Raw genomic sequence first — 57,671 nt, 5'->3', positions numbered from 1 at the left:
ACGCCACCACTGAGCACGTTCCATCCAGCTGATCGAACACCTCTCTGGCCGCGCCCATCGCGTTCAGAGCCGCCGGAAAACCGGCGTAAAACGCGAGCTGAATGATCGCTTCCGCGATCTCGGCCCGGCTGATAAGGGAGCATCGCGGCCCATGCAAGGATCGAACTACCGGATTCGCACGGCAGCGTTTTCATCTCTTCGATCGAGATTTTGAGATTCGAGATTAGACCGGATTCATCGCAACCATGCCATTCGTACTCGCCGAAACCCACGCGCGCCGCACCGGACAGTTTCTCCGTCATGCACACGAGCCAGTCGCAACGAAATGTAGTCTCGCTGCTTGGCGGCTTTCCGATGCAAAATGTATAAACGTTCTCGTAGCGTTGCGCGAATTGACTTACCAACGCGTTGGATATCCCAGTAAGCCCTTTCACCGTAGTCGGAAATGATATCTCTGCCGTTCTGACATCCATCACGAGTTCGGCGTCGGCAGCGAATGCATGAGACATCAGATGCGGACGGTTCCCATCTTTAGCAAAAATGTAAGTCTCGATCGATTGGCGTAGCAGCGTCATTTCGCGTTTCCTGAAGCTAACGTTAATGTCGCGACGAGTCTACGCGATGCCTTCGCGCGGCGTTGTGATAACCCTCGTCTCAGACCGAAGTCTGACGGTTTCGCCGTTGGCGTACCTAAACGTCCGAATCTTGACGGCTCCCCAATTAGAACCCAATCCGCAAGGGCCCGGATTATGGACTGGAATGACGGCGCGACATAAAAAACTCAGCCGGGCCGTTTGACGTGCGCGAGACTCGCCGCGGCGCTTGCACGCCGCTTCTGTGCTTGCTCGAGCAGACACTGCAGCGTCACGGCAAATATCACCACCGCGATCCCGATGATGGTAGCCCCGAGCCATAGCTTTCGCCCGTTCGGGGCATCCATCGTCAGTCTGTCCCGCTGAATCGTAGAGCTACGGTTACGCATAGGTCACGAGCAACACGGCAGCAGCCATCATGACCACCGAAATCACCATGATCGCGTTATGAGCTGCGCGTGAGAACTTATAAATAGAATCCATGGCAATTACCTGTAATTTTGTCGATTAAATTCTATGTTCAATCCGGTCGAATAGTTTCAACAATCGCAAAGCGAGTATGAATAGTTGTAAAGCGGCCCGTGCTGTAAACGGAAATGCCACCTCTTGAGCCAGCGTTCGTGTTATTTTCTGGATCTGCTTAACGGAGAGCAACGCCAGTGTCCGGATAGCATCGATTGTTCGAAATCCTCCTGGCCTCAATCAATTGACCTTGTGCTTACACAAAAAGGAACGGGCCCTGAGGCCCGTAAAAGCGGGTAGACACCAGGCTGAAGCGCCGTTTCTTGACTCAGCACTCGCCTTTCTTCGCGTGTCCGGGGGGGCAGTGGTAGTGATCCTCGTGGCGCCGGTTATGGTCTTCTCACTCGGCGTTCCCAGTACCGATGACCGTCGTAATACCGATCGCCATGCCAGCCGGCTATAACCGGTGCCGGGGCGACGACGACGGCAGCGTCATGATGGCCCCGTTCCCAATTCTGCCGTTCCCAGTAGCGATGGCCGTCCCAGTACCGATCACCGTGCCACCCCTGTTGAACAATCACGGGAGCGCCGACTACCGGCGCAGGCGTGCCGATATTGACGTCCAGATTGACCGCGTGAGCTGCTCCGGCGATGCCAATTCCAAGGCTCGCGATCAACAACGACATGGAGGGATATTTGATATTCATACTCCGATCCACAATTAGATGGCACCAGGCTTGTCGCCGCAGTGGCTATGCGCGGCAAATGATTCGCTGGTCCGCTTTGAACGGGTAATCTTGCGTTGTCGTTGACTGAATGGCCTGAGGCAGTGCGTTATTTGACAATAGTTAGCGTTACGTAGGGCGTCAGCGGGTAGCCATTACTGAGAGCCAGTTCGCGTCACTGAAGCTGATCCATCAGCGACAGTCGCAACGTACTCGCTGAGTGCCTCGATCATGAACTTCCGTCCACTCCAGGGTCCCCTCACGCATAAAAATAGGCATTCTGTTAATCGCCGGCGTTGGAGAACGTTAGTGATTGTCATATATACCGTGTGGCGACCATCTAGCGCTTAATATGGCGACGACGGTATTTGCTCGGAATTGCGGCCGTCGGATTGTCTTTGTTTTGGCCTCTTGAGCCCGCGCGATATTCGCGCGGGTATTTTTTTGCCTGAATAAAAATCAACGATTAATGCTTGACTCGTGGCGTTTCCTGGATTACTCACTTCTCTGCAAGCCAATCCCAGCCGATGTGCAACGGGCCACGGGCGCAGGTCAATGAGCAGCAATTGGTGCCACCTGTTCGAGGTGGTGGAGCGCGATCGACTCGTTACCGTCGCGAATCGCCAGTTCGGCCGCGGCATTCAGGATACGAGACACCTCGCCGGTGAGCCCATCGCTGGCGGCCAGCACGTACTGTACGATATCCCGTTGCGCGAGATCAGAGGGGCGACGTAACGGCAAGATGCTAGCAAACGCGGACAGAAGTCGGCGAAACGTCTCACTTTCACGCCAGCGAGGCATCTCGAACGGGGTAAATCGGCTAACCATTTGCGTATCGCTTTGAAGGGCGATCACCGCGTCATCTGTGCCAACCAGGACAATGCTGGCGCGAAGATCGTTGGCGAGGAATTTCAGTAAGTTCAGGGCAGCACGCTGTTCGCGGTAGGTGTCAGCGAGGAGATGATGCACCGCGTCGACAATCAGCATGCGTGGGGCCGTGCGTCGCATCGGCTTTGTCAAGTCTCTCCGGGGTGCGTCGCGTAGGCAGAAGAGGCTCAATGGGACACTCTGAAAACCGCAGGCTGATGGCGTACCCGTCGTCATCGTAGGGCTCAGGCGTGCACACGCAGGATACGACTCGCGGCGCTTTGACTTGCACTCTGCTAAGTGCCGTTGAAAAAGGCGCGGGAACGCCAATCCTTGATGCGCCGATAGCCGCCGCATTCCCGGCAGTTCCGACGAAGCTTATCGTAGGCATTGATCTGATCTTGCGCCACAAGCTGTTGCAACGCCTCCAGGAGTTGACGGCCCTCAGTGAGGGACAACCCAAAGTCGGCAGGTGTAGCGCCATTCACGGGGCGGTTAAAGGAGCAGATGGAGGCCGGCTCGTCCGTTCCCTGCCGCTGCACAAATATCTTCCATCGCAGTTCCATGGCGGTCTCCCCAGTAGGTCAACTGTTGCAATTTATCCGACGAGCCTCCCCCAGATTTTGTCCACTCCCGGAATTAACGAACCTCAACACCCGGTGTTTGCGTGGCGCAAGCAATATCAGGAAGGCAGTCTGACAGTGGTGAAAGCAGGCGAATGCGTTGTGCCAGCATCTGAGCTGGTCGCCGCTGGTGACCGGTTGATGAGGGCCGCGGAAGGCGATGGTCTGGCGCAGGCGAGAAGGGATGCCAGGATGCTGATCGATAGCTAACACGAGCTGTAACAGTCAATTGTTGTGAACGTGGTGGAAGAGCCGTTTGCGCTCGCCTAGAGTTAAGGTTTCACTTTCACGTCCTTCAGGGCTGTGGGCGGCCGGTCAGCGGAGCAGGTCCGCGCCTAGCAGCCGGCGCGCTGCGATCATCATGAAGCCTTCCAGACATTGGTTCCTCGTTACGGCGTTGTGCGGCTTCGCCGCCGCACAGCCCGTGCTGGCCGCAGGCGATACATCGCCTCCTGGCCCAGTCGGTTCTGCATCGTCCACGCTATCGCCGCAATGCGACTCCGTCAGTTTCGCGACCGGCACGCGTCAGAACCGCGCCGCATGCCGGCGAATTTTCGCGCGACAGATACGTCCGACCGTGCAGACCTCTCCGCAAACGGCAGCGGACTTCGGCTCATAACGCTCGGCTCGAGCCATCGAAGTCTCAGAACATCCGAACGAACCCGGAAATCCCGAGCAGGGCGGACGCCCGCTGCGACGGCTCGAAGTTACGCCTCGCTCGCCTCGACCGTCCGCGACGCCAAGCTGCTTTGCCTGACTACCAGCTGAAACCCGACGTCGACCACCTGGGGCTCCAACGCGCGGTCCGGGTTCGCGGCAGCATCCGCGTCGCCCTGCGTTTCAAGCCGCCGCAACAACTCCTGCGCGATCCGCAAACCGATCGTCGCCGCGTGCGGCTGGATCGTCGTCAGCGGCGGCACGCAGACCTCGCTGAACGGCAGGTCGCCGAAGCCGGTCACTGCCAGTTGGTCCGGGACGCCGATGCCGCGCCGCTGCGCCTCGAACAGCACGCCCAGCGCCATCACATCGTTCGAGCAGGCAATCGCCTGCAAGCCGGGCATCGCTTCGAGCGCGGCGCCGAGCACGTCGCTGCCGCTGGTCGGCGACGCACTGCTGGGCACCTCGATCACGAACACGTCGACGCCTTTCTTCGCGAGCCAGTCGCGCAGACCGTCGCAACGTTGCCGCGCGCGCAAGTCGCTCGTCATCCGCGCGCCGGCGAACGCGATCCGCCGCGCGCCCAGTTCATACAAATGCTCGGCCAGCGCCTCGCCGACCGCGCGATGCGAAAAACCCACCTGCAAATCGAACGGTTCGCCGCCGAGCTCCCACATCTCGGCGACCGGCGCGCGCGCCTGGCGCAGCAGCATGCGGGTCGCGTCGTCGTGGCGGCAGCCGGTCACAACCAGCGCGGTCGGCGACCACGACAGGAAGGTGCGCACGAGGCTGGTTTCGCGTTCGGCGTCGTAATCGCTCGCGCCGAGCAGCAATTGATAGCCGTGGCGGTCGAATTCCTTCTGCATCGCCGCGACGGTCGCCGAAAAGAACGCGTTGCTCAGCGACGGCACGACCACACCGATCGCACGGGTGCGCGCCGCGGCGAGGCTGCCGGCGAGCAGGTTCGGCACGTAGCCGAGCACTTCGATGGCCTGTTTGATGCGCGGCGCGATGCGCGGCGATACGGCGTCCGGGTTGCGCAGGAACAACGAAACGGAGCTGGCGGACACGCGCGCGCGGGCGGCGACGTCGCCCATCGTTACGCGGTTGGTGCCGCGGCGGATGCGGGTGGGAGCTTTGCTGGTCTGGGACATTCGGCCACATTTCGAAAGAGCCGCCAGTGCCGCGCGGCGCGATTTGTCATTCTAAACCTGCAGCGCAACGAATGATCCGATCGGGGATGACCCTGGTGGTCCTGTCCGCAATCGTAGCGCTATTATTTCGCAGCGCTGCGATTTTTGCCAGAAGACAAAAAATCGCAGCAAGCGCCGCCGTTTTCTCGCCTCTTCGCGAGACCTTTTCGCCCCGCCCGATCCGATCATGACCGCTGAATCCCAGTCCACCGAGTTTCACTGCGTGCTGGACGCCCGCGCCCAACTGGGCGAGTGCCCGCGCTGGGATGAGCGCGAGCGCGTGCTGTACTGGGTCGACATTCTCGAACCGGCGCTGCATCGTTTCGATCCGGCGAGCGGCGCGACGACCAAATTCGCATTGCCCGAACATATCGGCTGTTTTTCGCTGCGCGAGGGGGAGGGCGGCGGTTTCATCGCCGGTCTGCGCTCGGGCGTCTGGACGCTGGACAGCGAAGCCCGGCCGTTGCAGATGCTCGCGGCTAACCCCGAAAACTCGCAAACGAGCCGCTTCAACGACGGCCGTTGCGACGCGGCCGGCCGCTTCTTCGCGGGCACGATCGACGAACCGAGAGCGGGCGGCCACGCGCATCTGTACCGCCTGAACACGGACGTCGCCACAAAAGCGACCGCCACGCTCACCCCCCTGAGCGCCGGCCTGATGACCTCGAACGGCCTCGCCTTCAGCCCCGACGGCCGCTGGCTCTACCACTCGGACACCCCGCGTTTCACCGTCTACCGCTCGGCCTACGACGCCGCGACCGGCGCGTGCGGCGAGCGCGAGACCTGGATCACCGTCGAGTCGACGCCGCAGGATCGCGGCCGTCCGGACGGCGCGGCGGTCGACGTCGAAGGCTATTACTGGAGCGCGTTCTACGAAGGCGGCCGGGTGGTGCGCTTCACGCCGGACGGCGCGATCGACGCGGTCTACCCGCTGCCGGTCACCTGTCCGACGATGTGCGCGTTCGGCGGCTCCGACCTGCGCACGCTGTATGTCACGAGCGCCCGCGCGGGCCGACCCGCCGACGAGCTCGCGCGCGAGCCGCTGGCCGGTGGTCTCTTTACGCTGCGAACCGCGGTACCGGGCCTTGTCGAACCGCGCTGGCGCGGCTGATCGATCGGATTCCATTGAAGTTCACCGAAGTTTTTCGCAGCATGCAGTCGAAATTTTTTGCCTGAAAATCGTAGCGCTGCGAAAATGATGCCCGGCTGCGACCGTGCCGACCGGACAGCGCCTGCCTTAACCTCAGAACAGCATCGAGGAGACGATCATTTTTACGATACTGAGTTTTGCCTTCTTCACCGCGCTGGTCGGCTTTGTGTCCTATCTGTTCACGCGCCGCGCGAAAGACGTCGGCGCGCGCGGCTACTTCATGGCGAGCGGCGGCCTGACCGGCTGGTTCATCGCCGGCTCGATGATGCTGACCAATCTGTCGGTCGAGCAGATGGTCGGCCTGAACGGTGACGCATACGCGCACAACCTGTCGGCGATGGCGTGGGAGTGCACGGCCGCGGTCGCGACCGTCGCGCTCGCGATGTTCTTCCTGCCGCGCTATCTGCGCGGCGGCTTCTCGACGCTGCCGCAATTTCTCGAAGAGCGTTTCGACGCGACCACGCGGCGCGTGGTGAGCGCGTTCTTCGTGATCGGCTACATGCTGGTCGTCAATCCGTCGGGTCTGTATCTCGGCGCGATCACGTTTAACCAGGTGTTCGGCGTGCAGGTGCTGCTCGGCACCTCGTATCCGGCGACGATCACGCTGCTGGTGTGGTTCTCGGGCGCGATCGGCGCGGCCTACGCCGTGTTCGGCGGGCTGCGCGCGGTCGCGGTGTCGGACACGATCAACGGCGTCGGTCTGCTGATCGCCGGTCTGATGGTGCCGGTGCTCGGCTTCTATGCGCTCGGTCACGGCGACTTCTTCAGCGGCTTTCATCTGGTAGCGACCCAGGCGCCGGAGAAACTGTCGGCGATTGGCGGTCCGAAGGATTCGGTGCCGTTCGGCACGCTGTTTACCGGGATGATCTTCGCGAACCTGTTCTACTGGTGTACCAACCAGGCGATCGTGCAGCGCACGTTCGCGGCGAAGAACCTCGCCGAAGGCCAGAAGGGCGTGCTGCTGTCGGGCCTGCTGAAGCTGCTGGTGCCGATCCTGATGATGCTGCCCGGCGTGATCGCGTTTCATCTGTACAAGAGCAATCCGCTCGCGCGGCCTGACCTCGCGTATCCGCAACTGGTCGCCGATCTGCTGCCGTGGTGGGCGAAGGGCTTCTTCGTCGCGGTGCTGTTCGGCACGGTGATGAGCCACTTCAACGCGGTGATCAACAGTACCGCGACGCTGGTCGCATTCGACTTCTACAAGGTGTGGAAACCGCAGGCCTCCGACGAAAAGCTGATTCGCGTCGGCAAGAGCGCGAGCGTTGCGATCGCGGTGGTGTCGCTGCTGATCGCGCCGCTCCTGATGTACGCGCCGGACGGCATCTACACGGTGATGCGCCGCTTCACCGGCTTCTTCAATATTCCGATCATCGCCGTGGTGCTGGTGGGCTTCTTCAACAGCAAGATCAGCGCGCTGCCGGCCAAGGTCGTGCTGCTGCTGCATGTGATCGCCTACACGTTGCTGATCTTCGTGTTCAAGGTCGACAAGGTGTACGGGATCAACTTCATTCACGTCATGGGGATCCTGTTCGTCTGCGAAGTCGCGTTGATGCTGATGCTCGGCCTGCGCTATCCGCGCGCAGTCCCGTATAAGCCGCAGTTCCGCCAGCACGGCGACCTGACGCCGTGGCGCTTCGCCAGCACGATGAGCGTGCTGCTGATCGCGATGCTGGTGAGCCTGTATCTGACGTTCTCGCCGCTCGGCGTCGCCCGCCACGGCGGCGTGACCACCGAGTACATCGTATCGATGGCGATCACCTGGTGCGTCGCCGCGCTGCTGATCGCGCTGTTTCGCCGCCGCGCGGCGACGATTGCGCAACGCGGTGTCGAATGGCACGCAAGCCCGTCGGAACAGCGGCGCTGATTAATCTGGAAGACGAAGCAAGGACGAATGTGATGGATTGGCAGATAGAGTCGAGCGGTCAGGCAAACGCCAGCGTGGTGCTGCGGATCGCGAATCGCACGCTGTTCGAGCACACGCCGCAGGCGCCGGCGGTGTTCGTCGGGCACGGCACGCCGACGGTCGAGATGTATCGCGGCAACTTCGACATCAGCGATTACGTCGACGAACGCGTCGCACTGCACGACGCGCGTCTGACGCACGAAGCCGACGGCAGCGTGCGGATCGAACTGGCCCGTCAAGCGGGCGCGCCGGCCGAGCTGACCATCGTCGCGCGCCGCAGTGCGAACGGCGCGACGCTGGAGCTTTCCGGCGACGCGTCGCTTAATCGCGTGTGGTGGCGTGTGCCCGCTGAAGCTGAAGAACATGTGTGGGGTTGCGGCGAGCAGATGTCGTATTTCGATCTGCGCGGCCGGCACTTTCCGCTGTGGACCTCGGAGCCGGGCGTCGGTCGCGACAAGAGCACGCATCTGACGTGGCAGGCCGACGTGACCGCGAAAGCGGGCGGCGACTACTACCACACGAACTATCCGCAGCCGACCTTCGTGTCGTCGCGCAAGTATTGTCTGCATGCCGAAACAACCGCGTACGCGGATTTCGATTTCCGTCACGACGATTGGCACGAGCTGCAATTCTGGGCGGTGCCCGCGCGGCTCGAATTTATCGTCGCCGACGATTTCGTCTCGCTGGTCGAGCGCGTTTCGCTGCGCTTCGGCCGTCAGCCGGCGCTGCCGGACTGGGCATTGGACGGCGCGATCCTCGGCCTGAAAAACGGCCGCGAGCACGCGCAGCAGATTTTCGAAGCGAGCCGCGCGGCCGGCGTCGCCGTTAGCGGTTTGTGGTGCGAGGACTGGGCCGGCATCCGCCAGACCTCGTTCGGCAAGCGGCTGTTCTGGAACTGGCGCTGGAACGACGAGCGCTATCCGGATCACCAGGCATGGGTCGCGCAACTGAAACAGGACGGCGTGCGTTTTCTCGGCTACGTGAACCCGTATCTGTGCAACGACGGTTCGCTGTACGAAGAAGCGCGCGCGGCCGGCTATCTGGCAACCGCCGTCGACGGCGGCGACTACCTGGTCGACTTCGGCGAATTCGATTGCGGCGTGGTCGACTTCACGAACCCGGCGGCAGCGCGCTGGTTCGAACAGCGCGTGATTCGCGGCGAGATGCTCGAACGCGGGATCGACGGCTGGATGGCGGACTTCGGCGAATATCTGCCAACCGATCTGGCGCTCGCCAACGGCGTCGACGCGATGCTGATGCACAACGCGTGGCCGACGCTGTGGGCCGAAGTCAACGCGCGCGCGATCGCTCGCGCCGGCCGCACAGGCGACGCGCTGTTCTTCATGCGCGCGGGCTACACCGGCGTGCAGGCGCATTGCCCGCTGTTGTGGGCAGGCGACCAGTCGGTCGACTTCACTCGTCACGACGGCTTGCAGACGGTGATCTGCGGCGCGCTGTCGTCGGGCTTGCTCGGCAATGCGTATCACCACAGCGACATCGGCGGCTATACGAGCCTGTTCGGCAACGTGCGCACGCCCGAGCTGTTCCAGCGCTGGGCCGAAATGGCCGCATTCACGCCGGTGATGCGCACGCACGAAGGCAATCGTCCGGCCGAGAACTTCCAGTTCTGGCAGGACGCCGGCGTGCTCGCGCACTTCGCGCGGATGACCCGTCTGTTCGTCGCGTTGAAGCCGTACGTGCAGGGTCTCGTCGATGAAGCGGCGGCGCGCGGTCTGCCGTTGCAGCGGCCGCTGTTCCTGCACTACGAGCACGACGCCGCGACCTACGCGATTCAGGACCAATACCTGTACGGCCGCGATCTGCTGGTCGCACCGGTGCATGCGGCGGACACGAGCGAATGGAGCGCGTATCTGCCGGCCGGCGATCAATGGACGCATCTGTGGAGGGGCGTCGACTACGACGGCGGTCAGCGCGTGACGGTTGCCGCGCCGCTCGGCGAGCCGCCGGTGTTCGTGCGCCGCGGCGCCGCGCGGGCCGCGCAATGGCTCGCGCTCGCGAAGGATCTGTGATGAGCGGTGCAGCGTTGTTCCATCACCTGACGTTCGCGCTATGCGTCGCGCTCGCGACGTTCACGCAGAGCCTGACCGGCTTCGCGTTCGGCCTCGTGCTGCTCGGTCTAGTCGCGGTGTTTCATCTGGCGCCGCTGCCGGTCGCCGCGAACGTCGTCACGGTGATGGTGCTCGCGAACGCCGCGCTGCTGGTGCGGCGGATGCCGCCGTTGCCGCGCAAGATGATCGCGCCGACCTTCGGCAGCAGCCTCGTCGGCGTCGCGCTCGGCGCGTTCCTGCTCGCCTGGCTGTCCGATAACGCGATCGGCGTGCTGCGCTTCGTGCTCGGCATCGCGATTCTCGCGTGCAGCGTGCTGCTGGTCGTGCAGACCAAACCGCGCGCGCAGATGTCCGGCGCGGGCTCGTTCACGTTTTATGGCGTGCTGTCCGGCGTGATGGGCGGCGTGTTCGCGAGCGCCGGGCCGCCGATGGTGTTCCACCTGTATCGCCAGCCGCTCGACCGGCTGGTCGTGCGCGACACGCTAGTGCTGATCTTCGCGGTCAACGCGGTGCTGCGTCTGTTCATCGTGCTGCAGCAGGGCCGCTTCGGCGCCGACTCGCTCGCGCTGAGTCTGGAGGCGCTGCCGGTCGTGCTGATCGTCACGTGGCTCGCGCGCCGTTATCCGCCGGGCTGGTCGCCGGCCGCGGTGCGCCGTGTCGTGTTCGTGCTGCTGGCCTGCGCGGGAGCGAGCCTCGTCGGTCCCGCGGTGACTTCGACGCTCGCCGCGCAGCATGCGCAGTCCCAACCCTCTTCCTAAGCCTTCGGCTCTCACTATCGTGCAAGACAAGCTCAAGCTCAAACTCAAACAACTCGCCGATCTGCGCAGCCAGCGCTGGCTCGCGCCCGACGACATGCGCTCGTTCGCGCATCGTCAGCGTCTGCAGCAGATGGGTTTGCGCCGCGAAGAATTCATGTCGCGCCCGGTGATCGCGATCATCAATACGTGGAGCGATCTGTCGCCGTGTCACGCGCATCTGCGCGAGCGCGCGGAGGCGGTCAAGCGCGGCATTCTGCAGGCGGGCGGGATGCCGTTCGAACTGCCGGCGATGTCGCTCGGCGAGGTGATGGTCAAGCCGACCACGATGATCTACCGCAACCTGCTCGCGATCGAAACCGAGGAGCTGCTGCGCTCGCTGCCGATCGACGGCGCGGTGCTGATGGGCGGTTGCGACAAGACCACGCCGGGTCTGTTGATGGGTGCGTTGTCGGCGGACCTGCCGTGCATTTTCGTGCCGGCCGGGCCGATGCTGAGCGACCGCCATCGCGGCCAGGGGGTCGGCGCGGGCACCCATACGAAGAAGTTCTGGGACGAATACGTAGCCGGCAATATCGAGCAGACCGAATGGATTTCGCTCGAAGCGCGGATGACGCGCGCGCCAGGCACCTGCAACACGATGGGCACCGCCAGCACGATGACTTCGATCGTCGAGGCGATGGGCTTCACGCTGCCCGGCGCGACCAGCATTCCGGCGATGGATTCCGCGCATCCGCGGATGTGTTCGGCGAGCGGCGAGCGCATCGTCGGGATGGTGTGGGAAGACCTGAAGCCGAGCCGCTTCTTCAATCGCGCGGCGGTCGAGAACGGCATCGTCGCGTATATGGCGCTCGGCGGTTCGACCAATGCGGCGATTCACACGATCGCGATCGCGGGCCGCGGCAACGTGCCGTTGACGCTCGATGAAATCGCGCGCGTCGGTGCGGATATTCCAGTGCTGGCCGACATCTTCCCGTCGGGCGCGCGACTGATGGAAGACTTCTATTACGCGGGCGGCTTGCCGGCGCTGCTGTCCGGTCTCAAGTCGCGTCTGACGCTCGACTGTCTGAGCGTCAACGGCAAGACGTTGGGCGAGAACCTCGCTGCGTTCGAGGCCGGCATGCGTCCGCAAGGCGAAGACGCGATCCGTGCGCTCGATAACCCGGTTACCGAAGGCGCGGCGCTCGCGGTGCTGCGCGGCAACCTCGCGCCGTCGGGCGCGGTGATCAAGCCGAGCGCGGCGAGCCCGCACCTGCTCAAGCATCGCGGCCGCGCGCTGGTATTCGATTCGGTAGCCGAAATGAATGCGCGGATTCACGCGCCGGATCTCGACGTCGATGCCGACACCGTGCTGGTGCTGCGCGGCGGCGGCCCGATCGGCGCGCCGGGGATGCCCGAATGGGGCAATCTGCCGATCCCGAAGAAGCTGCTCGCGGCCGGCGTGCGCGACATGCTGCGTATCTCCGATGCGCGGATGAGCGGCACCCACTACGGCACCTGCGTGCTGCACGTCGCGCCCGAGGCGGCGGCGGGCGGCCCGCTCGCGCTGATCCGCACCGGCGACATCATCGAACTCGACGTCGCGGCGGGGCGTATCGACGTGCTGCTGTCCGACGAAGAACTCGCGAACCGGCGCGAAAGCTGGCAGGCGCCGCCGAAGCCACGGCAACGCGGCTATATCCGTCTCTATGTCGATCACGTGACCCAGGCTGACCAGGGCTGCGATTTCGATTTCCTCGCCGGCTTCGAAGAACCGGTCGAACCGCCGATTTTCTGATTCTTCAGCTTCACAGGATACGTGATGACTCAACGCTACAGACAGGACCCCACCCGCAACGCGTTCCGCGATGCGCTGAAAGCGCCGGCCGGCACCAGCACGATGCGCGCGAAACCGCTCGGCACGTGGCTGATGGCGGGCTCGCCGGCGAGCGCCGAGGCGCTCGGCCATGCCGGTTTCGACTGGCTGCTGATCGATATGGAACACGTGCCGCTCGAATTCACCGACGTGCTGCACCTGTTGCTGGCAGTCGATTGCGGCGGCGCGGCGCCGATCGTGCGGCTCGCGAAGACCGATGCGACGCTCGCGAAGCGCGCGCTCGACATGGGCGCGCCGACGCTGATGTTCCCGTTCGTGCAGAGCGTCGAAGAGGCGCGCGCGGCTGTCGCGTGCACGAAGTTTCCGCCGCTCGGCACGCGCGGTTTCGCGGCGATGCATCGCGCGAGCCGTTACGGCACGTGGAGCGAATTCGGCCGTCGCGCGAACGAGGCGACTGCCTGCATCCTGCAACTGGAAACCCCGGAAGCAATCGAGCAACTGGAAGCGATCGCCGCGGTGCCGGGCGTCGATGCGCTGTTCGTCGGTCCCGGCGATCTGTCGGCGGCGATGGGCAAGATCGGCAATCTCGCCGACCCGGAAGTGCGCGCGGCGCTCGCCGATTGCACGCGCCGCGCGAACGCGGTGGGCATTCCGATCGGGATCGTCGGGCCGACGCCGGCGATGGTGCGCGAGTTCGTAGAGATGGGCTACGACTTCGTCGCGATCGCATCGGACATGGGGATGATGATGCGCCAGGCCAATGCGTTCATCGCCGAGCTGACCGACACGCAGGTGGCCGCAAATGCAAGCGGGCCGTACTGAGATGAGCGCTGTTTCTCCGTTGCTCGAACTGACCAGCGATGCGTGGCGCGTGCGCCTCGCGCCGTCGCTCGGTGGCTCGATTATCGATGCGCAATGGCGCGGTCACGACGTGCTGCGCCCGACCACCGACGAGCATCTCGCGGCGGCGCTGGTGCGCAAGAGTGCATGCTATCCGCTGGTGCCGTTTTCGAATCGCGTCGGCTACGGGCGCTTCGAGTTCGATGGGCATGCGTATACGCTGCAACCGAATTTCCCGAATGAGCCGCATTCGATTCAAGGCGTCGGCTTTCAGCGCGAATGGGCAGTGGAGTCGCACAACGACGCCACGCTCGATCTGCGTCTGAACCATACGCCCGACTCTTCCTGGCCGTTCACGTTTGAAGCTCGGCAGCGCTTTGGCATCGAAGGCGACACGCTGACGTTGACGCTGAGCATCACGAATCTCGACACGCGCCGCGCGCCCGCCGGCCTCGGCTGGCATACGTTCTTCCCGCTGCATACCGAACTCGGCGACACGCGTCTGGCGACGCAATGGGAATCGATGCTGGTTAGCGGTCCAGATCAATTGCCGCGCGAGCGCGTCGTGCCTCCCACGCTGCAAACGCTCGACGCCACCGTGATCGACAACTGCTTCACGGGCTGGAGCCGCACGGCTTCGATTCACGCGCCGCATCACCGCATCGATATCGCCGCGAGCGACGCACTGCGCTGCGCGGTGCTGTTCCGCCCGGAAGGCCAACCGTTCTATGCGTTCGAGCCGGTTAGCCATCCGAACAATGCGCTGAACGGCATCGAGCCGGCGATGCACGTGCTCGAACCGGGCGCGACGCTCGCCGCGCATGCGCTTCACGCTGTCGCCGCCCACCACCGAATCTGCAAGGACACAGTCATGACATCACGGCCAATTTATCCGGGCCTCGCGGGCCAGGTCGCGTTCATTTCCGGGGGCGCGTCGGGGATCGGCGAAGCGCTGGTCGAAGCATTCTGGGAGCAGGGCGCGCAAGTCGCGTTCTGCGATATCGACAACGCGGCGGGGAACGCCCTGTGCGAGCGTCTCGGCGCAACCGATAACGGCGACGGCGTGAAGCGCCTGAAGCCGTGGTTCGCGGTCTGCGACGTACGCGACATCGACGCGTATCGCGTCGTGCTCGACGACGCCGCGCGCACGCTCGGCCCGATCCGCACGCTAGTGAACAACGCGGGCCGCGACACCCGTCATGCGCTGAGCGATCTGACGGTCGACATGTGGCACGACATGCTCGCGGTGAATCTCACCCACCACGTATTCGCAACCCAGCGCGTGGCTCCCGCGATGCAGGCGGCCGGCGGCGGCGCGATCGTCAATCTCGGCTCGATTTCGTGGCTGCGCGGACGGCCAAATCTGATCGGCTACACCGCATCGAAGGCGGCGATTTCGGGCATCACCCGCACGCTCGCGCGCGAACTCGGCGAACAGAACATCCGCGTGAACGCGGTGCTGCCCGGCGCGGTCGTCACCGAACGGCAAAGCGCGCTGTGGCGCGATGCGAGCGCCGACCAGCAGTTCATCGACCTGCAATGCCTGAAGCTGCGCGTCGAGCCGAAGCATATCGCCGACTCGGTGCTGTTCCTCGCGAGCCCGCAGGCCGCGACGATCACCGGCCAGAACCTCGTCGTCGATGCGGGGCTCGCGCAGGTGTCGGTGGTGGGATGAAAAAGATCGATTGAAGTGGAGCGATCGAACTTCGGTTGAAGTTCGATCGAAGTTTGTTGGTGTGATTAAAAACAGAAAATGCACAGGTTTGGAGACGCTTTGATGGCAGCCGATAAAAATATTTCGCACTACTGCGGTATGAAAACCCGCAACTCGCAACCCGATAACAACGGTACGCGCAGCGACAAGCGCCGTTCGCTCGGCCACGGCCTCAAGCTGTGCGCTCTCGCCGCCGCATGCGCCGGTGTCGTGCCGGCCGCGCACGCGCAAACGAGCGTCACGTTGTACGGGATCGTCGACTCGGCGATCCAGTACGGCAAGTTCAACAGCACGGTGTCGCCGACCGCGATGGCCGCGAGCGGCAATTTGCAGGCGTCGCGTTTCGGCTTCCGGGGCAGTGAAGACCTCGGCGGCGGTTACCACGCGAATTTCCAGCTCGAAACCGGCTTTAACACCTACACCGGCGTGGGCGGCGGCGCGACGATGTTCAACCGGGGCGCGGTGGTCGGCCTGTCGAGCGACCGCTACGGCAGCATCGACGCCGGCAATCTGTATCTGCCGATTTACTGGGTCTATCTCGGCTCGGACGTCGGCACTTATGGCCTGTCGAATCCGGCCGCGATCATGTCGCTGCAACACACGACGACGCTCGGCAAATCCGGCACTGGCGGCTTCTATTCGAACTCGGTGCGCTATCGCACGCCGAATACGCTCGGCGGCGTGTCGGCGGAAATCGGATATTCGTTCGGCGCGCAGAACGCGAGCGGGCAGACCGCCGACGGCCGCAACCTCGGCGCGAACGTGCAGTACGCGAAGAACGGTCTGACGCTCGGCTATGGCGTCAATCGTTACCAGTACTACCAGAACCTCACCACGCTGTCGGCGTCGTCGCAACTCACGCAGATCGTCGCCGCGACCTATCAGATCGGCAACAACGTGATCGGCGCGAACTATCTGTATTCGAAGCGCACCGACGCCACCGCATGGTTCGCGTCGTCGTTCATGCTCAACGCGCGGATTCCGGCCGGCCCCGGCGACATGGAACTGGGCGTCGCGCGCCGCATCGAGAACGCGGACGCGCGCGCGATGGCCTACAACGTCGGCTACGTGTACTTCCTGTCGCGGCGCACCCAGCTGTATGGCTACGCGGCGCGGATTACCAACAACAGCCACTCGACCCAGGGCTTCGCGCTGCTGAACTCGACCTACGCGGCGGTCACGCCGGGCTTCAATCCGTGGGTTGTCACCGCTGGTTTGCGCACCTCGTTCTAAGCTTCAGCACACGACATGGCCCGCAACGGACCGCGACGGCCGGTCGGGCGCGGTTCACCTGCCATTGACGTTCCCGAAAGGATCTGTCGCAATAAGCCGAACTGCTATGCTCACGGGCGCTGAATGCGTGGCGTGATCGATGAACCAGCTGCTGAGTCCAGCGGTAGCAAAAGCGCTCAGACGGTTGCATTATCCGCTGAGCCTGCGTCATCTCGGGCAGATGAGGGCCGAGCGCGGGTTTGCGGTCGATCACTCGACGGTTCATCGTTGCGCGCTCAAACTCTTGCCGGTCCTGGAGAAGGCGTTTCGACGGTGCAAACGGGCGGTCGGCAAGAGCTGGAGGGTGGACGAGACCTACATTCGAATCCGGCGTGAGTGGCGGTATCTTAACCGGGCCGTCGACAAGTCAGGCAACACCGTTGATTTTCTGCTGCGAGCCCGACGGGATAAGGCTGCGGCCCGGGCCTATTTCGAAAGGCAATCGATCAGAATGGCGAGCCAGAGACCGTGACCATCGATAAGAGCGGATCGAATCTGGCTGCCTTGCAAGCGATCAACGCCAAGCGGGAAACTCCAATCAAGGTCCGCCAGAAGGCGTATCTGAACAACATTGTCGAACAGGATCCCAAGGCCTCGAGCGTCGAACGCGCCCAATGATGGGTTTTCAGGATTTTTCGTTGCGCACGCATCATTCTGCGCGGAATTGAGACCATGCATATGATTCGCGATGGTCAGATGAACGACGGCCGTAAGGCGCTCTCTCCCGCCCAGCAATTCTATTCTCTCTGTGCATAAGCAATCCTCTGTATTTCAGCGCTCTCGCCGGCCACCTTCCGTATTGCGACAGAACCCGCTGAGGCGTAGTACCGAAACCTCATTCGCAAAACGTCGGTTCGCTCAACGGGCGTTCCATTGCGGTGAGGCAAGCGTAGGTACCTAGAATGACAACGATACTACGTTGGTCGCGACGCGATTTGTAGCCGGGGATCGGTGGGCCGAAGCTTCTGAAGCGCGCGCTTGACGACGGGGACGGGGATCAGGTCCGAACGGTGGGTGCGACCGATCCAATACCCGGACCGGCGCGACGCGACGATGACGAATAACGCACTGGTGCAGCGTTATTCGCGTGAATTCACTTCTGCTGCAGGTGCGCACACATCCTGCGCCGCCTCAACCACAGTGGCGGCGCCAGTGCGCGTTCGCTTCGTCACCCCGCGCGCCAGCGCCCGCCCCTGACGCCGAAGCACGCAGCGCTTCAGATAAAGGAGCACCGCGCTGACCAAGCCATACATCATTGTCACGATGAACGCGGCTTGCAACAATGATTGCGGCGCATAGCTCGACACGTCCTGCGAGCGATGCAGCAGCTCGTCGTATGGAATCACGTAGCCAAGCGAGGTGTCCTGCACGATCGCCAGCACCGAACTGATCAGCGCCGGCAGCATGCTACGCAGCGCCTGCGGCAGCACCACAAGCAGCATCGCCTGCGACGGCCGCATGCCAAGCGCGAGCGCCGCCTCTCGTTGGCCGCGCGGCAGCGATAGAATGCCTGCGCGCACCACCTCGGCCGTCAGCGCCGAGTGATGCAGGGCCATCGCGAACACAAGAAAGCCGAGCGCGGGCCAATCAAGACGGAGTGCCGGCAGCTCGATCACCATGAAGAGAATCAGCAGCAGCAGCGGAATCGCACGAAAGAACTCGATGTACGCACCGGCGAGACGGCTGACCCACGGCCGCATCGACAATCGCCACAACGCGAGCGGCAGCGCTAGCACGAACGCGGCGAGCGCCGAGCACGCTGCGGCCATGATCGTCGACACAAGGCCGTCGAGCAGGAACCTGACCGTGCCCCAGTGCAGAAAAATCGCCCATTTGTCGGCGTCGAACTGTCCGCTCGATTGCAGACGCATCCCAATTCCGAGCAGCAACGCACACACAGCGAGCGCGCTAACGACCGAAAACACGCATTGCCGTTTGCGTCCGAGCGGTCCCGCCGGTTCATAAAGAGTAGGCGGGCGGTTCATCGCGCCACCGCCAATTTCTGTTCGAGCCGCCGCATCGCCAGCCCGAGCGGGATAGTCAGTGCCATATAGGCAACCATCGCTGCCGCGAAGGTCGGCACCGCCTGCGCCGTTTCGAAGTTGATCCGCTGCGCCGTGTAGGTGATGTCGAAAACGCCGATTGCCGCCGCGATCGACGACGCCTTGATCTGGTTGACGAACAGGTTGCCAAGCGGCGGAATCACGGTGCGCATTGCCTGCGGGATCACCACGTTCGAGAGTACCTGGTCAAACCGCATGCCGATGCTGCGCGCGGCCTCGATTTGCCCGGCCGGCACCGCATTGACCCCCGCTCTAAGCACCTCGGCGACCCACGCGGCGGTGTAAAAGCCCAGTACCAGCACCGACGACGCACTCAGCGAATACATCAAGCCCAGCTTCGGCAGGCCGAACACGAACAGCAGCAACAGCGCAAGCAGCGGCGTCATCCGCATGATTTCAACGTAGGTTGCGGCGAACCAACGCAGCGGTGCAAGGGGGCTCACGGCCACTACGCTGAGCGCGACGCCCAGTGCAAAAGCCATCGCGAACGACAGCGCGGTCAGCTCGATGGTGACGCCCATCGCCTGGACGAAGCGCCACGCGAACGGCAGCAGGGGATGCAGGAAGTCCATGAATATGACAGTTCGGTCGGCGACCGGTCAGGGTTGGATCGTCGGTACCTGAGGCTTGCCGAGCGTGCCTTCGAGGTTCTTCGCATACAGCTTGTTCCACGTGCCGTCCTTGATCGACTGTTCGAGCTGTGCGTCGATCCATTCACGAAACACCGTGTCGTCCTTCGCAACGCCCATCCCGTACGGCTCCTGCGTGAACGGCTTGCCGACGATGCGGAATTTGTTGGGCTGACGCAGCGACTCGCCGGCAAGCGTCGCGCCGTCGTCGACATATGCATCGAAACGGCCATCGGCCACCCCTTCGACGCACGCGGCGGTGTCGTTGAACGTGACGAATTTTGCCTGCGGCGCAAGCTTCTTCACATTGTCTTCGACGGTTGTGCCGTTCAGCACGCAGGCGGTTTTGCCGTTCAGGTCGGTCACGCCCTGGATCGAAGTATTCGCGCGCCTGGTCAAAATGTCCTGACCCGCGATGTAATACGGGCCCGCGAAGCCGATTACTTTCTTGCGCGCGTCGTTGATCGTCAGCGTGGCGACCACCACATCGACGCGCCCGTTCTGCACGAACGGCAAGCGGTTCTCCGTGGTCGTCTTCACCCATTCGACGTTGTCCTCGGAGCCTGTCAGCTTCTTCGCGAGCATGCGCGCGAGGTCCCCTTCGAAGCCTTCCGTCTGGCCGGTCATAGGATTGCGCACCGAGAACATCAGCGTATTGAGCGAGGTGCCCACCACGAGTTTGCCCTTCTTCTGGATCTTCGCCATCGTGGAGTCGGGCGGAAAGCTCTCGGCGCGAGCGGGCGCGCTTGCCGCGAACAGCGCGGCGGCGACGCACGAAGCCAGCACCGCAATGGATTGCATACGCATGGTGGTATCTCCTCTGTTATTCGTGGCGGCGTGGCGCCGCCGGGTCGATCGATTAATTCAAAAAAATCAGTGCTCCAGGATTCCGGAGAGAAAATCTCGCGCACGCTCGGAGCGCGGCGCGCTGAAGAAAGCTTCGGGCTCCGCAATTTCGACGATGCGGCCCGCGTCCATGAACAAGATCCGGTCCGCTGCCTGGCGTGCGAATCCCATTTCGTGGGTGACGACGACCATAGTCATGCCGCTTTGCGCGAGCTCGAGCATCACAGCGAGCACTTCGCTCACCATCTCGGGGTCGAGCGCGGACGTGGGTTCGTCGAACAGCATCACCTTCGGCTGCATCGCGAGCGCACGGGCGAGCGCGACGCGCTGTTGCTGACCGCCCGACAGCTCGGCCGGCACCGCATCGGCCTTGTGCGCGAGACCGACGCGCGCGAGCAGGCGCCGCGCGAGGCTTTCCGCTTCGTCGCGCGGCTGGCGTAACACCTTGCGCGGCCCCATCGCGACATTTTGCAGCACCGTCCGATGCGAGAACAGATTGAATGACTGGAACACCATACCGATCTGCGCGCGCATTGCGGCGAGCGCGCGACCTTCTTCAGGCAGGCGAACACCCGCAAGCAGAATTTCGCCCGAATCGATCGTTTCCAGCCGGTTGATGCAGCGGCACAGTGTCGATTTGCCGGAACCGGACGGACCGATCACGACGACTACTTCGCCGGGCGCAACGTCGAGATCGACGTCGAACAGCACCTGCTGCGCGCCGAATGATTTGTTCACGCCGCGCACCGAGACGAGGGCTTCAGGGTCCGCGAGGCTCGCGCTGTCGTTCATGCCCATCGCTTTACGCCCATGTGAGTTGTACGGTCGCCTTCAGTTGCCCGACTGCGGTGCCGCGCACGTTGCGCAGGACTGGGTCGGCCCATTTCGCGAGCGGTGTGCCCTCGGTTTCGAGCGGCAGGCCGAGCTGCCGCAGCACGGCGATCGTCGTTGCGTAGACCGCGGTGAAATCGCCGTCCGCCATTTTCACCGCGATACCGATGCCGTGACTGCGGACGCCGACCGTGTGCACGCCGTCGGCGCCGACCTTCGCGACCCAGTCGCCTTTCGACGCCTGCGCGAGCGCGAAGTCGCACCGGCCGGTGCCCGACACCATTTGCGGATGCGCGGCCATCGCCGAGAAAATGCGCATGAGCGCTGCGTCGCTCGACGCGCCCGCACCGGATGCGCCCGCGGCGAGCTTGCCCCACATCATCGCGAGGCGAGACAGCGGCATGCCGATGTTCGGCGCACTGCAACCGTCGACGCCGAACCATAGGTCGGACGGCGGCAGTTCGGCAAGCCGCGCGGTTTCGCGGGCGATTTCCTGCTGCAGCTCGTGATCGCGCTCCAGATAGGTCGCGTGTGCATAGCCGTGCATGCAACAGTAGGCGAGAAAGCCCGCGTGCTTGCCCGAGCAGTTGTGGTGGCGCTGGTCGAACACGCTGCCGCGTGGCGGCAGATCGTCCTCGCCATAGTGGTCGGGCATCTGCGTGCCGCAGCGCAGATCCGCCTCGACCCGGCCGATCTTCGTGAGCATCGCAGTCACCGTGTCGACGTGAACGTCCTCGCCGCCGTGACTTGCACAACACAGCGCAAGTTCCTTGTCGGTAAAGCCGAAATGGTCGGGGCCGCCATCGCGCACGAACGGCAGCGCCTGAAAGGGTTTCAACGTCGAGCGCGAGAACACCCACGCGTGCGGGTCGCCCGCATGAGCGAGCAGCGCGCCCGCAGCGTCGACCACCGCCACTGAGCCCCAGTGAACCCGCTCGACATGAGTGTTGCGGGTCGCGACGACGAGCGGAACGTGTGAAGGAAGAGTCATCGATTCAGGATGGGTGAGAGAAGACAGGGCGAGTTTAATCATTGCAAAAAAAGGCATTTAGACGTAATTTCGAAAATGGTTTTGCACTGGACGCAACGCACCATGCTTACGAAAAACACCAACGAAGCCGGTCTTGACCATCTGAGCGCGATGCGCGCGCTGCTCAGAATCGTCGAACTGGGCAGCTTTTCTGCCGCCGCCCGCGAACTGAAGGTCGCCACTTCGACGATCGCGCGCAAGATCACCGCGCTCGAATCGATGCTCGGCGTGCCGCTCCTGCATCGCTCGACGCACCATGTCGCGCTCACCGAGGCGGGCAGCCTGTATCACTCGCGTGCGGTTTCGATGATTGCGGACCTCGACGACACGCTGCGTGTGGTCGCCGAACTTGACGCCGCGCCGAGCGGGCCACTCAAGCTGACGGCACCGGTGGCATTCGGGCGACGCTATCTCGCGCCGCTAGTCGCGCCGTTCCTCGAACTGTACCCAGCCGTGCAACTGGACCTGCGCCTCACGGACAACCACAACGACATGGTGATGGGCGGCTTCGATCTGGACATCCACGAGGGCGAGAACTATCTGGATAACCTGATCGTGCAGCCGCTGTCGCGCAATGACAGCATTCTGTGTGCGTCGCCCGCCTACCTCGCGCGACGCGGTCGGCCGCGCACACCGGCCGACCTTGCGCAGCACAACTGCCTGCGCTATTTGCATCCGGAGGGCGATCCGCGCTGGCACCTGAGAAAGGGAGACGACGCAACCTCGATCTTGCCGTCGGGGAATCTGCAATCCGATCACTCCGAGTTGCTGCTCGAAGCGACCCGCGCAGGGCTCGGCATTGCCGAATTTGAAATCTGGCTGATTCGAGACCTGCTCATAAGCGGCGAGCTCGAAGTCATGTTGCCCGACTACCGGCTCGACAACGCACTGACCGGCCGGCAGATCTACATGGCGTATCTGCCGAACCGACGTTTTTCCACGAAGGTGCGGGTATTGCGCGAGTTCATGGCCGAGCGTTTGAGGGGCATCGGCGAGTTGCCGGATCGGAGCCTCGTGCTGGCTCTGCAGACGCGCGTATGACCGTTCGGTGCGCCGGAGTCATCTTGAAGCTCACGCTGGACGGGCTCCCGACGGGGATGAACAGGCACACGGGCATCGGCGACAGGATGCGGCCGACCATTGGCCTGCCCGAATACAGGCTTCAACGTGGCGTCGCTGGCCATGTCCGGCGGAGCGACTCGAGACGCCCCCGGTGACGCGGTCGCTGCCTTGCAGATGCACGCCGCGGGCGCTCAGGTTTTGGCACGGCTGAAAAACCGCAACTGAAACCACGGAAAATCGCGGGATGAGGATACTGTTTGCGCTGATCCTGCCCGCCTCTTCGTTCGGAGCGCAAGCACAAAACCCGGCCGACACGCGTAATGGGCTAACAATCAAGCACCACGGAAAATAGGGGTAGGGGAGGTGCGATACGACGTGTTGAGTGGGGGGGGCCGACTAAAACCGCAACTGAAACCGTGGAGACGCTCAAGGGGAAGGTCAATGAAGCGATGTCTCGCGGAGCCGTGCCGGCTGGCGGAATCAGCGTGGTGCTTCGGCTTGCGCCCGGTTTTTTCGAGAAGATGCACACGAGGCTTTTCAGGCAGTAGCGTGTCCAGACTGAAAGTGTCCATCGGTTGACGCGGTAGGACCGCTCGATCGCGTAGAGTAAGGGCGGTTGCTCATCCTCATCACAAGCGTGGAGAGCGGTGCTGTGAAGCCGCCCCTGGGGCAAAATAAGGGAAGCGAACCGCGGTGAGGAGTGAACGGTGCGCACCGCGATAGAGCGTCAGCGCTCGCTCAAGGCCGATCCTTGGCCGGGTTACTGGCGCACGCGACTGGCACCACTGCGGCGTGCGATCGACGTCGATTCGCTAGCGGCGATTCCCTCACGCGGGCGCAGCTCGTGAGGTCTGTCCGCAAGCGTTGCGCGCGATCGAGAACTCCGCGGATCCGCAGGCGATCCATTTAAAGATGCTTGAGGAGGTGCTACGGCGCTCGGCCGATCTCGACAACGTGCATTTTCATACCAACTACAACGGCTTTCCGTATGCGCGGAGTCTGCGCTGCGCCTATGCGACTACATTGATTGACGCTTGGATATTCCCGGCCTCGACACGCTGTTGATGGTCAGAGCGAGGCTGCATTCGTCATATAGCATAACGCAATTGATCGAGCAAAGCCTGAACCGGATGGCGGGGCTGTTTCGCGGACAGGCGTTTCACCTGCGAGCGGCACGAGTAACCGGTCGCCAGCGCTTCACCGCCGTGCTCCACCGGCGGGTCGATATGCTCGGCCGACGATTGCGCATAAATCACCTGTGACGTCCCCGCATTGCGCGCTTGGTGCCCATAGGTGCCGGACATCCCGCAGCAGCCGGTGTCCTCGATCACGAGACTCAAGCCGCACCGCGCGAACACCTGTACCCACTGTTTGCCGCTGTCGGGCGCGTTAGTCCTCTCGGTACAGTGCGGCAGCACTCTAAGACGTTCGACGAACTATCAGTGCTTCCTTCAGGCAGAACCTTCAGCAACCACTCCTGCGGCAACGACACTTGTGGCACGTCCGCTAACCCCCGTACCGTCCGGTACTCCTGACGGTACGTGAGTGTGATTGCCGGGTGGAGGCCGACGAGCGGAACGCCGGACTGGCCCAATTCAATTAGTTGTGTGGCATTGCGAACGGCGACCTTCGCGAACGCGTCGAGAAAGCCCTGCACTTGCAGCGGTTTGCCGTTCGGCAAGAGCGGCGCCAACCAGACCTGACAACCCAGCCGCGCGGCCAGTTCGATCAGGGTGGTCAACTGCTCGGTATCGAAATAGCGCGTGAAGGTATCCTGAACGATCACGACACTGCACTCGCGCTTCTGCTGCGTGAGAGCCGCCAACGACCGTGGGTCCGCTGGCCGCACCTGCCACTGGCGTAGCACGGCGGCGAGATCGTAACGGCTCAGCAGAGGACTATCGACCACCCCGACCCGCTGCTCCAGCATCGTGCGCATCCAGGCCGCGCATCAGAGCGTTATACACGCCCGGAGGTCGCGCCATCCACGGCATCGTGAATTCGAGCGAGCCGATCAGGTAGTCGCGCAACGGTCGCAGGTAGCGACGGTGATACAACTGCAGAAAGCGCGAGCGGAAGTCGGGCACATTGACCTTGACCGGGCATTGCCCCGCGCACGACTTGCACGCGAGACAACCGGCCATTGCGTCGTAGACCTCGTGCGAGAAGTCGGCTACACCGTCGCGCGCCGCGCGGCTATTGCCCCAACGTTCGGCGAGACCGCTCCAAAACGGCTGCCGCGTGCGCCCGAGCGCGACCACATCGACGCCCGCCTGCCCCTGCAGACGCAACCATTCGCGCATCAGCGACGCGCGCGCTTTCGGCGACTGCACACGCTCGCGTGTCGCCTTCCACGACGGACACATCGCATCGTCGGGATCAAAGTTGTAGCACGCGCCATTGCCATTGCAATGCATCGCGGTGCCGAAGCTCTGCCACACCCGTTCGTCGATTTGCCGGTCGTGTTCGCCACGGGTCGGCACTTCGTCGATCTTCAGCAGCCGCAGCGGGCTATCCGCGGGCGTCGCGATCTTGCCCGGATTGAACTGGTTGTACGGATCGAACACCGCCTTCAATTGCTGCAGCTAAGCATAGAGCTCGCCGAAAAAAGCGGGCGCGTATTCGGAGCGCACGCCCTTGCCGTGCTTGCCCCACAACAGGCCGCCATGACGCTGCGTCAGTTCGGCGACCGCGTCGGAAATCGGCCGCACCAGCGCGGCTTGCCGCAGATCTTTCATATCCAGCGCCGGACGCACATGCAGCACGCCCGCATCGACATGGCCGAACATCCCATATTGCAGGCCATGCCCATCGAGCAACGCGCGAAACTCCTCGATATAAGCCGCGAGATTCTCCGGTGGCACCGCCGTGTCTTCGACAAACGGCTGTGGACGGGCCTCGCCTTGTACGTTTCCCAGCAAGCCCACCGCGCGCTTGCGCATCGCGTAGACCTGCTTGACCGCGTACTCGCCGATAGCCAACGTGTGACCGAGGCGCGCGACGCTGCGGGCGCTCGCCAGATCAGCGCCGCTCGGGCCGATATTAACGTTCGCAATCCCGCAGTCACTTCCCGAAGCCGAGCACATGGTAAGCCGGGCTGGCCCACAGCACTAAAACTTCCGGGGTTTTCTGCGTTTGTAGCAATGCCAGACGTTCTTCAGAAATGTCTCATGTTTGCTGCGGTCGCGATTGCGCTGATTGCAAACGGCTATCTTCTGACGCGATTGCCTTCCCGCGCGCAAATCCCTGCAGTTCGGATCGAATTGTTTGCGTTGCTCATAGTATTTCTGTCCCGATTTGATCTTAGTCTGGATTTTATTCACAGAAAAGTCGGCTACCTGATTATCCAGGGTGCCACGACGACACTCCTGATTTCCGCCATCTCAGTTTCGATTGCGTTCGTGCTTGCATTGATTGGTGCACTCGCGAAACTCTCCTCGAGCGGCATCGCGATCGGGATTGCCACCTTCTATACCTCACTGTTTCGAGGCCTGCCGCTGCTGATGCAGATTTTCATTCTGTATTTGGGGCTTCCTCAGCTCGGCTTCGTTGTCGATCCGATTCCCGCGGGCGTGACCGCTCTGTCGCTCTGCTACGGTGCGTATATGACCGAGATCTTCCGGGCCGGCATTCAGAGCATCCCGCTTGGCCAATGGAATGCAGCCCGCGCACTCGGCCTGACTCCCTATCAAATGATGCGCCTGGTTATCCTGCCGCAGGCGTTGCGCGTCATCATTCCCCCGACGGGCAACCAGTTCATCGCGATGCTCAAGGACAGTGCATTGGTCTCGGTAGTCGGTGTTTGGGAACTGACCTATGTCGCCACGACGGCGGGTCAGAAGGAATTCCGGCGCATGGAGATGCTGATCAGCGCGTCTGCAATTTACTGGGTGATGTCGCTGGTGCTGGAGGTCATCCAGGCCCGCATCGAAAGGACGTTCCGCAACGCGGCGCGCTAGCGCGCGCTTCTGTCGAGACCTCAAACGGAAACGAAAATGATCGACATTACGAACGTATCGAAGGCATATGGCCACTTCCAGGTGCTAGACAACTGCAGGGCGAAGGTAAACAGGGGCGAAGTGGTCGTGGTATGCGGACCGTCTGGCTCGGGAAAGTCAACGCTCATCAAGACTGTGAACGGGCTTGAGCCGTTTCAGGGAGGCAGGATTGTCGTCAACGGCCAGTCGGTCGGCGACAGGAAGACGGACTTGTCGAAGCTGAGGTCGAAGGTCGGAATGGTATTCCAGCACTTCGAGCTGTTTCCCCACCTGACCATCACCGAGAACATTACGCTTGCGGAGATCAAGGTGCTCGGCCGTTCGAAAGACGAGGCAACGGCAAAGGGGCTGAAACTGCTGGATCGGGTCGGTCTGCGAGCGCACGCTGAAAAATACCCGGCCCAGTTATCGGGCGGCCAGCAGCAGCGCGTTGCTATCGCGCGCGCTATCCATGGATCCCGTGGCCATGCTGTTTGACGAACCGACTTCGGCACTCGATCCTGAGATGATCAACGAAGTGCTCGACGTGATGATCGAGCTCGCGCATGAGGGCATGACCATGATGTGCGTGACGCACGAAATGGTTTTTGCGAAAAAGGTTGCGCACCGGGTCATCTTCATGGACAAGGGAGCGATCGTCGAGGACGACAAGGATGCGTTCTTCGACAATCCGCGGTCAGAGCGAGCGCGGGACTTTCTGCAGAATATTCTTCACTGACTTGTATGGTTCGCACGCTTCGTTTCAATCGGATGAAGCGATGGACCGCGAGATTGCGACTCGATGATGGGGGGACATAATGTGTCACGGCGGCTCACACAACTAATTCTGGTGCTACTTTTCCATAATTTTGGTTACTAGCCGCGGACTGCTCATCGCGTGCGTATTTGATGGGCACTCCGCCGGACCCGCTTTCCAGGTTCGCGTGCGGTATCGTTTTCCGGTTGCCTGGCCGTCCCGCCTCCACAATTTCCGGGGCGGTTCACTAGGTTGGCGCGCTTTCTTTCCTGCGGGAAACGGGGCGTGCTCGGTGCCGATCGAACAGAGCGCGTGCGGCAGGCGCGACTAAGTTGGCAGCCCGCCATACTGAGGCGTTTTGCGCAACCGGTCAGCGCAATACTGATGCAAGATTTGCGTGAGTGCGGCGCGGTAGTTGAGCTGCCGATGCCGGTGGAAGAGCGCAATCAATCTGCTAGTGGGGACAAGGTTTATCTTGGGCTCCAACTCGGTGGCCAACTGGCTAGACAATGCACACAGTCGGGCGCGCTCGAACCAGTCGCAGTCGCCGACGTTAGCACGGAGCCAGATCCGCGCACTGTCAATGAGGTGGGCACTGCTCAGCCATTCCCCTCTGTAGCGTCGGGAGACGAGTTGCGATACCAGCAGGTAGCAGAGCAACTCGGCGCGGGCATCGTCGTCAAGGATACAGGGCAGATACATCAGGGGTACACTCTCCGGGCTGAAGTGAGCAGCTCGCTGGGCAAAGCATCAATCATCGCGTCGTCCAGCGCATACCATCGCATGGAACGCGGCATTGACCGCCTGTTGCTCAGCGGTCCACCACGAACCAGGCGAGACGGCTGACGGCAAGCCAAGACGGTAAACGTTCGCATGCTTGAGGCGGTCTATCCTCACAACGTGAACAACGCCTTGCCTGGTCATTTGCAACAGAACGGCACGCATCAACATCGGCTCACACCCGGCCAGCTTCCTGATTTCGGCTGCATAGCGCTCCATCCCATCCGACATGATGTCGCGAATTCGCTCGCACAGATTTTCAGTAACCTTCATTTCTGCCTTTTAGTCATAGGTCTTCTTTCGGGCCTTCTGGCTCGTGGCGCTGGACAGCCCGGCCACCACTCCCGTTTGCGCGGGCTGCTCATAAAAAAGCGCGCCGACCCGGGGCAGTCAGCGCGCAAGAAGCCATTCGAGGTTGCTGGGCGAGGGCCGCGCAGTACGCTATATGCTAATTGGATTGCGATGAGGTAATCGTTAACTGTTGTCAGATGGCGATTCGCCCTTAATTAAGGGATTTCCCGCATTTTTGCTCAAAACTCGGCAGAGCATCGGCGCACCAACGGCAAACTACCGGATTTCCGGTAGCTTGATTGGAAAGGGGTGAGCGAAATGCTCCCTCCTTTATTTGGCGCGCGGCCGGCAACTGCGGGGAACTGACACGAACTCTCGGTGCGGATTTCGGTGATGGTGGTCAGCGTTTCGGCGAACGTGATCAGTCTGGAAGGTGGTGTTGCGCGGTCAATGGATTATAGCGAAGGTGATCACCATCAGGATGTGGAGGACTGCTTGGCGTTGGTCTTTCGCATTGATTCGCCCTCCAACGGCAGCTTGTGGGCGTGATGAACGAGCCGGTCGAGGATCGCGTCGGCGAGCGTCAGGTCCTGCAGCCACGCATGCCAGTGTTCGAGCGGCAACTGGCTGGTAACGATGGTGGATCGCGTGCCGACGCGATCGTCGAGCACTTCTACCAGGTCATTTCGGGCACTCTGATCGAGGTCCTGCAGGCCCCAGTCGTCGAGCCGCAGGACGTCCATTTTGGCGAGTTGTGCGAGGCGCCGCGCGAAGCTGCCGTCGCCGTGGATGATCTTCAATTCCTCGAACAGCCGGGAACGCGGACGTACATCACAGAGAAGTCCTGTCGGCAGGCTTGCTGCCCGAACGCACATGCGATCCACGTTTTCCCAGCGCCGGTCGGCCCCGTCAGGATGAGGTTTTGTGCATTGCGGATCCAGTCGCAAACGGCGAGTGCGGCAACGACGCTTTTGTCGATACCGCGGCTCTGCCGGTATCCGATGTCCTCAATGCAGGCCTGAGGATTCTTGAGTTTCGCGGACTTCATCAGCCGCTCGAGCCGCCGGGTATCACGCCAGGCGACTTCGCGATCGACGACCATGCCGAAGCGCTCTTCGAACGACAGGCTGGCGCTGGAGGCGAGCGCCGCCTGTTCCTCAAACGCGCGAGCCATGCCGTCGAGCTTGAGCGCCTTGAGCTGAGAGAGAGTTTGCTGCATCAACATCGCGACCTCCTTGGGTCAGTGGTAAGGGTCGGGCCCGCGCACGTTCTCGTGGTCGGGCGAATGCCATTCGGCGAGAGGAATCGGGAACATCGGCTGTCGATCCAGGTCGGATTCGAGGATCGACAGGACGGAGCGGCGGGTCGGTGAGCCGATCACGAGCACCCGCTGGCAGGCGGCTTCCAGCCGTTCCTTGCCATACTTGCGCGAGAGCGACAGCAGTCCGAGGCACGCGCGATATCCCGTCTCGGGGTGCGGCCGGTTGGTAAGCAGGTGTTTGACGATCGCTTCGGCACCGGGATCGGCGGAGGCGCCCCAGTTCAGCAATCTCCTAGGCGTCCATTCCATGTGGGCGCGGTGCGCCGCCGGCATGTGCTCGGGCAACGTCGTATGCTTGTTCCGAAGTCGGCTGCGGGCGTGGGCGGCAACACGCTTGCCGCGGTGCAGGATCTCGACACCGTGGCGTGGGACGCGTGCGTAGACCTCCTGACGTACGAGGCTGTGCGGGACGCTGTAATAGTGGTGATCGACTCGACGTGGTAGTCGATGTGGACGCGGCACTTCACGAAGGTCGCGATCTCGTAGCGGCGTGCCGGCAGCGGCATAGCGCCGGCCGGTCGAGCCGCTCGAACCATGCGCGGCGGTTGCCGTCGAGCTTTTTGAACGGACGCCGGTTCAGGTCGGCCAGGCTGTAGAAGCGGTGGTTGTGCAGCCGTGCGAGGATCCAGCGCTCGACGATCTGCACGCCGACCTCGACCTTTGCTTTGTCCTGCGGCTTGCGCGGCCGCGCCGGGAACATGGCGGTCGCGTAGTGGTTCACGAAGTCCTGCGTCGTGTTGCCCAGCACCGGTTCGTACCGGTCGGCCTTGGCGATCAATGCCTTGGGGTTGTCGGGTACCAGCAGTTCGGGAACGCCGCCGTAGAATTCCAGCGCGTCGATCAGGCTGCCGATCCAATCGGGCATGGCCTCGGAACGTGTCGCACACGCGAACGTATAGTTGGACGCACCGGGACGGCCACGAGCACGTGGGCCTTGAACGCGACGCCGCCGTCGCGGCCAAGAATCGGCACGTTTTGCCCGGCGAAGTCGGCGAACAGCTTTTCGCCGGCGCAGTGTTGCTGGCGGATCGAGCGCTTCAGTGCCGCAGCCCAGTCCTTGTATCGCTGGCAGAACTGCGTATAGCGGTAAGTGCGTTGGCCGGGGTGGGCCTCGACGTACTCCTCCCAAAGCAGTTGAAGTGTCACGCCCTTGCGGCGCAGGTCGCGGTGCATTGCCGCGTAATCCGGTTCGATCCGCCGGGTCGGGGCCGCTGTTTCCTCCGGCAGGTCTAGCCTAATCTCGAGCTCGTCGTCGGCCAGCGGTTCAACAGCAGCCCAGTCAAGCCCCGCCGCAGTAGCGCGGGCTGCGTACGCCGAGATGGCGCCGACGCTGATGCCGAACGCCCGGCTGATCTGGCGGTGCGACAGGCCGCACGCCCGCTTCAGCCGCAATACTTCTTTCCAGGCCACGCTGCGGCCTTGCTTGCTGGAGGCGCCAGCGACGGTGATCAGGGGTAATGACGCAAAAGGGGACACGAGGCTTTTCTCCAATACAGGCACGCCAGGCGCGCGCCGAGGTGTGCAGTTTGGACAAAAACCGCTATAGAGTGAAATCGTCAATCTACTGCTCTACTATCCAGCTCACGGATACCAGACGTATAGACCTGAACCTGTTGGTCACCCTCGAAGCCCTGCTCGCCGAGCAGAACGTGACGCGCGCTGCCCGCCGCCTGCACCTGAGTCAGCCAGCCGTGAGCGCGCAGCTCGTGCGCCTGCGCGACCTGTTTGGTGACCCGTTGCTAATTTCGGCGCAACGCGGCATGACTCCCACGGCGAAGGCCGACGAACTTCTGGCGCCTTTGCGAAATGCGCTGGATCAATTGCGCGCCACGGTGAGCCAGCATGGCCATTTCGATCCCGCGCGGGCCAAGCTGACTATAGCCATCGCCTGCACCGACTACCTACAGGCCGCGCTCGTGCAGCCGCTAGTACTGCAGCTGCGCCAGCAGGCGCCCGGCGTGCGGATAGCGTTGCGTATCTTGGACATGTCGCAACTGGTGGCGCAAATGGCTCATGGCGAGGTCGACCTCGCGTTAATGACGCCCGGTGACGCCCCGACCGGCCTGCGCAGCTGCCACCTGTTCGACGAGCGCTACGTGTTGATAGGTCGCCGCGGCCATCCCAAGCTGCGCCGCAAGCTCACAGCTTCACAGTTCGCGCAGCTCGAGCATGTCATCGTGTCGTTGCGCGGCGGCGGCTTTGCCACGCCTGTAGATGACGCGTTGGCGGCCCTCGGCCTTCGGCGCAACGTGGTGCTGTCCGCCGCCTCGTTCCTGTTTGTGCCGGATATTGCGGCCCGCTCTGACCTCGTCGCTCTGGTGCCGCAACGACTCGTGCGCGATCACGCCGACATGTTGCGAATCGTCGAGTGCCCGATTCCCGTTCCGGGCTTCGAGGTGGGCATGCTGTGGCACGATTGCAGTCACGGACACGCTGGCCACCGCTGGGTGCGCGAGGTGCTTGGGGCGCTGGTCGCCGGGTGAGGCGAAACCGCAAAGAGAGCGGGACGAAGCGGCAGTCTCAGGGCGGTCTAAGCGCGCGTGCGATGACTAAATTGAAAGGTGATCGGTTCAATTTGAACGACCGCTTTGTAGCGATCAGACTGGGACAATGTCAAGAACGGGTCGGCGACGTTCGTCCTCCGCTAACTTGCTTTATTTTCCGTTTTCTCAAGCGACCCCTTGAAGCATGTTTTCGTCAAGGCATCCGCCTGCGTCAACAGCCGTCCAGAGAACAGGCCCCGGCCCACGCGTGAGCGCGAGCGGCGTATGCGCGGTTCCGCCTGCCGGGCGCACGCAGGTGTTCCTGTCAGGCTTTGGTCCGATCCGGCAACGCTTCGCGCTCAAGCGTCATCTCCTGCACGCTTTGCTTTATCCGAAGCAGCTCGCGACCTGGTTTGAAGCCTGGGGTCTTTTCACCGGTCTCACTCAGAATCCGTCGACAATTTTCTGAGCGATTGTTTTGCCTGCACACAATTCGTCCGCTGATCGGCAACGTGACAAAGCCGTGGCGAGCGGCTGACATCGACTTGGCCCGATGCGTGGCGGCAACCGACAGGGACGAGCCGCCCTTGATGATCTATGCTGCGGTCACAGGCATGCTACCGGTTGACCGCGGGCTTGGCACACAGTACACGGTGGACGTTATGGACCCGCCTCGCACTTCGAGGTGCCTCACGGTTGCGAGTTCGCAACTTTTGGCGGACGACGCGCGAATTGCACGAGTTCACGTTTTAGCAAGGAGTTTCGCAAGCCTTGCTCGATGTTCTGGGTTTAGCCCTGGCGTGGCGGAAATTTGCTCGACTCGTGCTCTCCAATAGGGCAGACCAAATAGTGATTCCGCGCCATCTGTCGACAAAATCCGTTCGAGATGGGTAATCGCGACTTCCGCAGTAAGGCATGTATAAGGGCTTGTCCTGACTGCACCCCCTTTTTTTCCAGCATTCGTCATCTCCGTTACGGCCTCCGTCCCAGAGTTTGCCAAGTGCAGCTAACGAAACCCCAAAGCGCCCGGAATGCCACACGACCGTGCCTAGGCAGTTCCTGCGCAATCGCAAAATGCCGTCGCGCGAACTTGTTAAGCCGGCGCGAATCTGGCGCAAAATAGCCCTATCTGCCATCTGCAACCTCCGGCTCGCACTGGCAGAATCGAGTACAGATTGAGTTTTTTCGAGTTCTACCAATGACAACGAATCCGTCTGACAAAAGAAATTCCTGGTCACGCGCGGCGGTGTTCGGTGCGGCATATATAAGCAGAGTCTCCCATTTTTTGAAACCCGCAGATATCGCCTTAATTGTAGAGGTTTCGCGGCGTCACAATGAGGTCGATGCCATCAGCGGGTTTCTCGTAAAGGCGGGTTCGAATTTCCTCCAGTATCTCGAAGGGCCGCGGGTCAAAGTGGTGCGTTGTCTACGCCGGATCGAGTCTGATCGTCGTCACTACGATATGAGGATTCTGGCGCTTGGCGCAATGCAACAGCGCCACTTTTCCGATTGGTCCATGGGTTTTTTTGTTGGCGATGTCGATGGCTCAGAGCGATTTGAGAGTTTGCTGACCGAATGGCACGGAACCGACCGCTCGCTGCTTGAGGAGGTCTGGAGAATTTCGGCGATTTCGCGAGCGGAGGCCTACCACGTCCGACCGGAGGTCATCGTCGGACCGTTCCAAGTGTTGCTGAAGCGGCGCGAATGAGTCACTTCGGGTTCTGGTGCGAATTCGTGGTGAGCTAAAGTAGAAGCTTTAGCGGCGGTGATGCAGGATGGCGAACAAGCTCCGGGATCTGGACGAACTGTTCAAAGGTCGGCACGTTGAACGCGAACTCATCATTCTCTGTGTGCGCTGGTATTGCCGCTACAAGCTCTCGTATCGGGACCTCGTCGAAATGATGGTGGAACGCGGTCTGCGCGTCGCGCATACGACCATAATACGCTGGGTCCAGCGCTACGGCCGGAGTTCGAGAAGCGTTGGGTTCGTTACGCGCGGCAAACCGGCCCCTCGTGGCGCGTCGACGAGACGGACGTGAAGGTGCGCGGGCGGTGGGTCTACCTGTACCGCGCCGTTGATCGCGACGGCAATACGGTCGACTTCAGGCTCACGTCCGAAACCCTCGGTCGCCTGCTCTTCAAAGACAAACTCCGTCTGCAATTTGGAGTGCCGTGCTCGCGGCATGACGCGACGGGGTGGCACGCACTTCGCTCGCCACCGATCCAAATTTTTGCACCACAACCATCGTCTCTGGGGGCGTCAGGCAGACCAGCGGCGCGGGGCGGCGCCGGGATGATTCTCAGTTCCGCGTCACCAGCACGTCGCGAGCACAACGCGATGGCGGCCGCTTCGACGCGCATCACCTTAGTGCCGCGGTAGCGAGGTGCCGCACCGCATTAGACTCGACTGCAAATCTATCCGTCGAACCGGGTCAACTTCAGGATCGTTGACGGGCGACGGCTTCCGGCACTAGAGCGGGTTACATCTCTACTTCGATTGACACCGGTACTCAAAAATAAATCGCCAGAAAATAGAGCAGCACATACAGCGCGTAAGTCTGCCCATTGCCGCTATAAACCCGCCGGATCCGCGCGGCGGCAAGCAGCGCGAAATGCGACGCGCCGCGCCAGAACATCTGCGCGAACGGCGGCACCGTGCGGCTCAGCATCGGCCGGTAGAAGTGATAGAAATCGGGCGCGTCGGCCGCGTTGCCGCGCCGGCTGCGGTAGTACCACACGCCGAGCCCGAACACGAGCGCCGCGACGATCAGCACGACGATCACGACCGGCGTCGGATTCCAGAAGCCGTAGATGCTTTCGAGCGACATCCCGCCCCACACCAGCGTCTTGGCGAACTGCGGATCGATCGCGGCCGAGACCGGCTCGATCAGCAGTTTCGGGAAGAACGACAGAATCAGGATGCCGAGCACCAGCAGGAACTGCGGCACCAGCAGCGCAAGCGGCGCTTCGCGCACCGGCTCGCGCTGCGGCGGCCGCGGCTGCAAAAAGATCCCGTTGACGAAGCGCGTCATGTACAGAAAACCCGCGCAGGTCGCGATCAGCCCGCAGATCGCGAGGCCGTACCAGCCCTTGTCGGTCATCGCGCTGAGCAGCAGCCACTTGCCGCCGAAGCCCATCAGCGGCGGCAGACCGGACATCGACACCAGCGCGATCACGACCATCGCGAACGTGAACGGCATCTCGCGCGCGAGGCCGCCGACATCGGCGAAGTTGCGCGTACCGGTGCGCAGAATTACGCCGGCCAACGCGAGAAACAGAATGCCCTTCACCAGCATGTGATTGGCGACCAGATACAGCGCGGTGACCCAGCCGAGATGGCTCATCAGGCCGATCGCGGTCACGATGTAGCCGATCTGGCTCATGCTGGAGAGCGCCAGCAGCCGTTTGAAGTCGTTCTGCCGCAATGCCATCAGCGCGCCGGCGAGGGTCGTCAGCATCCCTATCCATGTCATCGCGTGCGCGAGTTCGAGGCCGACTTCGGAGCGGATCGTCAGATAGGTGCCGACCAGCAGCCCGAACATCGCGACCTTGCTGACCACCGACGACAGCATCGCGGTCACGTCGTCTTCCGCCTCGGTATACGCGCCGGGCAGCCACACGTGCACGCCGATCGCGCCGGCCTTGATCAGGAAGCCGGCCGCCAGCAGCACGAACGCGCGGTTCGCTTCCGGTCCCGCGTGAATCAGCGCGGCTAGCCGGATGCTGCCGTCGATCGCGGCGACACTCGCGAAGCCCGCCAGCAGGAAGAACGCGGACAGCAGCGAGAACAGCAGGAAGGTCAGCACGTGCGGTCCCGCGCGCCGGCACTTGGCGATCAGGAAGCACGAGGACAGCGTGACGATCTCCCAGCTATAGAAGAATTCGAGCGTGGTCGATGAGCGCAGCAGCGCCGGAATCGATAGAGCCAGCACGACCAGCATCGGATAGAAGCCTTCGCGCGGATCGTCGCGATACAGGCTCGCCCCGGTGATCACGAGGCTGCCGGCCAGCAGCAGCCACGCGAACAGCCCTGCGATGCCGCTCGTGCCGGCGGCGAGCAGCGCGCCAATCGGCGCGATCGCGAGCAGCGCGAGCACGCCCTTGACCCGCCCGGGCAACCGGTCGGCCGCGTAGAACAGCGCGCCGGCGCCGAGCGGCGAGAAGATCCACAGCGACGCGACGCCCGAGATCAGCGCGGCCAGATATCCGGCCGCGATCAGCAGCAGCGCGACGCCGAGCAGCGGCAGCAGCGCGAAGAAGTCGGGGCGCGCGTGCGCTGCGCGGCTGGAAGGCCGCAGCGCGCGCACGAACCAGCGGAACATGTAGCCCGCTTCGAGCAGCGAGCCGGTCAGGATCAGCACGATCCAGTACGGTTTGCCGGCGGCGGTCAGGCGCATCACCAGTTCCCACTTCGCCCAGAAGCCGGGGAACGGCGGCAGCCCCGCGATCGCGACCATGAAGAGCCCGAGCAGGCCGATCAGCAGCGGGCTGCGCGCCAGCACCGCGCGCGGATCGCGGTGGTAGCGCTGCACCACGCCGGCCAGCCAGAAGAGCCCCGCCTTCGCGAACAGATGGTTGACGAACAGGTCGCCGACCACCAGCGGAATCGCCGTTTCCGCGCCGATCTGGCGCAGCAGCGCGAGCGCGAGCATCAGCAGCGCCATCTGTCCGATCGACGAATAGCCGAGCACGCGCTGCGGCTTCGATTGCTTCAGCGCGAGCAGGTTCGAGAACAGGAAGGTCGCGCCGCCCGATACGGCCAGCAGCGTCAGCTGGCCGTCGAACAGCGGCAGCAGCTTCAGGAGTGCAAAAAACACCCCCGCCGACACGCCGACCGACACCATCGCGGCGACGCCGCCCGGCATCGTCTCGTAGACGTCGAGCCCCCAGCCGTTGGCCGGAAACGGCTTCAGTTCGATCACGAGACTCGCGAACAACAGCAGCACCGCCGTGGTGCCGATCGGGCCGCCGAGCTGGTCGCGCATCGCCAGCAACTGGTCGATGTTCAGCGTGCCGCTCACGTAATACAGCAGCACCGCGCCGAGCAGGAAGAACGTCGATGCGATCACGGTCGCGATGATGTACTTGAACGCGGCGGCAAGCGCGGCCGGCTTGCGCTCGAGCCCGAACAGCCCATACGTGGCGATCGATACGATCTCGAGAAACACGAACAGATTGAACACGTCGCGGGTCATCACCATGCCGTCGATGCCCATCACGAGGATCAGATACAGCAGCAGCGCCGCGTAGTTGCCGCGCAGCCGGTCCCACAGATGCAGCGCGCCGAGCAGCGCGACCACGTTGACGCTGAACGTGAAGAACGCTTCCCACGGACCGAAGCGCAGATTGATCGACACCGGCGGCAGCGCGCCGGCGGTCAGCACTTCGATCGTGTCGCCGCCGGCGATCAGTCCATAGAACGACACGCCGCTCACCAGCACGATGCCGGTGAGCGCGACGAAAAAACCGAGCGTGAGCCACGGCTTGCCGAGCCGGTACAGCAGCGGAATGACGAAGCCGCCGCCGAGGCCGAGAATGAAGATGTGCAGCGGATGAAAGAGCGCGGCTACCATTTCGACTCGGTGAAGGCGTCGATGGAGAGGGTCTTTCTGGCGGCGTACAGGCGGATCGCGAACGACAGCATGATCGCGGTGACCGACAGCCCGATCACGATCGCGGTGACCACCAGCGCCGACGGGATCGGGTCGATCGCGCGATGAAGGGCGGTGCTTTTGCCGAGCGCGGCGTCGATGATCGGCGCGGTGCCGCCGGTGATGTAGCCGGTCGCGACCATCACGATGTGCAGCCCGGTGTCGAACACCGCGAAGCCGATGATGATGCGCAGAATATTGCGGTGGGTCAGCATCCCCCACAGGCCGATCAGCGACAGACAGAAGCCGGTGATCAGCAGGATCGTCGAAACCGGGAGGCCGGTGCTCATGGGCGGTTCTCCTGTTGTCAGCTTCTGAACCGGTCGATGATGACGCTCAGTTCCGCGCCGACCTTGATCCCGAGCAGCGCGGAAATCAGCGGAATCGCGCCGGCGCTGAAGAACGCGCCGAACTCGCCGCGCGGCAAAAAGCGCGCGTCGAGAAAACCGCCCGCCAGCACCAACCCGAGAATGCCGATACACACATAGAGCACGCCGGCGAGCGACTCGACCACGCTCAGCAGCGCGACGTTCAGCGTCGAGCGGGGCCGCGCGAGCAGCATCAGCATCACCGCCGACGCGACGATCGCGCCGCCCTGGAAGCCGCCGCCCGCGGACAGATGGCCGTTGACGATCACATAGGCGCCGAATGTGAAGATCATCGGCAGCAGCACCTGCTTGCCGGTATGGACGATTTCGCCGGCCGGGCGGCGCGCGGGCGCGGGCGTGGACGTTGAGTCGTCCAGCGGGGCGGCGGCGCTCGCGCTGCTTTCCTCTTTCAGCAGCACGCCGACGCTCGCCGCGACCATGAACAGCACCGCCACTTCGCCGAGCGTGTCGAAGCCGCGATAGGTGATCAGGATCGCGGTCACGATGTTCGGCGCGCCGAGATCGAGCGGCCCCCGGAGCACGTAGTACTCGGCGAGCGGCCGCAGCGCCTGCAGTTCGGCATAGCCGCCGACCAGCCGCCAGAACACCACCGCGAACAGCAGCACCGTCAATAGAGCGGCTGCGCGACGCATCATGATTGGCTCTCCCGAGCGTCGCGCTCCTGTTCGTCGGCGAGCGCGTCGACCACGGTGGACGCGCTCATCGGCGTACGAATCAGCCACGCGGCGCGCGACAACGCATGCGAGGACACCGGATTGGTCACCAGCACGAAATAGATCAGCAGGATCAGCCGGAAGGTCCAGCTCGGGTGATAGAACGCGAGGCCGATCAGCACCAGCATGTTGCCGAGCGTCGACGCCTTGGTGCCGGCCTGGATGCGGGTGTACGCGTCCGGCATGCGCAGCAGGCCGAGGCCGGCGGAGAACAGAAAGACCGCGCCCACCAGAATGAAGCTGCTGCCGATCAGTTCGAGCATGCGCTAGCCCTTCTGGTAACCGGTTTTGCGGATTGCGTACAGAAAGATGAAGGTCGCCAGTCCCGAGCCGATCGCGGCCTCCGCCATCGCGACGTCGGGCGCGGCCACCAGCAGGAACGCGACCGCGGCGAACAGGCTCGCGAGTCCCGAGCTGACCATCGCGGCCAGCAGATTTTTCAGGAATATCGCGAGAATGCCGCTCACGAGGATGCTCGCGCACATCAGCAGCAGGAGCAGTTCGAGCATCGCTCACAGCCCCCTTTCGAGAAAACGCGCGATCGCCAGCACGGCGAGAAAGCTCAGCAGTCCGTACACCAGCGCGACGTCGATATAGACGAAACGGCCGGAGATCTGCGCATACAGCGCGATCAGGGACAGCGAGATGACCGTCAGCATGTCGATCGCGACGATGCGATCGACGACGGTCTTGCCGAGCACGAGCCGGATCACGCCGAACAGAATCGCGAGGAAGATCAGCGCGGCAGCGATCCGGAGCATGATCTCAGCCAAAGACTTTCTCCAGATGCTTTTCGAACGGGGCGACGAGCGCTTCGGTGGCGGCGTCGATATCGGTGGTTTTGACGTCGAGCCAGTGGATGAACAGCACGTCATCGCGAATGTCCATCACCAGCGAACCGGGCGTGAGCGCAATCGAATTGGTCAGCGCGAGGCGCCCGAGCGGTGTTTGCAAGCGGGTGCGCACCTTGACGATACCGGGCTTGATGTCGATGTGCGGCGAGTACACGTATGCCATCATGTTCAGATTGGCGCGCACGAGTTCGACGACGAACGCGCCGCTATAGGCGACGAAATGATAAAGCGCGCGCGGGGTCAAACGCAGACGCTGCCAGGCTTCGCTGGACGATGCGAACGCGTGGGCGATGACGAAGGTGATGACGAGGCCGACCAGCGCGGGTTCGATCGCGAGCGACGCATTGGCGATCAGCCAGATCACGAACAGCACGAACCAGAGGCCGAAGAGTCCCCGGGGGAGCAACGATGACACTGGTTTTCCGTGGTTTGAAGCCATGTCATCTTTTCCGGAAAGAGGCCGTGCGGAAAATTCTAGGTGACAACTTATGGCAAATCAACGGGAGCAGGGGGCGTAGGGATGCCATCCGGCGACGTGTCTCACTCCTGAAACAGCGTCTGCTTCGCCAGATCGCGGCCGTAGTCGGGGTTAGATTGAGGCCTCGCGATTGGAAAATAACGGGCTGAAAAGTAGGAGCGAGCGGCTCTCTAACGGATGTCCCGAGAAATTGCCGCTGCGGAATGGCTAGTAGGCCACGCGCTTTATCGGAAGGTGGACGGGATTCGGGTAACCGCAGTGAAACAATCCGAAGGTCTGTTCGCGATAGCATGAAAGTTGTAGCAGGCATTGCTTGCGCGTGAAGCGCTGACAGCGCAAGACCAAAGTTCGGTAGAAAGACTGCTTGGTTTCGTCCTGGCTCTCGGGTTGGTCGCTCAGTTGAAAAGAGACGTCCCTGATGGGCCCGCAATCAAGATCTGGCGTCGCCGCTAAGCGCCGCGACGTAAGCGCCTGCTCAAAAGCCGGTTCCCTGCAGCTTCGTCGTCCCCCCTTTTTTCGCAAGACATCAAATTGCTGTAGCATCGAAGGCTAGCGTCACACGCCGCTCTCGCGCAAGGTGGGAAGCACGCAATCAAGCCGCTTTCGCCGTATGGTGGCCAGCGTCACCCCTCCCGATCAATAGTTTGTCGTTAAAGTGCAGGCTAAACCGACTTTGTTATCTGCGCAACGAGACTATAACCACCGTCCAGGAAAACCCACCTTTATTCTCAGCGAACTTACTCGACAGTCTTCCGGCGTGACTGTGATACCTCATCATGCAGCGGTCCTCATGTCAGCAGGTGGGCTAACAAATCGCGCCTTTTTCACTTTGGCTGCACCAGACCTGTTGTTCGATCTGCACTTAGAGGCACCGAGGATAGTGAACTGGCAATATCCACCCAGCCGCCGCCCACCGACTGATACACGCCGATCACCTGATTAAAGCGCGCGGCCTGCAAACTGGCTAACGAAAGTTCCGCGGCGAACAGATCGTTTTCCGAAACCAGTACTTCCAGATAGCCAATCAGGCCATCCTCGAATTTGAGGTTGGAAAGTCGCGCATATTCTCTCAACGCATCGACGCGCTCCTGCTGACTTGCAGTCTGCTCGCTGGTTTTCTGCGCGCCGATCAGTGCGTTGTTGGTATCGCTGAATGCACCCAGTATGGTCTGCCGATAGACGAGTTCCGCCTGGCGCTTCTGTGCTTCGGTCGACTGCACCTGGCCTTCAATCGCGCCCGCGGTGAAGATCGGCCCGGTCACACCCGCCGCAATCGACCACAGCGCGGCCGGCCCCGACAGGAAATCGCCAAACGCGGTACTCACCGAGCCCAGCGCGCCGGTCAACGAAATAGTCGGATAGTAGAGCGCTCGCGCGGCGCCCACGTTCGCGTTGGCGGCCACCAGGTTCTGTTCCGCCTGCAGAATATCCGGACGCCGGCCGAGCAGCGTCGAGGGCAAATCCGACGGTATCGAGGGGAGCACGAGTTCGCTAATCGATTTGCCGCGTGGAATCGGTCCGGGATTCTGGCCGAGAAGAATTGAAATACCGTTTTCCACTATCGCGATCTGCTGTTCCACCGCGGGAATCGTCGACAGTGCAAGCTTGTACTGCGAGCGCACCTGCGAAAGTTCGGTTTCGGACACAAGTCCATCCCGATAACGCAACTCGAAGATCCGCAGTGTTTCGGCAAAAATGCGCGCGGTCGCCCGGGCGACTTCGAGTTGTCTGTCGAGGCCGCGCAGCGTGATATAGCTCGTCGCGACACCAGTCACGAGCGAAAGCACGACGCCGCGCTGCGCCTGTTCGCTCGCGAACACCTGCGCCTGCGCCGCTTCGGTCAAACGCCTGACCCGGCCGAACAGATCGACCTGCCATGCAGCGGACAACGTGCCCTGATAGAGATTGAAGATGGGATCGAGGGCCGGCGAAAGCGGCGGCATCCCGACTTCGCTGGTGCGACTGCGACTCACATTCGCGCCATAGCCGATCTGCGGCAGACCCTGCGAACGGGTCGCACGCACCAAACCGGCGAACTGATCGACGCGCGCCGCCGCAATGCGGACGTCGAGATTGTCACGCAGCGCGGTTTGAATCAGAGCGTTCAACACCGGATCCTGAAACTGCTCCCACCATGCGGTGTTGGCGACCTCTTCGGCCTGGGGCAAATCGATCCGCCAGGTTGCCGGCACCGACACCTCGGGGCGACTGTAGTTCGGCCCGACGGTAAAGCAGCCGCCCACGCAAACCGTCGTGGCGGCAATGATCGCAGCGAGCGTCAGCGTTCTCATCACGTACTCCAGTTCTCCGATTGCCGCGGTCGGTACGCACCGGATGTGTGGTTGTTTGCTGTGTACATTCCAGTTCGACATTATCAGGGCAACTGACTTACGTCGTCCCGCGCGCCGGACCCGAAGACTGCGACGCTTTCCTGTCTTCGCCGCCGAACACGGCCATATACAGAGCGGGCAGGAATACCAGTGTCAGCAGGGTCGCGACCAGCAAGCCGCCCATGATCGCGAAGGCCATCGCCCCCCAGAACACGGTGGGCGCGATCGGAATCAGGCCGAGTACCGTCGAGATCGAAGTCAGAAACATCGGCCGTATCCGCGACGTACCCGATGCGACGACCGCTTCCAGCACCCCCATCCCTTCGTTGCGATAGGTCTCGATCTGCACGATCAGGATCAGTCCATTTTTCGCGATCATGCCGATCAGCGCGAGAATCCCGAGGATGGCGACGAAACCGAGCGGCCGGTTGAAAACCAGCAGTGCGAGCACCACGCCGATCAGGCCGAGCGGCATCACCGACACCACCATCGCGAGGCGCTTGAAACTGACCAGCAGCACCATCATGCTGGCGAGCATCAACACGATCATCAGCGGCACGACGGCAAATACCGACGCCTGCGAAATCGCACTTTCCTCCGAGATGCCGCCGGTCGCGACGTGGTAGCCCTTCGGCAACCCCGCATTGAACTCGGCGAGCTTCGGCGCCAATGATGCGACCACGACATCGGGCAGTACGCCGTGCATCATGTCGGCTCGGACCGTGAGCGTTGGCACCCGGTTGCGGCGCCAGATGAGCGGCGCTTCCTGCTCCTCCGTAAAGGTCGCGAACTGGCTCAGCGCCAACATCCGGCCGCTCGGCGTCGGCACCTGCAACGTACTCAGCGTTTGCAGCGTCAGCGGTCTTTCATCCGATGCTCGCGCCACCACGTTCACCAGGTAAATGTCGTCACGAACCTGCGTGATCGGTGTACCGGTAATGATCGTGTTCATGATTCCCGCGAGTGCCCCGGTGCTGACGCCGAGCTGGCGCGCTTCGTCCTGATTGATATGAATGCGGATCTGCCGGGCCGGCTCCATCCAGTCGAAGTTCACGTGGCGGGTGCGCTCGTCCGCGCCAACGAGCGCGGCCAGATCGAGCGCGATCTTGCGCACCTGCGCCGGATCGGGACCGGATACGCGATACTGCAGCGGCCATCCGACCGGCGGCCCGAGTTCGAGCGGAGAGACGCGTGACACGATGTCGGGAAACTGCTCCGCGAGAATCTTTTCCAGTCTCAACTGCAAGCGGTCGCGCGCCGGCAGATCTTTGGCAACCACGACGATCTGCGAAAAAAACGGATTGGGCAACTGCACGTTCAACGTCAGAATGAAACGTATGGCGCCGCGGCCCAGGTAACTGCTGAAATGGTCGACATCGGGATCGCTCTTCAATAGCGCTTCGATCTTCTTGACCTGCGCCTCGGTCGCATGAATCGACGCGTTCTGCCGCAAGGTCAGATCGACGGTCAACTCAGGCCGGTCCGAGGCGGGGAAGAACTGCCGCGGCACGAATCTGACGAGGAAGATCGACAGCACGAACGCGAGCAGCGTCACGGCAATCGTGATCCATTTCAGTCGCAACGCGCCGCGCAGGAAGTCGCCATACGCCCGCACCATCTTGCCTGGCTTCGGCGAGGGCGTTCTTGGCTTCGGTGCTTTCAGGATCGCCTGACCGACCAGCGGTGAAAAGATCACGGCGCCGAACCACGACACCAGCAAGGCAATCGCGACCACTGCAAAAATCGAAAAGGTGTACTCGCCGGCCGAACTCTTTGCGAAGCCGATCGGCACGAAACTCGATATCGACACCAGCGTGCCGAGCAGCATCGGCGCGGCCAGCGTTCGATAAGCGAAAGTCGCTGCCTGGTCTTTCGTGTCGCCGGCGGCGAGGCGGTTGATCATCGCGTCGACCGTCGTCATCGCGTCGTCGACCAGCAGGGTCAACGCGATAATCAGCGCTCCCAACGATACCCGGTGCAGGTCGATATGCACGATGTCCATGATCGCAAACACGATCGCGAGCGTAAGCGGTATCGACAGCGCGACCACCGTGCCTGGTCGGATGCCGAGACTCACGAAACTGCACACCAGGATGATGATGATTGCCTGCCACAGAGACGCCATGAAGTCGCTGATCGCGACATCGACGGTATCGGCCTGATTGGCGACGAGGAACGGCTCGATGCCGACCGGCAGAGACGCGCTCGCTTCGTCCATCGCTGCCTTCAGGTTATGGCCGAGCGCGAGAATATCGCCCGAATCGCGCATTGCAATGGCAAGGCCGATCGCCGCCTTGCCGTTGACGCGGAACATCGGTTGCGGCGGATCGACGACACCGCGTCTGACCGTTGCAATATCGCCGAGACGCACGATGCGTCCGCCCAGCACGAGGTTGACATTCTCGATGTCGCGTTCCGAATCGAAGGCGCCGGTAATTCTGAAGAACACGCGCTCCTGGCCGGTTTGCAATACGCCGGTCGGCATGATGACGTTTTGCGCCCGCAACGCGCCCACGATCGCCGAGTAGTCCAGACGCAAGCCGGCCAGCCGGCTGGTCGAAAACTCGATGAAGATCTGTTCGTCCTGCGCGCCGAGCACCTCGATCTTCGAGACGTCGGGCACCTGCAACAGACGCGAGCGAATCGCTTCGACGCGATCGCGCAATTCGCGCATGCTGAAACCATCGGACGTGAATCCGTAGATGATCCCGTACGTGTCGCCGAAGTCGTCGTTGAAAAACGGGCCGACCGTTCCGGCCGGCAGGGTGCGCTGCATGTCGCTGACGTTCTTGCGCACCTGATACCAGATGTCCTGTACTTCGGAAGGCGGCGTGGACTGGAGCAGATCGACGAAAATCGTCGTCTGTCCGGCAGTCGTATAACTGCGCACGCGGTCGAGATGCCGCGTCTCCTGCAGCGTGCGCTCGAGCCGCTCCGTCACCTGCGAAAGCGTGTCGTCGACCGTCGCGCCGGGCCATGCGGCCGACACGACCATCGTGCGGAACGTAAACACCGGGTCTTCGGCGCGGCCCAAACGGAAGAACGACAGTGTTCCCGCCAGCAGAGCGGCGAGCATCAGGAACACGACGAGGGGGCGCTTCGAAAGCGACCATTCTGAAAGATTCGGGCCAATCACCTGGGTGCCTCGGTCCAGTGAATTTTTTGTCCCGGCCGCAATGTCTGCGCGCCGGCTGTTACCACCATGTCACCAGGAACTAGACCTTGCGATATCTGCACGCGGTCCTCGCCATAAGCTTGCAGCTCCACATTGCGCGTTGAGACTGTGCCGGCCTTCGTATCGACCACCCACACCGCGGGTTTGCCCCCCGGTTGAATCAACGCGCTCGACGGTACACTGATCGCCGGCGGGCGCTCGAGCTTCATCTGACCGTTGACCGTGCTGCCCAGATGCATGCTGGCCGGCGGATCGATGAGCCGAACCCTGACCGCGAACGTCCCGGTCACCGGGTCGGCACGCGGCGATACTTCGCGTACCCGGCCGATAGCGGAAAGAGCGGGGTTCGCTGCCAGCGTAACCAGAATTTCGGGATTCGCCGGTGCGGCATCCTTGACCGCCAATGGCACATCGAATACCGCATCGACCGCCCCTTCGCGCGCGACCTGAACGATCATGCGGCCTGCCGGGACGACTTCACCGGGTTCGGCGCCGACCGCCGTCACGACACCAGCGACATCCGAAACGAGGTCGGTATAACTCAGGCGGTTCTGCGCGATGTTCAGTAGCGATTGCGACGAATCGACTTGCGACTGCGTGACTTTCGCCATCGCCTGAGCCTGCTCGAACGACGCACGCGACACCGCACGCTCCGCCAGCAGATCGCGCATCCGGTCATACATCGTGCGCGCCTCCAGCGCACGCGCCTGTGCGCCGGCCAGTTGGGCCCGCGCGGATTGCAGGCTGCTCTCCTCGTTCATCCGGTCGAGACGCGCGAGCACCTGACCGGCGTGGACCCGCTCGCCCACTTCGACACTGCGGGAGATCATCCTGCCGTCGATCCGGAACGACTGATTGATCTCGGCCTGGGCCCGCAGGTTGCCGGTTAGCGTGATCGCCGTCCCGGCAACTTGTTCAGTAATTCTGACGACTCGTACCGGGCGGACTTCCGCCACCGGCGCTTCTTCCGCCTTGCGACAGCCCACAAGTAGCGCGGCGGCCGCCAACGCGCCCAGCGTCAATGCCAAGGGAAGAGAAACATTTCGACCGGTTCGATGGTTAGCAAACACTGGCGTTTCCTCCGGATCGCGGGGCAGGTTACCCCGATCCACACAGATCTGAGACCGCGCCCTTCAGCATTTTTCGTTGGGCGCATGCGCTTCTGCCAATTTTATGCGACTCTAAGTGAACCGGTGAGCCCACGAGCAACGTTTTCTTACCTGAGAGACTACCGGCAACTTACCATCAAAACAAAACGATTGGATAACTAAATTGTCTAGGGTATTTCAACGCAAAGTTTAAAAACCGTCGCCGGAGTGACGCCCGGCGAGCTCGCCATTGATTGACACACCTCTCCAGGCGCCAACGTAGCGACCGTCTGTCGAACCGCCACCCCCGGAATCGGTAGCCTGGTACAACAAATGTCAGCTGATGGAACATTTGGCTATATCCCTGCCGCTGAGGCACCCTACTACAGGCAACTCAGCACTCTCGTTGACGTGCCCGCATCAAGTTAGTACAACCGGCCTCCAAGATTCCCAGTGCAGTTCACCTCTTCATAACAAACATTCTCGCCTAAATGTGTGTCCGGATTCATTAGACCACTAAGTCGCCGCGTGTCTGGGATCGCTCGATGTCGGCGAAGCCTTGAACTTTAAAAATTGTCAATTCCACTGGGCACCTTTCAATATAGGGCTGTAGCGCTTCATCCACGGCCATTCTGGCGTTTGTCACAAGCTTTGACGTAGCGCTCGTTTACCTGATTGCAAGAGGCGCGGTTGACGAACAGCCTCCGGGTCTCGATCATGCCGTAGCGGGTAGACAGTGCAGCTACAATGTGCTGCCACTGGGCATAGAATCCACTATCGGCAAGAACATGAGCGGATTGTCGTATGGATTCACGTCGCCCGCTTGCCAGCAAATTCCGCGTCGTCATGAGCCACCCTCCCTCGGTTCACACATATAGTGACGTTAGACGACATGCAGACATTGCAATCGATCAGGACTTACCCACATGGCAGTGAGTCGAGTACGAAGGAATTGGACTGATGGAGGTTGTGAAACGCTGTTCTCCTGAAATCCCGGTTGGCAAATGCTCCGTCTTCTGGGACGCCTGACTATTATGTCGCTTCGGTGTGGTGCTGAAGGGGCCGTGAGCGGGTCAGGACACTGTACCTTCCTTGATGCTCGCCAATAGGAGCAAATTACGCGGTCGCGTTCCACGATAATATTTTAGGAGGGGTTATCGTTGACCCACCGCTGAAGGGGGCTAGCAGCACTTTCGTTTTTGTGCATCGCCAACTACCGGCAAAGGAAACGGGTCGGCTAGCTAAGCCGGAGCGGGCACAGAACGGTTAAGGGTGACTACCCACGGAGATGTGCGCGATCTCCCTATTGCAAGCGAAGCCAGCGCGCCGTCAAAGACAAGACAGGCGTCTCGGTGATGATGTCTATCAAGGACCTCTTTGAGAAGCGTGCTTCGTTAAGCGGAAATATGCCACCTATGTAAACATTGATGCTTCAAACACCGATGCGGGGCAGCTGAGCAATCAATTTTAGTAAGTGACCGGCGAATCGGCGATATGAAGCGATCGCACGTAGCAGAATCAACTGATCCCGGCTCCGACCACTAAATCGGGGCGCCCAACGCCAACTCCTCAACCGGTAATCCATCACGAGATCGTCACGGCGGTTGGTTACCCCTGGGCTGCCATAAGTGGAAGCGGCGGTCAAAGGTGCGGAATGGTTAAATGCAATGCGAGATCCATTCGGACGCTTCGCGATGTGGCGGCGAAAATTAACATGGTTGTTCTGCAATGCTTGACAAACGCGTGATAAACGCCAATTCTAATTTTTGAAACGACGTAAACGGCCTATTCATAATTAAAAGGGATCCGTATATGGCCTCCTCGGAACAGAAAATGTCAAAGATGCAGCTCACCGGGATGGTGGTGGGCGGCATGGTCGGCGCCGGGATCTTCTCCCTGCCGCGTACCTTCGCGAATGCCACCGGGCCCATAGGCGCCATCATTGCGTGGCTGATCGCCGGTACCGGCATGTATATGCTGGCGCGGGTGTTCCAGTCGCTGGCCGAACGAAAACCCGATCTGGACGCCGGCGTGTTCGCGTATGCGAAAGCGGGCTTCGGCGATTATCCGGGCTTTCTTTCCGCTTTCGGCTACTGGATCGGTAGCTGTATCGGCAACGTCTCTTATTGGGTGCTCATCAAGTCGACGCTCGGCGCGTTTTTCCCGGTGTTCGGCGACGGCAACACGTTGGTCGCGATCATCGTCGCATCAATCGGCATCTGGCTGTTCCACTTCATGATCCTGAAGGGCGTCCAACAGGCGGCCTTCATCAACAGTATCGTCACGGTCGCCAAAGTCATTCCGATCGTGGTGTTCATCGTGATCCTGATCTTCGGCTTCAGGATGGACCTGTTCCAGGCCAATCTGTACGGCGGCGGTCTCGAAGGCGGCATCGTCGAACAGGTGCGCGCGACGATGCTGGTCACCGTGTTCGTCTTCATCGGTATCGAAGGGGCGAGCGTCTACTCCCGTTATGCGCGCGAGCGCTCCGATGTCGGCCAGGCCACGATCCTCGGCTTCATCGTCGTCACGACGCTGATGGTGCTGGTGACGATGCTCCCGTACGCGGTGCTCGCGCGTGCCGACGTCGCCGGGATGCGGCAGCCGTCGATGGCCGCGGTTCTCGAATCGGTGGTCGGTCACTGGGGCGCGGTGTTCGTCAGCGTGGGTCTGCTGGTGTCGGTGCTGGGCGCCTATCTCGCGTGGTCGCTGATCTGCGCGGAAGTGCTGTTCACCGCGGCGAAGACCAAAGACATGCCGGCGGTGTTCGCGAAGGAAAATGCCAACAAGGTGCCGGCCAACGCGCTGTGGCTGACCAACATCGTCGTGCAGCTGCTGGTCATCAGCACGTACTTCTCGCGCGACGCGTTCGCGCTGATGCTCAATCTGACCAGCGCGATGTCGCTGATACCGTATCTGTTCGTGGCCGCGTACGGGTTCATGATTTCGAATCGCGGCGAGAGTTACGACGTGCGCCCCGAGGAACGCCGGCGCGATCTGATCATGGCGGCTGTCGCGGTAATTTATACGGTGTTCATGATCTGGGCGGGCGGCCTCAAATTCATTCTGCTGTCCGCGGTGTTGTATGCGCCCGGCACCGCACTTTACGTGTGGGCGCGGCGCGAACAGAACAAGAGCGTCTTCAAGGGCTCGGACTGGATTATCTTTATCGCCGCCGCGATCGGCGCGATCATCGGTGTTTACGGACTTGCGACCGGCAGGATCGCACTCTGAAGGATTCCATTGAACGTAGCTGGCCAATACTGGCATTCAGGAGATCATGATGGCGAATACAGACGCGAAAGCGGGCGGTTTGGGTGTCTACTCCGAAGTCGGACAATTACGCAAGGTGATGGTGTGCGCGCCGGGCATCGCTCATCAGCGCCTGACCCCGAGCAATTGCGACGAGTTGCTGTTCGACGATGTGCTGTGGGTCGAGAACGCCAAGCGCGATCACTTCGATTTCGTCACGAAGATGCGCGACCGCGGCGTCGAAGTGGTCGAGATGCACAATCTGCTCGCGGAAACGGTCGCGGTGCCCGAGGGCAAGAAGTGGATTCTCGACAACCAGGTGGTGCCGAATCAGGTCGGTCTCGGCTTTATCGATGAACTGCGCAGCTATCTGGAAGGGCTCGACAATCGTAAGCTGGCCGAAACGTTGATCGGCGGTCTGTCGATTCACGACTTTCCGGAAGCGCACGGCGGCAAGGCGCTGGAGGTCGCCAAGGAGGCCGCGCAAGGCACCGAATATCTGCTCGCGCCGCTGCCGAACACGCTGTACACGCGCGACACTACCTGCTGGATCTACGGCGGCGTCACGCTGAACCCGCTTTACTGGCCGGCGCGTCACGAAGAGACGATCCTCACCACGGCGATCTACAAGTTCCACCCCGACTTCGCGGGCAAGGTCAACGTGTGGTGGGGCGACCCGACCCAGGATCATGGCCTCGCGACGCTCGAAGGCGGCGACGTGATGCCGATCGGCAAGGGCGTCGTGCTGATCGGCATGAGCGAGCGCACCTCGCGTCAGGCAATCAGCCAGCTGGCTGCCACGCTGTTCCAGAAGGGCGCCGCCGAGCGCGTGATCGTCGCGGCAATGCCGAAGATTCGCGCGGCGATGCACCTCGACACGGTCTTCACGTTCGCGGACCGCGATTGCGTGCTGGTCGCGCCCGACTTCATGGCGAAGACCCGCACGTTCTCGTACCGGCCGAGCAGCCATCCGAGCGGCGTCGAATTGCATGCGGAAAACAAGCCGTTCACCGACGTGGTGGCCGAGGCGCTCGGCCTGAAACAGCTGCGCGTGGTCGAGGCCGGCGGCACCGACTACCAGCGCGAGCGCACGCAGTGGGACAGCGGCGCGAACCTCGTGTGCGCGTCGCCGGGCGTCGTCTATGCATACGACCGCAACACCTACACCAACACGCTGCTGCGCAAGCAGGGTATCGAGGTGATTACGATCGTCGGCGCCGAACTGGGCCGTGGACGTGGCGGCGGCCACTGTATGACCTGCCCGATCATCCGCGATCCGGTCGACTACTGAGCTTTCCGGCTTTGTGCTCGGCTCAACCTGGACTATGCCCGCCCCGGCATTTCGACGATCGATGAGTCACGTGACGCTGCCGACCCGAATCAGACTTCCAGAGGGCTTGATCCCGTCGCGCCAAAAGGAGGAGTTATGCTACATCTCGACATTCCTACGCTCGCTCAGTTGGATGTTTTGTCGCAGGTCCGTGCCGATGCCTGCGTTTCGATCTACCTGTCGACTACACCCTTGTCCCAGCGTGCAGACGCGAGCCGTATCGAACTCGGTAACCTTCTGAAAGAAGCGCTGCTGCAACTGGAGGCCGAGAATTTCCCGAGAAGCGGGCGGATGGCCATCAAGGAAAGCGTCGAGGATCTGACGGAAGATTATGACTTCTGGCGCTTTCAGGCCAACAGCCTCGCGGTGCTGGTAACTCCAGAACAGATCCGGACGTTTCGACTTGCCAACGCGCTGCGGCCTCACGTCGTCGTGTCCCGGCGCTTCCACCTCAAGCCCTTGCTGCGTGCGATCACCTTTCCTCACGTGGCCCTGGTTCTCGCCTTATCGGAAAACAGCGTGCGGCTCATTGAAGTCTCTGCTGAAGGGCATCCTGTCGAGGTGGAGGTACCCGACCTTCCGAAGGACTTCGCAAGCACGGTGGATCTGGAGGCCCTCAATGATCCGTCGCAGGCTGGCCGGCTTCGCGGTCTCGAAGGCAAAAAGACGCTGCTAACGAAATACGCTCGCAAAGTGGATACAGCGGTTCGCGCGCTGCTGGCTGGCACGAATATCCCGGTCTTTCTTGCGAGCGCTGACCCGCTGTCCTCGATCTTCCGTTCGGTTTCCGGCTTGACGTCACTCGTAGCAGATCCGATTGCAGGCAATTCGGATCGAACGTCCGATATAGATCTTGGCGCTGCGGTGCGACCGCTCCTGGACCGTCTTTATGAGCGCCAGCTCGAAGCTATCCGCGCGCGTCTGGAAACGTTCAGGCCGGCGCGTCGCGCAGTCACGGATCTTTCTGATGTGGCGCGCGCGGCTGCGATGGGTGCGATTGACGTGCTGCTGGTGGATATCGATGCAGCGGTGCCAGGCACGTTCGATCAAGCGACGGGGCAGATCATGCTCACGGATGTCCCATCGAAGGATCATTATGGGGTTATCGACGCGATCGCGACGCATGCACTCGCGACGGGGTCACGCGTGATGGCGGTTCGCCAGGCAGATATTCCGGACGGACAGCATGCGGCGGCCATCCTGCGCTACGCTCTTTGAGCTCGAGGCGATCGGGCATTGGGTAAGCCCGAGCGCCATCGTCGTCCCATGGGCACTAGTGCATGAATAGGGGTGACCATAGGGGCTGTGTCGCGATAAGGGGCGTATGGCGCGAGAATTCCAATGTGAGTAGGACTGCTTATATCACGAGCGAATAGAATTGCTCGGCTGCAGTTGGGGTACCGTCGTTGCCCCGCATCTGCCCTTTTCGGATCATATGCATTACTTCGACGCCGGACAGGATGATGCGCGCGCACCGGAAACTCTTGAAACCCATCATCGGCTTGACGATACGTTTGACCGCACGATGGTCTTGCTCGATGATGTTATTCAAGTACTTGTTCTGCCGGACGTTGATCGGCGTCGGTCGGGCTGCGTTGAGCGCTTCGAGCGCGGCCAGATTGGCGCCGCTCTTGTCCACGGTGACAGTCTCGGGCTCACCGTTCCGGGCAATCGCCTTCTCGAAATACCGGCGTGCAGCGGTCTTGTCACGATGGGCGCGCAGCAGGAAATCGACTGTGTTGCCCTCCTTGTCCACGGCGCGGTACAAGTATTTCCATTGGCCTTTGACCTTGATGTAGGTCTTGTCCATCCTCCAGCTCTTGCCCACCGGGCGCTTGTTCGGGCGGAATGCCTTTTCCAGCGACGGCACGAGCTTGATGACCCAGCGGTGCACGCTCGAGTGATCCACCTCGACTCCACGCTCGGCCATCATCTCCTCGAGATTACGCAGGCTCAAGGAGTACGCCACGTACCACCGAACACACAGCAGGATCACATCCAATGGACAGTGCAATCGCTTCAGTACTTTTCCAATGCCCGCCGGCAGCGCTTTGCGTGCCGTCTTCGTTTTTGCCATCGTGCTCTGTCGTACGTTGTGGTTCGACAAATTCTACGCGATCACGTTAGCGCGACAGAACCATAAAAGGCGATGATCAAGACCCGACAATAGACACCGGCCCGTACCGACACTTGTCTGCGGGCGAGGGCTTTGCCTCAGCCATAACGCATACAGATCGATGAATAGCGGCTGCCGTCGCGGCCGGCATGGCGCTGTACGGCGATGTTCGGCGGGAGGGCGAGATGGAAAAGACGACGGAGGTGCTGAAGTCCGTTAATTATGCTACTGGGTGCACTAATTGCGCTAATATCGCCTGTACCGCAGTGCCTCAGAGCGCCGCTGTCGATATTTGCTGATGTTCGAGAGCAAGCGATCCATGTTTTTCGCCTGCGGTGGCATCGACGCAGGAATGTGCTCCAGATCATTGACGTGTTCTTCATACCTTGATATCGGGTTCCGGCCAGTGCTGCTTTCAGCGTGGGGCGGTGACATCTACAGGAATCACCGCCTGGCATCTGAAGCAGTACGGGTAATTGCGCGCGATCGATCATCCAGTCGGATGGGGTCTGGATTCGCACGAGATGGCCGATCTCGACGCGCGCAAGGGTCGCGAAGATTTTGAGTGTGTCCTCCGGCAACGGTGCAAACAAGATCCAACCAGCGTTAGTCAGTGCCGGGAAGCGTCCGGGTTGGCTGATTTCCCATAACTGCGCGATGCTGAGTGCGTAGCGGCTGGCGATGCGGCCCAGCCAACTACCGAATGCTTCTTCGTCAAAGGGCCGATGTGCAACGGGCCACGGGCGCAGGTCAGTGAGCGGCAATCGGTGCCACCTGTTCGAGGTGGTGGAGCGCGATTGACTCATTACCGTCGCGAATCGCCAGTTCGGCCGCGGCATTCAGGATACGAGACACCTCGCCGGTAAGTCCGTCGCTGGCGGCCAGCACGTACCGTACGATCTTCCGTTGCGCGAGATCAGAGGGCCCACATAGCGGCAAGATGCGAGCAAACGCGGACAGAAGTCGGCGAAACGTCTCACTTTCACGCCAGCGAGGCATCTCGAACGGGGTAAATCGGCTAACCATTTGCGTATCGCTTTGCAGGGCGATCACCGCGTCATCTGTGCCAACCAGGACAATGCTGGCGCGAAGATCGTTGGCGAGGAATTTCAGTAAGTTCAGGGCAGCACGCTGTTCGCGGTAGGTGCCAGCGAGGAGATGATGCACCTCGTCGACAATCAGCATGCGTGGGGCCGTGCGTCGCAGCAGATCCCGTGCGAGCCGCTCGAGTACGGCAAGGCTTGCTGCTGCGTGGTGTGGGGCACCGATTTCAAACAGCAAGACTGAATAGAAGCGATGCTGGTCAGGCGTCGGCGGCATTTGCATTGAGATGATTGGGCGCATTTCAACGCCACGTCCTTCGTCGAACTCGTCGGGATGGGCGCGTCGGAACTTGGCAACGATCTGCGTTTTGCCGATGTTGGAATCGCCGTGTAGCAGAAGGCAGGGCATGCGCTCACGTCGTGGCGTCGCGAGTAATCTTTCAAGTTGTTCCAACGCCTGAGTCGCACGTGGGTAATCTATCCATCGGTCACGGAGCAGGGAGTGAATGCGCAATTCATCGTCGAGTTGCGCCTGTGGCCGGATCGCCGGCAGCAAGTGGCCGAGTGGCATGTTTTTCATGTCTCACCTCACCATTGTTCAGCGTCGTAGGCTGGCGCCGGCTTGCTGTAATCGACAGATTCAGCCTGTTGATCAACTGAAGGCGGTTCAGAAACCAGTGTATGAGATATCTTTCGTGATCTCCGGTGGTTCGGATCGGGGCCTTGGCGCTTTGCGTGTCGTGTACTACGCTGGGCCTGGGCGACGAGCCGACGTTGTTCGTCGATTGCACGGAACACCATCGCTTCCGAAATCAATGCGTGCCCTTGGTCGCGTAAATGCAGAACCGCGCAGCGCTGTTCCCACAGCGAGATCGGGGGATGACGCAAGTCCGCAAATCGGGCCTCGATAAAGTCTTTTCCGGATACGCTCACGAAGATGCGAGACAGGTCTTCTGGGTGGTAACGGACCATCACGGTGCGCCGGTCGAGTCGCCAAGCAGCGAAGATCGGATGCCAGTAGCGGAGGTGGAACAGGGTCAGGCCATTGGCCTGAATTGTCCGACGGGCGACCGGGAGGAATTGCAGCAGGAATTGCCATTCGGCTTCCGGCGTGGCGGGCCACCGCGACGTCACGTTCGCGCCCTGCAATGCATCCCACATACTGGAAGGCGTGGCGCCATGCAGGCCGCGATGTGCATTGTTGTGATAGCGCTGCCCGATTTCCAAGGCGAGCCAGCGCCCGAATTCTTGCAACGTCAAGGCAGCCTGTTTTTCCGGCGGACGGGTTTTACGACCCTTTGGCGACGAGCCGGTCGTACCTGGAAGCCCATGGACCCGTTCCATCAACGTCCGATTCAATCGCTCGATGTGGCCGCCAAAATGAGGGCGCCCGACGGGACGGTACATGAGTTCAATGCCATACTCCGAACAGCCGCTACGGAGGGCTCGACTTTTGAACTCAGCGGCATTGTCGAGGTGTAATACGGAGGGCACACCGCGCATGGGCCACTCGAGCTGGACGCCGAGCTTGTCCAGCCATGCCGCTTTGGAAAGCGCCACGCGGGTGAGCAACAGGGCGACGGTCGCCGCGCCAGGGCGATCCATGCCCACATAGAAGCCCATGACACATCGGGTGGCAACGTCGACGGCGAGAGACAGCCACGGTCGACCGATCGGCCGACGGGATATTGCCTCGACCACCAAAATATCCGCCTGGGTGTGATCAACCTGGACTACGTCAAGCGGACGGTGGACGACAAAGTTACCCGGCGCCGATGCGGGGTTGCCCGCCTGCTCGAGACTTTCGGTTTCACGATGGATAGTCCAACGCCGGCCAATTGAGTTACGGCTGGGGGGCGTCACGCCAGCGGCGGCGCATCGGCGTCGGATCTCGAGCACCAGATCGGAAAGGGGATGCGCCAGTAGCGGTTGTCTGGGAAGCCAGGTGGTCAGCACTTCGTCGACAATTGTCTCGGCCCGGGCCCCCAAGCGGCGGCCGCCTGTCTTCGGACCTCGCCCACGGGGTTTGACAGCGCTGGCGACAGGCTTGGCCAGAAAGCGCTGCCGAAGCCTGTAGATCGTGGTCCAGTGCACGTCAAGCAGCTGGGCAGCCTTTAATGCCTGAGCCTTGGTGAGCGGCCCATTCCCGATTGGTCGAAGTATGCAGGCAACCGTGATTTCCCGAGCTTCGCTTCCGTCCGCCTTGCGCATGATGATGTCGATTGCCGATATCGTTCAATCTACGTTAGTGCAATTGACGGGCAAGAAATGGGTATTAGGTGAATTAGCGGGGAGGCCTCATGCGAAATGTTGTGGAAATAGCAACATGTCGCAATGACGGGAATATGTCAATTCTGCCTAAAAATCAATGGGATAAACAGTCCGTCATTAGCAAGGCGGTTGGACATGGTTAGTAAAATTAACAAACTTCAACACTAATTAACAAAATCGTTTGATGTCATACCTTATCTCACAATAATTCATTACGGGTGTCGTATTGCGGTAATATCTTGACGTGTCTATTGCGCGCGGCTCGCAAAGCA

General features: G+C 61.8%; 40 protein-coding genes and 8 pseudogenes (1 of these 48 only partly in view). 19 read left to right on the top strand and 29 right to left on the bottom strand.

Translation table 11 applies throughout. From position 1 onward, the window contains the following. The 5 genes and pseudogenes from LJ656_RS30325 to LJ656_RS30305 all read right to left on the bottom strand — a co-directional run. A pseudogene (locus LJ656_RS30325) lies at window positions 1-130 on the bottom strand (carboxymuconolactone decarboxylase family protein); its annotated part reaches 2 nt to the left of the window's first position; the annotation flags it as partial. A 1,314-nt stretch (window positions 131-1,444) separates the two neighbouring features. Then, window positions 1,445-1,741, bottom strand: a complete 297-nt coding sequence (locus tag LJ656_RS30320; RefSeq protein ID WP_425606043.1) for a hypothetical protein — start codon at window positions 1,739-1,741, stop codon at window positions 1,445-1,447. A gap of 591 nt (window positions 1,742-2,332) precedes the next feature. After that, window positions 2,333-2,884 (bottom strand): TniB family NTP-binding protein, encoded by a 552-nt coding sequence (locus LJ656_RS30315; RefSeq protein ID WP_268998834.1) that lies wholly within the window; start codon window positions 2,882-2,884, stop codon window positions 2,333-2,335. A 59-nt stretch (window positions 2,885-2,943) separates the two neighbouring features. Next, window positions 2,944-3,213, bottom strand: a complete 270-nt coding sequence (locus LJ656_RS30310; protein WP_230513152.1) for a hypothetical protein — start codon at window positions 3,211-3,213, stop codon at window positions 2,944-2,946. Window positions 3,214-3,977: 764 nt separating this feature from the next. Further along, window positions 3,978-5,081, bottom strand: a complete 1,104-nt coding sequence (locus tag LJ656_RS30305; RefSeq protein WP_230513151.1) for a LacI family DNA-binding transcriptional regulator — start codon at window positions 5,079-5,081, stop codon at window positions 3,978-3,980. A gap of 226 nt (window positions 5,082-5,307) precedes the next feature. Here LJ656_RS30305 and LJ656_RS30300 point away from each other — a divergent pair, with 226 nt between their 5' ends. The 9 genes and pseudogenes from LJ656_RS30300 (at window position 5,308) to LJ656_RS30260 (ending at window position 17,395) form a co-directional block, all read left to right on the top strand. Further along, window positions 5,308-6,231, top strand: coding sequence for an SMP-30/gluconolactonase/LRE family protein (locus tag LJ656_RS30300; RefSeq protein ID WP_230513150.1), 924 nt, complete (start codon window positions 5,308-5,310; stop codon window positions 6,229-6,231). Between the two features lie 142 nt (window positions 6,232-6,373). Beyond that, window positions 6,374-8,134, top strand: coding sequence for a solute:sodium symporter family transporter (locus tag LJ656_RS30295; protein ID WP_329958917.1), 1,761 nt, complete (start codon window positions 6,374-6,376; stop codon window positions 8,132-8,134). Between the two features lie 32 nt (window positions 8,135-8,166). Beyond that, window positions 8,167-10,203, top strand: a complete 2,037-nt coding sequence (locus LJ656_RS30290) for an alpha-glucosidase (protein ID WP_230513148.1) — start codon at window positions 8,167-8,169, stop codon at window positions 10,201-10,203. Continuing rightward, window positions 10,203-11,000: a sulfite exporter TauE/SafE family protein gene (locus LJ656_RS30285; RefSeq protein WP_230513147.1), complete on the top strand. Its 798-nt coding sequence runs from the start codon at window positions 10,203-10,205 to the stop codon at window positions 10,998-11,000. Before LJ656_RS30290 ends, LJ656_RS30285 begins: the two co-directional genes overlap by 1 nt. Before the next feature lie 19 nt (window positions 11,001-11,019). Continuing rightward, entirely contained in the window at window positions 11,020-12,774 is a 1,755-nt protein-coding gene (locus LJ656_RS30280; RefSeq protein ID WP_329958916.1) for an IlvD/Edd family dehydratase, read from the top strand. Window positions 12,775-12,798: 24 nt separating this feature from the next. After that, a complete protein-coding gene (locus LJ656_RS30275) occupies window positions 12,799-13,635 on the top strand; it encodes an HpcH/HpaI aldolase family protein (RefSeq protein ID WP_230513146.1) in 837 nt (278 codons plus the stop codon). Between the two features lies 1 nt (window position 13,636). Then, complete coding sequence (locus tag LJ656_RS30270) at window positions 13,637-15,328, top strand: SDR family oxidoreductase (protein WP_230513145.1); 1,692 nt, start codon at window positions 13,637-13,639, stop codon at window positions 15,326-15,328. A 102-nt stretch (window positions 15,329-15,430) separates the two neighbouring features. Then, complete coding sequence (locus tag LJ656_RS30265) at window positions 15,431-16,600, top strand: porin (RefSeq protein WP_230513144.1); 1,170 nt, start codon at window positions 15,431-15,433, stop codon at window positions 16,598-16,600. Window positions 16,601-16,739: 139 nt separating this feature from the next. After that, window positions 16,740-17,395, top strand: a pseudogene (locus LJ656_RS30260) (IS6 family transposase). 323 nt (window positions 17,396-17,718) lie between these two features. On the opposite strand, the gene LJ656_RS30255 reads toward LJ656_RS30260, so the two are convergent. The 5 genes from LJ656_RS30255 to LJ656_RS30235 form a co-directional block, all read right to left on the bottom strand. Then, the gene (locus tag LJ656_RS30255) at window positions 17,719-18,510 is read right to left on the bottom strand and encodes an amino acid ABC transporter permease (protein ID WP_230513143.1); all 792 of its coding nucleotides are present in this window, start codon (window positions 18,508-18,510) and stop codon (window positions 17,719-17,721) included. Between the two features lie 110 nt (window positions 18,511-18,620). Next, window positions 18,621-19,274: an amino acid ABC transporter permease gene (locus LJ656_RS30250; protein ID WP_230513142.1), complete on the bottom strand. Its 654-nt coding sequence runs from the start codon at window positions 19,272-19,274 to the stop codon at window positions 18,621-18,623. A 27-nt stretch (window positions 19,275-19,301) separates the two neighbouring features. Beyond that, window positions 19,302-20,138: a glutamate ABC transporter substrate-binding protein gene (locus LJ656_RS30245; RefSeq protein WP_230513141.1), complete on the bottom strand. Its 837-nt coding sequence runs from the start codon at window positions 20,136-20,138 to the stop codon at window positions 19,302-19,304. Window positions 20,139-20,204: 66 nt separating this feature from the next. After that, a complete protein-coding gene (locus LJ656_RS30240) occupies window positions 20,205-20,969 on the bottom strand; it encodes an amino acid ABC transporter ATP-binding protein (protein ID WP_230513140.1) in 765 nt (254 codons plus the stop codon). A 10-nt stretch (window positions 20,970-20,979) separates the two neighbouring features. Beyond that, the gene (locus LJ656_RS30235; protein WP_230513139.1) at window positions 20,980-21,999 is read right to left on the bottom strand and encodes an asparaginase; all 1,020 of its coding nucleotides are present in this window, start codon (window positions 21,997-21,999) and stop codon (window positions 20,980-20,982) included. A gap of 102 nt (window positions 22,000-22,101) precedes the next feature. Here LJ656_RS30235 and LJ656_RS30230 point away from each other — a divergent pair, with 102 nt between their 5' ends. Beyond that, on the top strand, window positions 22,102-23,079 hold the full coding sequence (locus tag LJ656_RS30230) for a LysR family transcriptional regulator (protein ID WP_230513138.1): 978 nt from the start codon (window positions 22,102-22,104) through the stop codon (window positions 23,077-23,079). 1,109 nt (window positions 23,080-24,188) lie between these two features. On the opposite strand, the pseudogene LJ656_RS30220 reads toward LJ656_RS30230, so the two are convergent. Then, a pseudogene (locus tag LJ656_RS30220) lies at window positions 24,189-26,105 on the bottom strand (FAD-linked oxidase C-terminal domain-containing protein); the annotation flags it as partial. Between the two features lie 165 nt (window positions 26,106-26,270). On the opposite strand from LJ656_RS30220, the gene LJ656_RS30215 reads away from it, so the two are divergent. Both LJ656_RS30215 and LJ656_RS30210 read left to right on the top strand, forming a co-directional pair. Next, entirely contained in the window at window positions 26,271-27,059 is a 789-nt protein-coding gene (locus LJ656_RS30215; RefSeq protein ID WP_230513137.1) for an amino acid ABC transporter permease, read from the top strand. A gap of 36 nt (window positions 27,060-27,095) precedes the next feature. After that, window positions 27,096-27,816 (top strand): annotated as a pseudogene (locus LJ656_RS30210) (amino acid ABC transporter ATP-binding protein). 768 nt (window positions 27,817-28,584) lie between these two features. On the opposite strand, the gene LJ656_RS30205 reads toward LJ656_RS30210, so the two are convergent. From LJ656_RS30205 to istA, 3 genes and pseudogenes are all read right to left on the bottom strand, one after another. Continuing rightward, window positions 28,585-28,887, bottom strand: coding sequence for a hypothetical protein (locus tag LJ656_RS30205; RefSeq protein ID WP_230513136.1), 303 nt, complete (start codon window positions 28,885-28,887; stop codon window positions 28,585-28,587). 494 nt (window positions 28,888-29,381) lie between these two features. Further along, window positions 29,382-30,130 (bottom strand): annotated as a pseudogene (gene istB, locus LJ656_RS30200) (IS21-like element helper ATPase IstB). A gap of 15 nt (window positions 30,131-30,145) precedes the next feature. Beyond that, window positions 30,146-31,636 (bottom strand): annotated as a pseudogene (gene istA / locus LJ656_RS30195) (IS21 family transposase). A gap of 116 nt (window positions 31,637-31,752) precedes the next feature. Here istA and LJ656_RS30190 point away from each other — a divergent pair. The 4 genes and pseudogenes from LJ656_RS30190 to LJ656_RS30170 form a co-directional block, all read left to right on the top strand. After that, window positions 31,753-32,709 carry a LysR family transcriptional regulator gene (locus tag LJ656_RS30190; RefSeq protein ID WP_230513135.1) on the top strand — a complete coding sequence of 319 codons (957 nt, stop codon included), beginning with the start codon at window positions 31,753-31,755 and terminating at the stop codon, window positions 32,707-32,709. Between the two features lie 198 nt (window positions 32,710-32,907). Further along, a pseudogene (locus tag LJ656_RS30185) lies at window positions 32,908-33,178 on the top strand (IS6 family transposase); the annotation flags it as partial. A gap of 729 nt (window positions 33,179-33,907) precedes the next feature. Beyond that, a complete protein-coding gene (locus tag LJ656_RS30175; RefSeq protein WP_230513133.1) occupies window positions 33,908-34,417 on the top strand; it encodes a BLUF domain-containing protein in 510 nt (169 codons plus the stop codon). 67 nt (window positions 34,418-34,484) lie between these two features. Further along, window positions 34,485-34,822: pseudogene (locus tag LJ656_RS30170) on the top strand (IS6 family transposase); the annotation flags it as partial. A gap of 397 nt (window positions 34,823-35,219) precedes the next feature. Here LJ656_RS30170 and LJ656_RS30165 read toward each other — a convergent pair. The 11 genes from LJ656_RS30165 to LJ656_RS30115 form a co-directional block, all read right to left on the bottom strand. After that, window positions 35,220-38,282 carry a complex I subunit 5 family protein gene (locus LJ656_RS30165; RefSeq protein WP_230513132.1) on the bottom strand — a complete coding sequence of 1,021 codons (3,063 nt, stop codon included), beginning with the start codon at window positions 38,280-38,282 and terminating at the stop codon, window positions 35,220-35,222. Further along, entirely contained in the window at window positions 38,276-38,650 is a 375-nt protein-coding gene (locus tag LJ656_RS30160; protein ID WP_230513131.1) for a sodium:proton antiporter, read from the bottom strand. The genes LJ656_RS30165 and LJ656_RS30160 overlap by 7 nt, the downstream gene beginning before the upstream one ends. A gap of 17 nt (window positions 38,651-38,667) precedes the next feature. Beyond that, window positions 38,668-39,384, bottom strand: a complete 717-nt coding sequence (locus LJ656_RS30155; RefSeq protein WP_230513130.1) for a Na(+)/H(+) antiporter subunit B — start codon at window positions 39,382-39,384, stop codon at window positions 38,668-38,670. Next, window positions 39,381-39,725 (bottom strand): monovalent cation/H(+) antiporter subunit G, encoded by a 345-nt coding sequence (gene mnhG / locus LJ656_RS30150; protein WP_230513129.1) that lies wholly within the window; start codon window positions 39,723-39,725, stop codon window positions 39,381-39,383. Before mnhG ends, LJ656_RS30155 begins: the two co-directional genes overlap by 4 nt. A 3-nt stretch (window positions 39,726-39,728) precedes the next feature. Beyond that, complete coding sequence (locus LJ656_RS30145) at window positions 39,729-39,971, bottom strand: hydrogenase subunit MbhD domain-containing protein (RefSeq protein ID WP_230513128.1); 243 nt, start codon at window positions 39,969-39,971, stop codon at window positions 39,729-39,731. A gap of 3 nt (window positions 39,972-39,974) precedes the next feature. Next, on the bottom strand, window positions 39,975-40,223 hold the full coding sequence (locus tag LJ656_RS30140; RefSeq protein WP_230513127.1) for an MrpF/PhaF family protein: 249 nt from the start codon (window positions 40,221-40,223) through the stop codon (window positions 39,975-39,977). Between the two features lie 4 nt (window positions 40,224-40,227). Further along, window positions 40,228-40,731 (bottom strand): Na+/H+ antiporter subunit E, encoded by a 504-nt coding sequence (locus tag LJ656_RS30135; protein WP_230513126.1) that lies wholly within the window; start codon window positions 40,729-40,731, stop codon window positions 40,228-40,230. Between the two features lie 887 nt (window positions 40,732-41,618). Next, a complete protein-coding gene (locus LJ656_RS30130; RefSeq protein WP_230513125.1) occupies window positions 41,619-43,085 on the bottom strand; it encodes an efflux transporter outer membrane subunit in 1,467 nt (488 codons plus the stop codon). Between the two features lie 97 nt (window positions 43,086-43,182). Then, window positions 43,183-46,260 (bottom strand): efflux RND transporter permease subunit, encoded by a 3,078-nt coding sequence (locus LJ656_RS30125; RefSeq protein WP_329958915.1) that lies wholly within the window; start codon window positions 46,258-46,260, stop codon window positions 43,183-43,185. Then, a complete protein-coding gene (locus tag LJ656_RS30120) occupies window positions 46,257-47,369 on the bottom strand; it encodes an efflux RND transporter periplasmic adaptor subunit (protein WP_230513123.1) in 1,113 nt (370 codons plus the stop codon). The genes LJ656_RS30125 and LJ656_RS30120 overlap by 4 nt, the downstream gene beginning before the upstream one ends. Before the next feature lie 635 nt (window positions 47,370-48,004). After that, window positions 48,005-48,235, bottom strand: a complete 231-nt coding sequence (locus LJ656_RS30115; RefSeq protein ID WP_230513122.1) for a hypothetical protein — start codon at window positions 48,233-48,235, stop codon at window positions 48,005-48,007. Window positions 48,236-49,199: 964 nt separating this feature from the next. On the opposite strand from LJ656_RS30115, the gene LJ656_RS30110 reads away from it, so the two are divergent. From LJ656_RS30110 to LJ656_RS30100, 3 genes are all read left to right on the top strand, one after another. Continuing rightward, window positions 49,200-50,621 carry a basic amino acid/polyamine antiporter gene (locus LJ656_RS30110; protein WP_230513121.1) on the top strand — a complete coding sequence of 474 codons (1,422 nt, stop codon included), beginning with the start codon at window positions 49,200-49,202 and terminating at the stop codon, window positions 50,619-50,621. Between the two features lie 46 nt (window positions 50,622-50,667). Beyond that, window positions 50,668-51,930 (top strand): arginine deiminase, encoded by a 1,263-nt coding sequence (arcA, locus tag LJ656_RS30105; protein ID WP_425605997.1) that lies wholly within the window; start codon window positions 50,668-50,670, stop codon window positions 51,928-51,930. Between the two features lie 135 nt (window positions 51,931-52,065). Beyond that, on the top strand, window positions 52,066-53,187 hold the full coding sequence (locus LJ656_RS30100) for a baeRF11 domain-containing protein (RefSeq protein WP_230513120.1): 1,122 nt from the start codon (window positions 52,066-52,068) through the stop codon (window positions 53,185-53,187). Between the two features lie 139 nt (window positions 53,188-53,326). Here LJ656_RS30100 and LJ656_RS30095 read toward each other — a convergent pair whose 3' ends face one another. The 4 genes from LJ656_RS30095 to LJ656_RS30080 form a co-directional block, all read right to left on the bottom strand. After that, window positions 53,327-54,046, bottom strand: coding sequence for an IS6 family transposase (locus LJ656_RS30095; protein ID WP_230513119.1), 720 nt, complete (start codon window positions 54,044-54,046; stop codon window positions 53,327-53,329). 137 nt (window positions 54,047-54,183) lie between these two features. Further along, complete coding sequence (locus LJ656_RS30090; protein ID WP_230513118.1) at window positions 54,184-54,849, bottom strand: hypothetical protein; 666 nt, start codon at window positions 54,847-54,849, stop codon at window positions 54,184-54,186. Further along, on the bottom strand, window positions 54,836-55,708 hold the full coding sequence (locus LJ656_RS30085) for a TniB family NTP-binding protein (RefSeq protein ID WP_230513117.1): 873 nt from the start codon (window positions 55,706-55,708) through the stop codon (window positions 54,836-54,838). Before LJ656_RS30085 ends, LJ656_RS30090 begins: the two co-directional genes overlap by 14 nt. Before the next feature lie 8 nt (window positions 55,709-55,716). Beyond that, window positions 55,717-57,339, bottom strand: a complete 1,623-nt coding sequence (locus tag LJ656_RS30080; RefSeq protein WP_230513116.1) for a Mu transposase C-terminal domain-containing protein — start codon at window positions 57,337-57,339, stop codon at window positions 55,717-55,719. Window positions 57,340-57,671 lie beyond the last annotated feature (332 nt).

This window comes from Paraburkholderia sejongensis, assembly GCF_020880815.1.
Taxonomy (GTDB): Bacteria; Pseudomonadota; Gammaproteobacteria; order Burkholderiales; family Burkholderiaceae; genus Paraburkholderia; species Paraburkholderia sejongensis.
The sequence above is the reverse complement of the archived record's forward strand: the minus strand, read 5'-3'. Positions and strand labels throughout refer to the sequence as shown.

What these genes read in the sequence shown, in the direction of transcription:
- LJ656_RS30320 (WP_425606043.1), bottom strand. Translation starts at nt 1,741, where the DNA reads ATGTCGTTGTTGATCGCGAGCCTTGGAATTGGCATCGCCGGAGCAGCT.
- LJ656_RS30315 (WP_268998834.1), bottom strand. Translation starts at nt 2,884, where the DNA reads ATGACGACGGGTACGCCATCAGCCTGCGGTTTTCAGAGTGTCCCATTG.
- LJ656_RS30310 (WP_230513152.1), bottom strand. Translation starts at nt 3,213, where the DNA reads ATGGAACTGCGATGGAAGATATTTGTGCAGCGGCAGGGAACGGACGAG.
- LJ656_RS30305 (WP_230513151.1), bottom strand. Translation starts at nt 5,081, where the DNA reads ATGTCCCAGACCAGCAAAGCTCCCACCCGCATCCGCCGCGGCACCAAC.
- LJ656_RS30300 (WP_230513150.1), top strand. Translation starts at nt 5,308, where the DNA reads ATGACCGCTGAATCCCAGTCCACCGAGTTTCACTGCGTGCTGGACGCC.
- LJ656_RS30290 (WP_230513148.1), top strand. Translation starts at nt 8,167, where the DNA reads ATGGATTGGCAGATAGAGTCGAGCGGTCAGGCAAACGCCAGCGTGGTG.
- LJ656_RS30285 (WP_230513147.1), top strand. Translation starts at nt 10,203, where the DNA reads ATGAGCGGTGCAGCGTTGTTCCATCACCTGACGTTCGCGCTATGCGTC.
- LJ656_RS30275 (WP_230513146.1), top strand. Translation starts at nt 12,799, where the DNA reads ATGACTCAACGCTACAGACAGGACCCCACCCGCAACGCGTTCCGCGAT.
- LJ656_RS30270 (WP_230513145.1), top strand. Translation starts at nt 13,637, where the DNA reads ATGAGCGCTGTTTCTCCGTTGCTCGAACTGACCAGCGATGCGTGGCGC.
- LJ656_RS30265 (WP_230513144.1), top strand. Translation starts at nt 15,431, where the DNA reads ATGGCAGCCGATAAAAATATTTCGCACTACTGCGGTATGAAAACCCGC.
- LJ656_RS30255 (WP_230513143.1), bottom strand. Translation starts at nt 18,510, where the DNA reads ATGCGTCTGCAATCGAGCGGACAGTTCGACGCCGACAAATGGGCGATT.
- LJ656_RS30250 (WP_230513142.1), bottom strand. Translation starts at nt 19,274, where the DNA reads ATGGACTTCCTGCATCCCCTGCTGCCGTTCGCGTGGCGCTTCGTCCAG.
- LJ656_RS30245 (WP_230513141.1), bottom strand. Translation starts at nt 20,138, where the DNA reads ATGCGTATGCAATCCATTGCGGTGCTGGCTTCGTGCGTCGCCGCCGCG.
- LJ656_RS30240 (WP_230513140.1), bottom strand. Translation starts at nt 20,969, where the DNA reads ATGAACGACAGCGCGAGCCTCGCGGACCCTGAAGCCCTCGTCTCGGTG.
- LJ656_RS30235 (WP_230513139.1), bottom strand. Translation starts at nt 21,999, where the DNA reads ATGACTCTTCCTTCACACGTTCCGCTCGTCGTCGCGACCCGCAACACT.
- LJ656_RS30230 (WP_230513138.1), top strand. Translation starts at nt 22,102, where the DNA reads ATGCTTACGAAAAACACCAACGAAGCCGGTCTTGACCATCTGAGCGCG.
- LJ656_RS30215 (WP_230513137.1), top strand. Translation starts at nt 26,271, where the DNA reads ATGTTTGCTGCGGTCGCGATTGCGCTGATTGCAAACGGCTATCTTCTG.
- LJ656_RS30205 (WP_230513136.1), bottom strand. Translation starts at nt 28,887, where the DNA reads ATGAAGGTTACTGAAAATCTGTGCGAGCGAATTCGCGACATCATGTCG.
- LJ656_RS30175 (WP_230513133.1), top strand. Translation starts at nt 33,908, where the DNA reads ATGACAACGAATCCGTCTGACAAAAGAAATTCCTGGTCACGCGCGGCG.
- LJ656_RS30165 (WP_230513132.1), bottom strand. Translation starts at nt 38,282, where the DNA reads ATGGTAGCCGCGCTCTTTCATCCGCTGCACATCTTCATTCTCGGCCTC.
- LJ656_RS30160 (WP_230513131.1), bottom strand. Translation starts at nt 38,650, where the DNA reads ATGAGCACCGGCCTCCCGGTTTCGACGATCCTGCTGATCACCGGCTTC.
- LJ656_RS30155 (WP_230513130.1), bottom strand. Translation starts at nt 39,384, where the DNA reads ATGATGCGTCGCGCAGCCGCTCTATTGACGGTGCTGCTGTTCGCGGTG.
- mnhG (WP_230513129.1), bottom strand. Translation starts at nt 39,725, where the DNA reads ATGCTCGAACTGATCGGCAGCAGCTTCATTCTGGTGGGCGCGGTCTTT.
- LJ656_RS30145 (WP_230513128.1), bottom strand. Translation starts at nt 39,971, where the DNA reads ATGCTCGAACTGCTCCTGCTGCTGATGTGCGCGAGCATCCTCGTGAGC.
- LJ656_RS30140 (WP_230513127.1), bottom strand. Translation starts at nt 40,223, where the DNA reads ATGCTCCGGATCGCTGCCGCGCTGATCTTCCTCGCGATTCTGTTCGGC.
- LJ656_RS30130 (WP_230513125.1), bottom strand. Translation starts at nt 43,085, where the DNA reads ATGAGAACGCTGACGCTCGCTGCGATCATTGCCGCCACGACGGTTTGC.
- LJ656_RS30115 (WP_230513122.1), bottom strand. Translation starts at nt 48,235, where the DNA reads ATGACGACGCGGAATTTGCTGGCAAGCGGGCGACGTGAATCCATACGA.
- LJ656_RS30110 (WP_230513121.1), top strand. Translation starts at nt 49,200, where the DNA reads ATGGCCTCCTCGGAACAGAAAATGTCAAAGATGCAGCTCACCGGGATG.
- arcA (WP_425605997.1), top strand. Translation starts at nt 50,668, where the DNA reads ATGATGGCGAATACAGACGCGAAAGCGGGCGGTTTGGGTGTCTACTCC.
- LJ656_RS30100 (WP_230513120.1), top strand. Translation starts at nt 52,066, where the DNA reads ATGCTACATCTCGACATTCCTACGCTCGCTCAGTTGGATGTTTTGTCG.
- LJ656_RS30095 (WP_230513119.1), bottom strand. Translation starts at nt 54,046, where the DNA reads ATGGCAAAAACGAAGACGGCACGCAAAGCGCTGCCGGCGGGCATTGGA.
- LJ656_RS30085 (WP_230513117.1), bottom strand. Translation starts at nt 55,708, where the DNA reads ATGAAAAACATGCCACTCGGCCACTTGCTGCCGGCGATCCGGCCACAG.
- LJ656_RS30080 (WP_230513116.1), bottom strand. Translation starts at nt 57,339, where the DNA reads ATGCGCAAGGCGGACGGAAGCGAAGCTCGGGAAATCACGGTTGCCTGC.